The 56908-nt window shown below is 67.2% G+C and carries 53 protein-coding genes and 1 pseudogene (2 of these 54 cut by a window edge); 35 read left to right on the forward strand and 19 right to left on the reverse strand.

Annotated elements, in window-relative coordinates:
• The 19 genes from ASG63_RS22890 to ASG63_RS22975 all read left to right on the forward strand — a co-directional run.
• Positions 1–372: the 3' portion of an A24 family peptidase gene (locus tag ASG63_RS22890; protein ID WP_056222401.1), read on the forward strand. It extends 135 nt beyond the left edge of the window; only the last 372 of its 507 coding nucleotides appear in the window; the start codon falls outside the window, past its left edge; its stop codon occupies positions 370–372.
• A gap of 123 nt (positions 373–495) precedes the next feature.
• Positions 496–1293, forward strand: a complete 798-nt coding sequence (gene cpaB, locus ASG63_RS22895; RefSeq protein WP_056222406.1) for a Flp pilus assembly protein CpaB — start codon at positions 496–498, stop codon at positions 1291–1293.
• Positions 1294–1327: 34 nt separating this feature from the next.
• On the forward strand, positions 1328–2818 hold the full coding sequence (locus ASG63_RS22900) for a type II and III secretion system protein family protein (RefSeq protein ID WP_056222409.1): 1491 nt from the start codon (positions 1328–1330) through the stop codon (positions 2816–2818).
• A gap of 61 nt (positions 2819–2879) precedes the next feature.
• On the forward strand, positions 2880–3614 hold the full coding sequence (locus ASG63_RS22905; protein WP_056222411.1) for a CpaD family pilus assembly protein: 735 nt from the start codon (positions 2880–2882) through the stop codon (positions 3612–3614).
• A gap of 86 nt (positions 3615–3700) precedes the next feature.
• Positions 3701–4945 carry an AAA family ATPase gene (locus ASG63_RS22910; protein WP_056222418.1) on the forward strand — a complete coding sequence of 415 codons (1245 nt, stop codon included), beginning with the start codon at positions 3701–3703 and terminating at the stop codon, positions 4943–4945.
• 45 nt (positions 4946–4990) lie between these two features.
• Positions 4991–6445: a CpaF family protein gene (locus ASG63_RS22915; RefSeq protein ID WP_056222422.1), complete on the forward strand. Its 1455-nt coding sequence runs from the start codon at positions 4991–4993 to the stop codon at positions 6443–6445.
• Entirely contained in the window at positions 6442–7410 is a 969-nt protein-coding gene (locus ASG63_RS22920) for a type II secretion system F family protein (protein WP_056222425.1), read from the forward strand. The genes ASG63_RS22915 and ASG63_RS22920 overlap by 4 nt, the downstream gene beginning before the upstream one ends.
• 65 nt (positions 7411–7475) lie before the next feature.
• Positions 7476–8438 (forward strand): type II secretion system F family protein, encoded by a 963-nt coding sequence (locus tag ASG63_RS22925; protein ID WP_056222428.1) that lies wholly within the window; start codon positions 7476–7478, stop codon positions 8436–8438.
• A gap of 139 nt (positions 8439–8577) precedes the next feature.
• Positions 8578–9249 (forward strand): metallophosphoesterase family protein, encoded by a 672-nt coding sequence (locus tag ASG63_RS22930; protein ID WP_056222431.1) that lies wholly within the window; start codon positions 8578–8580, stop codon positions 9247–9249.
• A 362-nt stretch (positions 9250–9611) separates the two neighbouring features.
• Entirely contained in the window at positions 9612–10889 is a 1278-nt protein-coding gene (locus ASG63_RS22935) for an amidohydrolase family protein (RefSeq protein ID WP_056222434.1), read from the forward strand.
• Positions 10890–11148: 259 nt separating this feature from the next.
• Positions 11149–11274 carry a hypothetical protein gene (locus ASG63_RS26920; RefSeq protein WP_274534757.1) on the forward strand — a complete coding sequence of 42 codons (126 nt, stop codon included), beginning with the start codon at positions 11149–11151 and terminating at the stop codon, positions 11272–11274.
• 25 nt (positions 11275–11299) lie between these two features.
• Complete coding sequence (locus tag ASG63_RS22940) at positions 11300–11389, forward strand: K(+)-transporting ATPase subunit F (RefSeq protein ID WP_036267122.1); 90 nt, start codon at positions 11300–11302, stop codon at positions 11387–11389.
• 35 nt (positions 11390–11424) lie between these two features.
• A complete protein-coding gene (gene kdpA / locus ASG63_RS22945) occupies positions 11425–13140 on the forward strand; it encodes a potassium-transporting ATPase subunit KdpA (protein WP_056222437.1) in 1716 nt (571 codons plus the stop codon).
• A gap of 3 nt (positions 13141–13143) precedes the next feature.
• On the forward strand, positions 13144–13347 hold the full coding sequence (locus tag ASG63_RS22950) for a hypothetical protein (protein WP_056222440.1): 204 nt from the start codon (positions 13144–13146) through the stop codon (positions 13345–13347).
• Positions 13348–13409: 62 nt separating this feature from the next.
• Positions 13410–15500 carry a potassium-transporting ATPase subunit KdpB gene (gene kdpB / locus ASG63_RS22955; RefSeq protein WP_056222444.1) on the forward strand — a complete coding sequence of 697 codons (2091 nt, stop codon included), beginning with the start codon at positions 13410–13412 and terminating at the stop codon, positions 15498–15500.
• 32 nt (positions 15501–15532) lie between these two features.
• The gene (locus tag ASG63_RS22960) at positions 15533–16138 is read left to right on the forward strand and encodes a K(+)-transporting ATPase subunit C (RefSeq protein ID WP_056222447.1); all 606 of its coding nucleotides are present in this window, start codon (positions 15533–15535) and stop codon (positions 16136–16138) included.
• 36 nt (positions 16139–16174) lie between these two features.
• Complete coding sequence (locus ASG63_RS22965) at positions 16175–18910, forward strand: sensor histidine kinase (RefSeq protein WP_056222450.1); 2736 nt, start codon at positions 16175–16177, stop codon at positions 18908–18910.
• A complete protein-coding gene (locus tag ASG63_RS22970; RefSeq protein WP_056222453.1) occupies positions 18907–19608 on the forward strand; it encodes a response regulator in 702 nt (233 codons plus the stop codon). Before ASG63_RS22965 ends, ASG63_RS22970 begins: the two co-directional genes overlap by 4 nt.
• Entirely contained in the window at positions 19605–20069 is a 465-nt protein-coding gene (locus ASG63_RS22975) for a PTS sugar transporter subunit IIA (RefSeq protein WP_056222456.1), read from the forward strand. Before ASG63_RS22970 ends, ASG63_RS22975 begins: the two co-directional genes overlap by 4 nt.
• Positions 20070–20096: 27 nt before the next feature.
• Here the strand turns inward: ASG63_RS22975 and ASG63_RS22980 are convergent, their stop codons facing one another.
• Entirely contained in the window at positions 20097–20327 is a 231-nt protein-coding gene (locus ASG63_RS22980; RefSeq protein WP_056222458.1) for a hypothetical protein, read from the reverse strand.
• A gap of 568 nt (positions 20328–20895) precedes the next feature.
• Between ASG63_RS22980 and ASG63_RS22985 the strand changes: the two genes are divergently transcribed.
• From ASG63_RS22985 to ASG63_RS23005, 5 genes are all read left to right on the forward strand, one after another.
• Positions 20896–21096 (forward strand): hypothetical protein, encoded by a 201-nt coding sequence (locus ASG63_RS22985; protein ID WP_056222462.1) that lies wholly within the window; start codon positions 20896–20898, stop codon positions 21094–21096.
• A 181-nt stretch (positions 21097–21277) separates the two neighbouring features.
• Positions 21278–21787 carry a ferritin-like domain-containing protein gene (locus ASG63_RS22990; RefSeq protein ID WP_056222947.1) on the forward strand — a complete coding sequence of 170 codons (510 nt, stop codon included), beginning with the start codon at positions 21278–21280 and terminating at the stop codon, positions 21785–21787.
• 361 nt (positions 21788–22148) lie between these two features.
• Entirely contained in the window at positions 22149–22610 is a 462-nt protein-coding gene (gene rplM / locus ASG63_RS22995; protein ID WP_056184577.1) for a 50S ribosomal protein L13, read from the forward strand.
• 2 nt (positions 22611–22612) lie between these two features.
• Positions 22613–23092, forward strand: coding sequence for a 30S ribosomal protein S9 (rpsI, locus tag ASG63_RS23000; RefSeq protein ID WP_056222465.1), 480 nt, complete (start codon positions 22613–22615; stop codon positions 23090–23092).
• Between the two features lie 78 nt (positions 23093–23170).
• A complete protein-coding gene (locus ASG63_RS23005; RefSeq protein WP_056222468.1) occupies positions 23171–23422 on the forward strand; it encodes a hypothetical protein in 252 nt (83 codons plus the stop codon).
• Between the two features lie 4 nt (positions 23423–23426).
• Here ASG63_RS23005 and ASG63_RS23010 read toward each other — a convergent pair whose 3' ends face one another.
• Positions 23427–23930 (reverse strand): hypothetical protein, encoded by a 504-nt coding sequence (locus ASG63_RS23010; protein ID WP_056222471.1) that lies wholly within the window; start codon positions 23928–23930, stop codon positions 23427–23429.
• A gap of 220 nt (positions 23931–24150) precedes the next feature.
• Between ASG63_RS23010 and argC the strand changes: the two genes are divergently transcribed.
• Positions 24151–25089 (forward strand): N-acetyl-gamma-glutamyl-phosphate reductase, encoded by a 939-nt coding sequence (argC, locus tag ASG63_RS23015; protein ID WP_056222476.1) that lies wholly within the window; start codon positions 24151–24153, stop codon positions 25087–25089.
• A gap of 832 nt (positions 25090–25921) precedes the next feature.
• Complete coding sequence (locus ASG63_RS23020; RefSeq protein WP_056222479.1) at positions 25922–26455, forward strand: MucR family transcriptional regulator; 534 nt, start codon at positions 25922–25924, stop codon at positions 26453–26455.
• An 800-nt stretch (positions 26456–27255) separates the two neighbouring features.
• Here the strand turns inward: ASG63_RS23020 and ASG63_RS23025 are convergent.
• A complete protein-coding gene (locus tag ASG63_RS23025; protein WP_274534758.1) occupies positions 27256–28548 on the reverse strand; it encodes a hemolysin family protein in 1293 nt (430 codons plus the stop codon).
• Positions 28549–28745: 197 nt separating this feature from the next.
• Positions 28746–29186, reverse strand: coding sequence for a PaaI family thioesterase (locus ASG63_RS23030; RefSeq protein WP_056222483.1), 441 nt, complete (start codon positions 29184–29186; stop codon positions 28746–28748).
• A gap of 142 nt (positions 29187–29328) precedes the next feature.
• Here ASG63_RS23030 and ASG63_RS23035 point away from each other — a divergent pair.
• Positions 29329–29751, forward strand: a pseudogene (locus tag ASG63_RS23035) (CoA-binding protein); the annotation flags it as partial.
• 114 nt (positions 29752–29865) lie between these two features.
• Here the strand turns inward: ASG63_RS23035 and ASG63_RS24835 are convergent.
• The 3 genes from ASG63_RS24835 to ASG63_RS23040 form a co-directional block, all read right to left on the reverse strand.
• Positions 29866–30429, reverse strand: coding sequence for an SLATT domain-containing protein (locus ASG63_RS24835; RefSeq protein WP_082559472.1), 564 nt, complete (start codon positions 30427–30429; stop codon positions 29866–29868).
• A 1-nt stretch (position 30430) separates the two neighbouring features.
• Positions 30431–31738 (reverse strand): SMODS domain-containing nucleotidyltransferase, encoded by a 1308-nt coding sequence (locus ASG63_RS24840; RefSeq protein ID WP_082559473.1) that lies wholly within the window; start codon positions 31736–31738, stop codon positions 30431–30433.
• A 280-nt stretch (positions 31739–32018) separates the two neighbouring features.
• Positions 32019–33335, reverse strand: coding sequence for an MFS transporter (locus ASG63_RS23040; protein ID WP_244480011.1), 1317 nt, complete (start codon positions 33333–33335; stop codon positions 32019–32021).
• A 340-nt stretch (positions 33336–33675) separates the two neighbouring features.
• On the opposite strand from ASG63_RS23040, the gene ASG63_RS23045 reads away from it, so the two are divergent.
• The 4 genes from ASG63_RS23045 (at position 33676) to ASG63_RS23055 (ending at position 37017) form a co-directional block, all read left to right on the forward strand.
• Positions 33676–34956, forward strand: coding sequence for an O-acetylhomoserine aminocarboxypropyltransferase (locus ASG63_RS23045; protein ID WP_056222493.1), 1281 nt, complete (start codon positions 33676–33678; stop codon positions 34954–34956).
• 69 nt (positions 34957–35025) lie between these two features.
• Entirely contained in the window at positions 35026–35199 is a 174-nt protein-coding gene (locus ASG63_RS25750; RefSeq protein WP_156394322.1) for a hypothetical protein, read from the forward strand.
• 62 nt (positions 35200–35261) lie between these two features.
• Positions 35262–35684: a response regulator gene (locus tag ASG63_RS23050; protein WP_056222496.1), complete on the forward strand. Its 423-nt coding sequence runs from the start codon at positions 35262–35264 to the stop codon at positions 35682–35684.
• Between the two features lie 37 nt (positions 35685–35721).
• Positions 35722–37017: an O-acetylhomoserine aminocarboxypropyltransferase/cysteine synthase family protein gene (locus ASG63_RS23055; protein ID WP_056222501.1), complete on the forward strand. Its 1296-nt coding sequence runs from the start codon at positions 35722–35724 to the stop codon at positions 37015–37017.
• A gap of 24 nt (positions 37018–37041) precedes the next feature.
• Here the strand turns inward: ASG63_RS23055 and ASG63_RS23060 are convergent, their stop codons facing one another.
• From ASG63_RS23060 to ASG63_RS23100, 9 genes are all read right to left on the reverse strand, one after another.
• Positions 37042–37449, reverse strand: a complete 408-nt coding sequence (locus ASG63_RS23060; RefSeq protein ID WP_056222506.1) for a helix-turn-helix domain-containing protein — start codon at positions 37447–37449, stop codon at positions 37042–37044.
• 30 nt (positions 37450–37479) lie between these two features.
• Positions 37480–38358, reverse strand: coding sequence for a PAS domain-containing protein (locus tag ASG63_RS23065; RefSeq protein ID WP_082559474.1), 879 nt, complete (start codon positions 38356–38358; stop codon positions 37480–37482).
• A 376-nt stretch (positions 38359–38734) separates the two neighbouring features.
• Complete coding sequence (locus tag ASG63_RS23070; RefSeq protein WP_162248667.1) at positions 38735–39712, reverse strand: PAS domain-containing protein; 978 nt, start codon at positions 39710–39712, stop codon at positions 38735–38737.
• Between the two features lie 394 nt (positions 39713–40106).
• Positions 40107–41126, reverse strand: coding sequence for a PAS domain-containing protein (locus ASG63_RS23075; RefSeq protein WP_082559475.1), 1020 nt, complete (start codon positions 41124–41126; stop codon positions 40107–40109).
• A gap of 365 nt (positions 41127–41491) precedes the next feature.
• On the reverse strand, positions 41492–42655 hold the full coding sequence (locus ASG63_RS23080) for a GGDEF domain-containing protein (protein WP_056222519.1): 1164 nt from the start codon (positions 42653–42655) through the stop codon (positions 41492–41494).
• 119 nt (positions 42656–42774) lie between these two features.
• On the reverse strand, positions 42775–43572 hold the full coding sequence (locus ASG63_RS26710; RefSeq protein WP_082559476.1) for a PAS domain-containing protein: 798 nt from the start codon (positions 43570–43572) through the stop codon (positions 42775–42777).
• 455 nt (positions 43573–44027) lie between these two features.
• On the reverse strand, positions 44028–46367 hold the full coding sequence (locus ASG63_RS23090) for a putative bifunctional diguanylate cyclase/phosphodiesterase (RefSeq protein WP_056222534.1): 2340 nt from the start codon (positions 46365–46367) through the stop codon (positions 44028–44030).
• Positions 46368–46426: 59 nt separating this feature from the next.
• A complete protein-coding gene (locus ASG63_RS23095; protein ID WP_244480017.1) occupies positions 46427–47101 on the reverse strand; it encodes a TrmH family RNA methyltransferase in 675 nt (224 codons plus the stop codon).
• A gap of 220 nt (positions 47102–47321) precedes the next feature.
• On the reverse strand, positions 47322–47870 hold the full coding sequence (locus ASG63_RS23100) for a formaldehyde-activating enzyme (RefSeq protein WP_055952093.1): 549 nt from the start codon (positions 47868–47870) through the stop codon (positions 47322–47324).
• A 359-nt stretch (positions 47871–48229) separates the two neighbouring features.
• Between ASG63_RS23100 and ASG63_RS23105 the strand changes: the two genes are divergently transcribed.
• From ASG63_RS23105 to ASG63_RS23120, 4 genes are all read left to right on the forward strand, one after another.
• The gene (locus tag ASG63_RS23105; protein ID WP_274534761.1) at positions 48230–48823 is read left to right on the forward strand and encodes a TadE/TadG family type IV pilus assembly protein; all 594 of its coding nucleotides are present in this window, start codon (positions 48230–48232) and stop codon (positions 48821–48823) included.
• Between the two features lie 7 nt (positions 48824–48830).
• Entirely contained in the window at positions 48831–49484 is a 654-nt protein-coding gene (locus ASG63_RS23110; RefSeq protein WP_056222542.1) for a TadE/TadG family type IV pilus assembly protein, read from the forward strand.
• A 16-nt stretch (positions 49485–49500) separates the two neighbouring features.
• Positions 49501–50856 carry a TadE/TadG family type IV pilus assembly protein gene (locus tag ASG63_RS23115; RefSeq protein ID WP_056222546.1) on the forward strand — a complete coding sequence of 452 codons (1356 nt, stop codon included), beginning with the start codon at positions 49501–49503 and terminating at the stop codon, positions 50854–50856.
• 136 nt (positions 50857–50992) lie between these two features.
• Complete coding sequence (locus tag ASG63_RS23120) at positions 50993–52204, forward strand: NADP-dependent isocitrate dehydrogenase (RefSeq protein ID WP_056222551.1); 1212 nt, start codon at positions 50993–50995, stop codon at positions 52202–52204.
• Between the two features lie 474 nt (positions 52205–52678).
• Here ASG63_RS23120 and ASG63_RS23125 read toward each other — a convergent pair whose 3' ends face one another.
• The 3 genes from ASG63_RS23125 to glgX all read right to left on the reverse strand — a co-directional run.
• Complete coding sequence (locus tag ASG63_RS23125) at positions 52679–53002, reverse strand: hypothetical protein (protein ID WP_056222554.1); 324 nt, start codon at positions 53000–53002, stop codon at positions 52679–52681.
• A 36-nt stretch (positions 53003–53038) separates the two neighbouring features.
• Entirely contained in the window at positions 53039–54643 is a 1605-nt protein-coding gene (locus tag ASG63_RS23130; RefSeq protein WP_056222559.1) for a hybrid sensor histidine kinase/response regulator, read from the reverse strand.
• A 175-nt stretch (positions 54644–54818) separates the two neighbouring features.
• On the reverse strand, positions 54819–56908 hold the 3' portion of the coding sequence (gene glgX, locus ASG63_RS23135; RefSeq protein WP_056222562.1) for a glycogen debranching protein GlgX. Its footprint extends 187 nt past the window's final position; the window shows 2090 of its 2277 coding nt (coding positions 188–2277); its start codon lies off the right edge, out of view — the gene reads right to left on this strand; it ends in the stop codon at positions 54819–54821.

Genomic DNA, 56908 nt, shown 5'->3' on the forward strand with positions numbered 1-56908 from the left:
ACCGGCCTGGGCTGGGACGATCTCGCCGGGCACCTCGGCGCCGGCGCCGCGACCCTCGTCGTGACCTTCACGCTCTTCGCCTTCGGCTTCATCGGTGGCGGCGACGCGAAGCTCGCGGCCGCGACGGCCCTGTGGATCGGCTTCGACCAGCTGGCCGGCTACCTCCTCATCGCCTCGCTCGCCGGCGGCGCACTGACCCTGACGCTCCTCGCGTTGCGCCAGCAGCCGCTCCCGCCCACGATCGCCCGCCTTCCCTTCGTGCTTCACCTGCACGATGCGAAGACCGGCGTGCCCTACGGCATCGCCCTCGCCCTCTCGGCGCTCCTCGTGCTGCCCGACACGGCCATCTGGCTTCGCCTGATCGCGGTCTGAACGGCATTGCTCCTCGGTTCGGCAATGCGTCGAACCGATTACTCCTTGTTAACCGTAATTTGAGGAATGCCAGGCCACTCTGAACCGACACGGCGATGTGCCGTCGCAAGTTCGAGTTCGGCGATGAAACCAGCCAGACTGGCCGTCCTTGCCATAGCCCTCGTGGCAGGTGGTGGCGCGGCGTTGTTGATCAGCGGGGAGGACAGGCCGGTCGTGCAGCCGGCCGCCATCGTTCCGCCTCCCGTCGTGCCGATGACGGACGTGCTCGTCGCCGCCGCCGAATTGCCGATGGGCCAGAACATCCAGGCACCGGACCTGCGTTGGCAGCCCTGGCCCAACGATGCCGTCACCAGCGGCTACATCACCCGCACCAATTCGCCCCGCGGCATGGAGGAGATCGTCGGGTCGATCGCCCGGTCGAGTTTCCTCGCCGGTGAACCGATCCGGCCGCAGAAGCTCGCCCGCTCCGACGGCGGCTTCATGGCCGCGATCCTGCCCGCCGGCATGCGCGCCGTCGCCATCACCATCGACGCGATCGGCAGCAGCACGGCAGGCGGCTTCATCCTCCCCAACGACCACGTGGACGTGCTTCGGACCTATCGGGACGAGGAATCCTCGCGCGGGAGCGCGGAGGTGCAGGTCTCGGAGACGTTGCTCCAGGACGTGCGCGTCCTGGCGATCGGGCAGATCCTCCAGGAGAAGAACGGCAACACCGTCGCCACCGGCCAGACGGCGACGTTGGCCCTGACGCCGGCCCAGGCCGAGACCGTCACGCTCGCCCAGAAAGTCGGGCAACTCTCGCTCTCCCTGCGGAGCCTCGTGGATAGCGGGCGCGCGGGCGAGCCCATTCTCGAGGGTCGTCCGGAGACGGCCCTGACCGTGGTGCGGTTCGGCGTCGCGAAGCAGCAATCGCGACGCTGAGGGAAGCACACGCACCATGACTGAGGACACGTCGATGACCCTCTCCCCCTGGCCGGCGGCGCGCCGCACCCCGCTGCTGGCTTGCCTCCTCGCCGGCCTCCTGCCCAGCGCGATGGTCAATCCGAGCTACGGCCAGCCCTCCGGCGGACTGACAGCGGCGCCGATCCTCGCGGTCGGGACCAACGAGGCGGCGACCTCGCGCCGGATCGATCTCACCATGGGACGCTCCTTGGTGATCGATCTGCCGCGCGACGCCAAGGAGGTCTTCGTCGCCAACCCGAAGGTCGCCAACGCGGTCGTCCGCTCGACCCGGAAGGTGTTCATCATCGGCATGGAGAACGGGGCCACGTCGATCTTCATCATGGATGCCGAGGGCCGGCAGATCACGGCCCTCGACGTCACGGTGGCGCGCGACCTCAACGTGCTGCGCCAGACCCTGAACCAGAGCATCGCCGGGGGACGCTTCGACGTGCGCGCCGCCGGGGATTCGGTCGTGCTGACCGGGACCGTCAACTCGGCGTCCGAGGCGGCCCAGGCCCTCGACATCGCCAATGCCTTCGTGGGGATCTCGGCCGCCGGCGCCGCGGCGCGCGGCGCCGTCATCAACAACCTGACGATCCGCGGCAAGGATCAGGTCATGCTGCGCGTCACCGTGGTGGAGGTGTCGCGCACGGTCCTGAAGCAGTTCGGCGTCAATCTCAGCGGCGGCTGGTCCGGCCTGAACCTCGTCAACACGGCGCCGCTCGCCCTGAACGGCGGCTCGTTCCCCACCGGCAACCTCCTGTCCGGAACGATCAACGGGCCGGGCGGAGCGAACCTCACGGCCACCCTGCGGGCCTTCGAGCAGGCCGGCGTCTCCCGTGTTCTGGCCGAGCCGACCCTGACGGCGATCTCCGGCGAATCCGCGACCTTCACGGCCGGCGGGCAGATCCCGGTCCCGTCGAACCTGAGCTGTACCTCCGTCGGCACCAGCACGATCCAAACCTGCGTTCCGAGCGTCAGCTACAAGGATTACGGCGTCAGCCTCAACTTCACGCCTGTGGTGCTGGCGGAGAACAAGATCTCGGTGCGCGTGGGCACCCAGGTCACCGAGATCGACCAGCAGAACGCCCTGAACCTGAACTTCACCGGCACCACCACGGCCGTGCCGGGCTTCACCGTCCGCAAGTCGGAGACCACGATCGAGCTCGCCTCCGGCGCGACGATGATGACCGCCGGCCTGATCCAGCAGCGCAACAAGGCGGCGATCACCGGCTTGCCCGGCCTGATCAACCTGCCGATCATCGGCGCGCTCTTCCGCTCGCGCGATTATCAGCGGCAGGAAACCGAGCTGATGATCATGGTCACGCCCTACATCGCCAAGCCGATGGAGCCGCGCCAGGTCTCCCGCCCGGATGACGGTTTCGTCGATGCGCAGGATGCGCAGGCCATCCTGCTCGGGCGCTTCAACCGCCTCTACGGCGTCGCCGGCGCCAGTCCCCTCGGCAGCGCCTATCGCGGCCGCGTCGGCTTCATCACCGATTAGTCCGGCGCTCTCCCGACCGATCCAGGCGCTCCGGCCCCGGCTTCTGCAGGACCCTCCCCCGATGTCCACCTCTCCCCTCCGCACCCCCCTGGCCCTCGTGGCCGTGGCCGGCGTCGCCGCCCTGCTCGGGGCCTGCCGAGCCGATCCCGTCGTGACCACCGGCTCGCTCTATCCGGCCGACTACCGCGCGCGGCATCCCCTCGCCCTCGCCGAGGGCGTGCGCACCCTCGACGTGTTCGTCACGGGCACGGGCCATCTCGATCCGCGCCAGGCCGCCGACGTCGACGCGTTCCTGCTGGAATTCCGGCGCTACGGGCGCGGGACGCTGGCCCTCGACGTTCCCGCCGGCGGCACGCCCCGGACGGCGGCCGCGGTGGAACGGACGGCCGCGGCCCTGCATCGGATGAGCCTGAACGGCGGCGTCTCCGACCGCCAGGTGGTGGTCGCCCGTTATGCGGTGGCCAATCCGAACCTTGCGGCGCCCCTCCGGCTCAGCTTCCAGCGCATGGAGGCCAGCGGCGGGAGCCAGTGCGGAACCTGGCCCCAGGATCTGGGCGTCGGAGATCCGGCCTTCAGCGGTCGCAACGAGGCCTACTGGAACTTCGGCTGCGCGACGCAGTCGAACGTCGCCGCGCAGATCGCGGATCCCGTCGATCTCGTCCGCGCCCGCCCGGAAGGTCGGATCGATACGATCCGGCGGACGAACGACATCGGCAAGATCCGCGACGGCAAGGATCCGTCAATCGAATGGCGTCAGGATGGGAAGACCTCGATCAAGGCGCAGGTCTCCCAATAACCGCGTCGGGCGGGCGCACCGTCTCGCCCGCGACGTGCCCCATCTTCGCTCCCGCATCGGCGGCAACCTGAACCGGAATTCCCTCCATGACGGATCTGAACGAGACGTCCGAGCGCATCATCGCTCCCGTGCCGCGGATCACGATTCAGGCGTTCTGCGAGACGCAGGAGAGCGCGGCGCTGATCGAGTCGGCCGGCGCGGACCGGCGCCTGCAGAAGGCGCACATCAAGGTTCAGATGGGCGGCGGCGCGGCGGCGGTCGAAGCGTATCGGCATGCGCCCACGCCGAACGTCATCGTCATCGAGACCCAGGGGGCGAAGTCGCGCCCGCTCGAATGCCTCGATTCGCTGGCCGAGGTCTGCGACGAGGGAACGAAGGTCGTCGTCATCGGGCATGTCAACGACGTCGCGCTCTACCGGCAGTTCATCCAGCGAGGCGTCAGCGAGTACCTGATGGCGCCGGTGCGCCCGATCGATCTCATCCAGGCGATTTCGGATCTGTTCACGGCGCCGGGCGCCAAGCCGGTCGGCCGCACCGTCGCCGTCGTCGGCGCGAAGGGGGGGGTCGGCGTCTCCACCCTCGCGCACAACCTGGCCTGGACGATCGGCCGGGAGCAGGACACCGCGACGGTCATCGCCGACCTCGATATCGCCTTCGGGACCGCGAGCCTGAACTTCAATCAGGATCCGCCCCAGGGCATCGCGGAGGCTGTGTTCGCGCCGGATCGCCTGGATTCGAATCTCCTCGACCGGCTCCTGTCGAAGTGCAGCGACAATCTCTCCCTGCTCGCGGCCCCCGCCACCCTGGACCGCACCACCGATCTCGCCGAGCCGGCCTTCGACCATCTGCTCGACCTGTTGCGGGCCGCCGTGCCATGCGTCGTCCTCGACGTGCCGCACCAGTGGACCGCCTGGTCGCGACGGCTCATGATCAGCGCGGACGAGATCCTGATCGTCGCGAGTCCCGAGCTCGCCGCCCTGCGCAACACGAAGAATCTTCTGACGCTTCTGCAGCAGAACCGCCCGAATGATCGCAAGCCCCGCATCATCCTCAACGGCGTCGGGGTGCCCAAGCGTCCCGAGATCGCCGCGGCCGAGTTCGCCAAGTCCCTCGACACCACGATCACGGCCGCGATTCCCTTCGATGCCGCGCTGTTTGGGACCGCCGCCAACAACGGGCAGATGATCGGCGAGGTGCAGGCCAACGCGAAGGCGGCCGAGATCTATTCGTCGCTCGCCGCCTCGATCACCGGCCGCGCCGAACTGCGCCGGGCGCGCCCGAACCTGTTCGAGCCGCTGCTCTCCAAGCTCGCCCGTCGCAAGGCGTCGTGATGCTCCGGCCTGCTCCCCGTGACCTGATCGCCAGGAGGCTGCACCATGTTCGGTAGACGATCCGGCAGCGCAGCGGTGCAGGCGCCGCGTCCGGCGGCCGTGGTCGACAAGCCGGAAGTTTCGCTGCCGGTCCACGACGATTCCGCCCTGCGCCCCCGCGCGGAGGCGCCCCGCCGGCCCGAGCCCGCGCCCGTCACGGAGTCGGCCAAGTCCGAGGACTACTTCCGCACCAAGAGCATGATCTTCGGGGCATTGATCGAGGCAATCGATCTGTCCCAGCTTTCGCGTCTCGACGCGGAATCGGCGCGCGAGGAAATCCGCGACATCGTTTCGGAAATCATCGGCCTTAAGAACATCGTCCTGTCGATCGCCGAGCAGGAAGAGCTGCTCGACGACATCTGCAACGACGTGCTCGGCTACGGCCCGCTGGAGCCGCTGCTGGCCCGCGACGACATCGCCGACATCATGGTGAACGGCGCCAGCCGCGCCTTCATCGAAGTCGGCGGCAAGATCCAGCTGACCAACGTCCGCTTCCGCGACAATCAGCAACTGATGAACATCTGCCAGCGGATCGTGAGCCAGGTCGGCCGGCGGGTCGACGAAGCCTCGCCGATCTGCGACGCCCGTCTTCCGGACGGGTCGCGCGTCAACATCATCGCGCCCCCGCTGGCCATCGACGGGCCCGTGCTGACGATCCGCAAGTTCAAGAAGGACAAGCTGACCCTCGACCAGTTGGTGACCTTCGGAGCGATCTCGCCGGAAGGCGCCCGCATCCTGCAGATCATCGGCCGCGTGCGCTGCAACGTGGTCATCTCGGGAGGCACCGGATCCGGCAAGACCACGCTGCTGAACTGCCTGACCCGCTACATCGACGCCGACGAGCGCATCATCACCTGCGAGGACGCGGCGGAACTGCAGCTCCAGCAGGCGCACGTGGTGCGCCTCGAAACCCGGCCTCCCAATATGGAGGGGTCCGGGCAGGTCACCATGCGCGACCTCGTCAAGAACTGCCTCCGCATGCGGCCCGAGCGGATCATCGTCGGCGAGGTCCGCGGCCCGGAGGCTTTCGATCTCCTGCAGGCCATGAACACCGGTCACGACGGCTCGATGGGGACGCTCCACGCGAACTCCCCGCGCGAAGCCTTGGCCCGTATCGAGTCGATGATCACCATGGGCGGTTTCAGTCTGCCGTCGCGGACGCTGCGCGAAATGATCTGCGGCTCCATCGACGTCATCGTGCAGGCCACCCGCCTGCGCGACGGGTCGCGCCGGATCACCCACATCACCGAGGTGATGGGACTCGAGGGCGACGTCATCATCACCCAGGATCTCTTCCTGTACGACGTGCTCGGCGAGGACGCGAACGGCAAGCTCATCGGGCGCCATCGATCCACGGGTATTGGCCGCCCCCGGTTCTGGGAGCGCGCGCGCTATTACGGCGAGGACGAAGCGCTCGCGGCGGCCCTCGATGCGGCCAGCGCCGGCGGGAGTGGGCTGTGAACGCCAGCGGCCTGGCCCTCGCCTCCGGTCTCCTCGCGCTCACGGCCGGGGGGCTCGCCTACGTCTTCGTCTTTCCCTACCTCTCGGGAGAGAAGCGGTCCGCCGAACGCCGTCGCACCGTCAGCGTCGTGACGGCGCCGGGAAACCGGGTCGCGACCGTCAATCGCCGCGAGCAGGTCGCCAAGAGCCTCAAGGACGTCGAGGCGAAGCGCGAAGGCACCAAGGTCACGCTGGAGCTGAAGCTGGCCCGCGCCGGCCTGTCCTGGTCGCGCAAGCAATATTTCGCCGTCGCGGCAGTGATGGCGGTGGTGTTCGGCCTGGTGATCCTGATCGCGACCGGCAATCCCCTCGCGGGGTTGGGCGCGGTCTTCGCCGGCGGCTTCGGGCTGCCTCTCTGGCTCATCACGTATCTGCGCAAGCGGCGGATCAAGGCGTTCATCAACGAATTGCCGACGGCGATCGACATCATCACCCGTGGTGTGCGTGCGGGTATCCCGGTGGGTGACTGCTTCCGGATCATCTCGCGGGAGGCCGAGGAGCCGATCCGCAGCGAGTTTCGTCAGGTGGTCGAGTCCCAGACTCTCGGCCTGTCCCTCGGCGAAGCCCTGATGAAGATGCACGAGCGCGTGCCCGTGTCGGACGTCAACTTCTTCGCCATCGTGATCAGCATCCAGGCGAAGTCCGGCGGCAATCTGTCCGAGGCCCTCGCCAACCTGTCCCGGGTTCTGCGCGAACGCAAGAAGATGGCCGGGAAGATCCAGGCGATGAGCATGGAGGCGAAGGCGTCCGGCGGCATCATCGCGGCGCTTCCCTTCATCGTCGCCCTCCTGACCTACCTGTCGAGCCCGGATTACATCTCCCTGCTCTGGCGGACCGATATCGGGAAACTTGCCCTCGTGTGTTCCGCGATCTGGATGTCGCTCGGGGTCTTCACGATGAAGAAGATGATCAGCTTCGACGTCTGATTCGTCGATGCCTACCCGGTATCAAGTTCGAATCCTCGTCCGGTCGGATCGTACGGAGACACCGCATGCTGGATCTCATTGCCGCCAAGGTCACCGAGCCGCGCTTCCTCGGCACCGCCCTCGCCGCCATCGCGGCGGCTGCGACCGCCTTCGCGCTGCTCCAGCCGATGCTGGAGCCCGACCGCCTCGGGAAGCGCATGAAGCTGATCGGCGAGGAGCGGGAGGAGATCCGGCGCCGCGAACGCGAGCGCATGAGCTCCAAGGCGACGCTCCGGGTCGCCCCCAAGGCCTACATGAAACGGGTGGTGGAGCAGTTCAACCTCAGCCGTTGGCTCGGGACGGAGACCGCCCGCAAGCAGCTGATGATGGCGGGCTATCGGTCGCCGGGGGCCGAGACGGGATTCCTGTTCTTCCGCCTGGTGACGCCGATCGTTCTGGCTCTGGTCGCGATCTTCTACCTCTTCGTGCTCGGTGTCCTCGATCAGCCGTTTGCCATCCGCACGATGATCGTCATCGGCGTGCTCCTGTTCGGCATCAAGGCCCCGGAGTTGTACCTCCACAACCGCGCCAGCAAGCGGCAGACCGAGATCCGGGCCGCCTGGCCGGATGCCCTCGACCTCACGCTGATCTGCGTCGAGTCCGGCATGTCCGTCGAACACGCGTTCCGGCGCGTCAGCACCGAGGTGGTCGGGCAATCCATCGTGCTCGCCGAGGAACTCGCGGTCCTGACCGCCGAGCTCTCCTACCTGCCGGATCGGCGCATCGCCTTTGAAAACCTCGCCAACCGCATCGGTCTCGATCAGATCAAGGCGGTGACGACGGCACTGATCCAGGCCGAGCGCTACGGAACGCCCGTCGGCCAGGCCTTGCGCGTACTGTCCCAGGAAAGCCGCGACATGCGGATGAACGAGGCGGAGAAGAAGGCCGCCGCCCTGCCGCCGAAGCTGACGGTGCCGATGATCCTGTTCTTCCTTCCGGTACTCTTCGTCGTCATCCTGACTCCGGCGATGATCCAGATCTTCCGTTAGGACCCAGCCTTCACATTCACGTGGCCCGTGACCCTTGAACGCGGCGTTGGCTCCGGAGCCGGCCCAACGCAAGGATGTTCAGCGCATCCGTTTCCTGCCATGCGACGGGGATGCTCCCAACGCTGTCACCGGACTTCGCATGAACGTCCTCACCTACGCGATCGGCGATATTCACGGCTGCGCCGATGCGTTGCTCCGTCTGTTGGAGCAGATCAACCTGCACCGGGCCGGGCGTCCGGCCCGCATCGTCTGCCTGGGCGACTACGTAGATCGGGGTCCCGAGAGCGCCCGGGTGATCGAGATTCTCAGGCACCTTCAGCGCGACGCACCGAGTGCCCTCACCTGCCTGATGGGCAACCACGAGCAGATGATGCTGGAGGCCTATCGCGACCCGCACGGAGCCTCCACCTGGCTGAGCAACGGCGGCCGGCAGACCCTCCGCTCCTTTGGGATTACCGGCCCGGAAGCGTTTCCGCCCGACGTGCTGACCTGGCTCTCATACCTGCCCACCGTCCATGAGGACGCCGCGCACTACTTCGTCCATGCCGGCTTTCGCCCCGGGCGAACCGGCGTCGATCCCGATATGTGGAACCGCCTCTGGATCCGAGAGCCGTTTCTCGGCACGGCCTTCGACTTCGGGAAGCACGTGGTTCACGGACACACGCCGCAACTGGAGGGGATGCCCGACCGGCAACCCTACCGCACCAACCTCGACACGGGTTGCGTCTACGGCCGGTGCCTTACGGCCGGCGTATTCGATGAGACGCAGGGGCCGCCGATCGACGTTCTGCAGGTCGATCGCGACGGTTAGTTTGATGCAATTTGTTTGTGGATCGGACCGGTCCAAAGAGTTGCCGAAGTCCTCGTGCGGCGGCTCGTGCCTCAGGGACCCGTCATTGGGATGCGGTGTCTGCGGAACGCGTGCCCGTCGTCCAGGGGACGAACCTCGCCCCACCCATTTCCCGCCGTCGACGCACGCCCATCTTCGAAAAGCATTGCCGACCGTGCCCGTCAGCCTCTAGCATCCTGAGCGTCGGAGCCAATCAACGAGCGCCGCGGTCAGGGATCAGAAGCGATGTCGTGGTGCCAAGCGCCGCCCGCCCCACAGGACCGGCATCGGCGGTCCCGCCCTCCGCGTCCCCAGCCCTGCCCCCGCCTCCACGGAGCGACCACATGGACGCGCTGACCCGCCGGGCGTGGCTCGCTGGGGCCACCGCGACGAGCCTCGTGGCCACGACCGGGGCCTCGGCGGAACCGGACCCGGGCGGTCCTTTCGACCTCGTGATACGGGGTGGCGAGGTGATCGATCCGAGCCAGTCCCTGCGCGGAAAGCGCGACATCGGTATCCGTCACGGACGGATCGCCGCCCTCGCGGCGGATCTGCCGACGGATCGGGCCAAGCAGACGATCGACGCCTCCGGCAAGCTCGTGCTGCCCGGCCTCGTCGACCTCCACGCCCACACCTTTCCCTATGGCTCGGCGATCGGCATCCCGGCCGATGAGACGGTCCCGTTCTCCGGGGTGACGACGGTGGTCTCCGCCGGAGACGCGGGCGCCAACACCATCGCCGCCCTGCGCCGGCACATCGCCGCGCAGACCCGGACGCGGATGTTCGCCTTCGTCCACATCGCCAATCACGGACTGTCGGCCTTCCCCGTCGCGGAACTCTACACCATCGACAACGCCCAGGTGGACGCCTGCGCGCTGGCCATCGCGGAGAACCCGGACTTCGTCCTCGGCGCCAAGGTGCGAATGTCGGAGAACGTCATCTTCAAGCATGGCGCCGAGCCCCTGCGCCGGGCGATCCAGGCCTGTGAGCTGTCGGGACGACCCGCCAAGGTGATGGCGCATATCGGCGGCGTCGAGACTGCCGACCTGATGAGCCGCATCCTCGACCTGCTGCGGCCGGGCGACATCCTCACGCACTGCTATTCGGGCGCGCCCAACATGGCTGGGCAGTTCACCAACATCGTCCAGGATGGCAAGCTCCTCCCGGCGGCCCTGGCCGCCAAGCAGCGCGGCGTCGTGTTCGACATCGGCCACGGTGGCGGTTCCTTCGATTTCACCGTGGCGGAGGCGGCCATCGCGCAGGGAGCTCCGCCCGATACGATCTCGTCGGATCTGCACGTCGTCTCCGGCAATACGCCGGGCATGCCGTTCCTGCCCCTGGTGATGAGCAAGTTCCTGCCCCTGGGCTTCAGCCTGGAACAGGTCATCGCGATGGCGACCGCGGCACCCGCCCGGGTGATCGACCGGGACGCGAAGCTCGGGACGCTGCAGGTCGGTGCGCCGGGCGACGTCTCGGTGATGCAATGGGTCGAGCGGCCGCTCTCCATGGTCGACACCCGCAACAACCGCCGCGACGGAACGGGCTTCCTCTCGCCCGTCCAGACCGTGAACAACGGCGTCCCCTTCGGACGCCCGTATCAGCTGCCCTTCTCCGTTCGGTGAGGCCGACCGGCCATTCTTCTGTTCATCCCGCGCGGGAGCGGCGCGGGATATGAAACGCCGCCGACGGGGACGGGTTTTCGGCGCGACCTCGACGACGACCCTCGTGTATACCAGCGGCTCGGCAGCGACCCGTTCGTGAGGGTTCGAGCCGCCGACGCCGCGCGCTCCGATCCTCATGCCATCCTTATAAAATCGCGCGGCGCGCTCACTCGAACCCTAATGCGGTTCTCGTCCATGCTCCGGGCGAGCGTGATCGGTCGTGACGACCCGGGCCGATCCGCCGCACAGGATCGGACCCCTCATGCTCGACATCGCCTTCCTGGCCACAGGACTCGCCTTCTTCGGTCTCGCCGCCGGGTACGCCCTGCTGTGCGAACGCCTCTGAGCGCGCTGACGGGAGCATCCCCCTCATGACCCTCGACCTCACCCTCGGCGCCCTCGTGACCCTGGGACTGCTCGGCTACCTCACCTATGCCCTCGTGCGCCCCGAGCGGTTCTGACACGCCCTCCGGACGAATTCCCAAGGACCACCTCCATGACCATCAACGGCTGGATTCAGGTCGCGCTGTTCTGCGCGATCGTGCTGGCGCTCGTCAGGCCGCTCGGCGGGTACATGACCCGCGTGTTCCGAGGCGAGCGTACCCTTCTCTCGCCCGTTCTCCTGCCCGTCGAGACCGGACTCTATCGCCTGGCCGGCATCGACGCACGGGGCGAGCAGAGCTGGCTCAGCTACGGGCTCGCCATGCTGACGTTCCACGCCCTCGGCTTTGCCATGCTCTACGGGCTCCTCCGCCTGCAGGACGTCCTGCCTCTGAACCCGGCCGGACAAGGGGCCGTGGCGCCGGATCTCGCCTTCAACACCGCGGCGAGCTTCGTGACGAATACCAACTGGCAGAACTACGGCGGCGAGAGCACCCTCTCCTACCTGTCGCAGATGCTCGGGCTGACCCACCAGAACTTCCTCTCGGCCGCCACCGGCATTGCCCTCGCGGTCGCTCTCGTTCGGGGCTTCGCGCGAGCTTCGGCCCGGACGGTTGGCTCGTTCTGGGTCGATCTGACCCGCTGCACCCTCTACGTGCTGCTGCCGATCTGCGTGGTCTACACCCTGTTCCTGGTCTCACAGGGCATCCCCCAGACCCTGGGCGCCTCCATCGAGGCCACGACGCTCGAAGGCGCCACCCAGTCGATCGCAATCGGGCCCGTGGCGAGCCAAGTCGCGATCAAGATGCTCGGCACCAACGGCGGGGGGTTCTTCAACGCCAACGCGGCTCATCCCTTCGAGAACCCGACCGCGCTGTCCAACTTCATCCAGATCGTCTCGATCTTCGTCCTCGGCGCGGCCATGACCAACGTCTTCGGCCGCATGGTCGGCGACGAGCGGCAGGGTTGGGCGATTCTCGGCGCCATGGGCGTGCTGTTTCTCGCCGGCGTCCTCGTCACGTACGCCAGCGAGGCCGCGGGCAGCTCCGTGCTGAATGGGCTCGGGCTCGCGGGCGGCAACATGGAGGGCAAGGAGCTGCGCTTCGGCATCGTCGCCTCGGCACTGTTCGCGGTGGTGACCACCGCCGCCTCCTGCGGCGCGGTCAACGCGATGCACGACAGCTTCACCGCCCTCGGCGGCCTGATCCCGATGATCAACATGCAGCTCGGCGAGATCATTGTCGGCGGCGTCGGCGCCGGTCTCTACGGCATGCTCGTCTTCGTCATCGTGGCGATCTTCGTCGCCGGGCTCATGGTCGGCCGGACCCCCGAGTATCTCGGCAAGAAGATCGAGGCGCGGGAGGTGAAGATGGCCATGCTCGCCATCCTGTGCCTGCCTCTGATGATGCTGGGATTCACCGGCCTCGCCACCGTGGTGGCCGCCGGCCTCGCCGGCCCCGCCAATGCCGGGCCGCACGGATTCTCGGAGATCCTCTACGCCTTCACGTCCGCCGCGGCCAACAACGGCTCGGCCTTCGGCGGCCTCAGCGGCAACACGCCGTTCTACAACACGACGCTGGCGATCGGCATGCTGGTGGGGCGGTTCTTCGTAATCATCCCCGCCCTCGCCATCGCAGGCGCACTCGCCGCCAAGAAGACCGTGCCGGCTTCCGCCGGAACCCTGCCGACCCATGGCGGGCTGTTCATCGGCATGCTGGTCGGCGTGATCCTGATCGTCGGCGGCCTGACGTTCTTCCCGTCCCTGGCTCTCGGCCCGATCGTCGAGCATCTGGCGGGCACCGCAGGCCTGAGCTTCGCGACGGGCGGCTGAGCGGTGCGCCCCGCCCTTCCACCGCGCCGGGTCCGGCGCCACCACCTTCACGGGCTCCGATCCGGTACCCGCCAGCCTCACCCGATTCCCGGGGCCCGGCCGCCCCGGCTCTCGGACCTGATCCTGGCGGTGCTCGGTGTCACCCTCCTGGGCGCCCTCGCCCTGGTGCTCGCCGCCGAGTTCACGCGCCGTGCCCTCGCACCCTGACCAGCCACGGACCCGGCGCGTCGCGCCCGGCCGTCCCGCGCCCCTTCGTGGACCCCCCCATCATGTCTCGCTCCTCCACGTCCCTCTTCAGCGCCACCCTCGTCGGCCCGGCACTCGTCGGCTCGATCCGCAAGCTCGATCCCCGGATCATGATCCGCAATCCCGTGATGTTCGTGGTCGAGGTCGTCGCGGTCTTGACCACCGTCCTGTTCGTCCGCGATCTCGCGACCGGCGCGTCCGGGCTCGACTTCTCCGGCCAGATCATCCTCTGGCTCTGGTTCACGCTGATCTTCGCCAACTTCGCCGAGGCCTTGGCCGAGGGCCGCGGCAAGGCGCAGGCCGACAGCCTGCGCCGGACCCGCACCGAGATGACCGCCAAGCGCCTCACCGGTCCGGGCGATGCCTGGGACTCGGTGCCCGGGACCGCCCTGAAGGTCGGCGACGTGGTGCTGGTGGAGGCTGGCGACCTGATCCCGTCCGACGGTGAGGTCATCGCGGGCGTCGCCTCCGTCAACGAGGCGGCCATCACCGGCGAGTCCGCACCGGTGATCCGGGAATCCGGCGGGGACCGGTCGGCGGTGACGGGCGGAACCCAGGTCCTGTCCGACGCGATCCGGGTCCGCATCACGGCGGCGGCCGGCTCGACCTTCGTCGACCGCATGATCGCTCTTGTCGAGGGCGCGTCCCGCCAGAAGACCCCGAACGAGATCGCCCTCAACATCCTGCTCGCCGGCCTGACCCTCGTCTTCGTGTTCGCGGTCGCCTCGATCCCGAGCTTTGCGAACTACGCCGGCGGGGCGATCCCCCTGATCGTCCTCGTCGCCCTGTTCGTGACTCTTATCCCAACCACCATTGGTGCGCTCCTGTCGGCCATCGGCATCGCCGGCATGGATCGCCTCGTTCGCTTCAACGTCCTCGCCATGTCGGGCCGCGCGGTCGAGGCCGCCGGTGACGTCGACACCCTCCTGCTCGACAAAACCGGCACCATCACCCTCGGCAACCGTCAGGCCACCGAATTCCGGCCGGTCGGCGGGGTGGACGAGCACGATCTCGCCGACGCGGCACAACTCGCCTCGCTTGCCGACGAGACGCCCGAGGGCCGCTCGATCGTGGTGCTGGCCAAGGACCGCTACGGCATCCGAGCCCGCGACATGGCGGGCCTGAACGCCACCTTCGTGCCGTTTACGGCCCAGTCGCGGATGTCCGGGGTCGACCTCGACGGACAGTCGATCCGCAAGGGTGCGGTCGAGGCGGTGATCGCCTCTCTGGGAGGACAGCCGATCGCGTCCCGCGGCGCGAATGCTGCGCTCGCCTATCGACCGGTTGAGGACTCGCAGGCCGTGGTGGAGATCAGGGCCATCGCGGAGACCATCGCGAAGGCCGGCGGCACGCCCCTGGCGGTCGCCCGCGACGGGCAGCTCCTCGGCGTCGTGTTCCTAAAGGACATCGTCAAGGGTGGCATCCGCGAGCGCTTCGCCGAACTTCGCCGCATGGGCATCCGCACGGTGATGATTACCGGCGACAACCCCATGACGGCGGCGGCCATCGCGGCCGAGGCCGGCGTCGACGATTTCCTGGCGCAGGCCACGCCGGAGGATAAGCTCGCGCTGATCCGGCGGGAGCAGGCGGACGGCAAGCTCGTGGCCATGTGCGGCGACGGCACCAACGACGCGCCCGCCCTGGCCCAGGCCGATGTCGGCGTCGCCATGAACACCGGAACGGTGGCGGCGCGTGAGGCCGGGAACATGGTCGATCTCGATTCAGACCCGACCAAGCTCATCGAGATCGTCGGGATCGGCAAGCAGCTCCTGATGACCCGCGGGGCCCTGACCACGTTCTCCATCGCCAACGACGTGGCGAAGTACTTCGCCATCATCCCGGCGATGTTCCTGACGCTCTACCCGCAGCTTCAGTCCCTGAACGTTATGGGGCTCGCTTCGCCCCAGAGCGCGATCCTGTCGGCGATCATCTTCAATGCACTGATCATCGTGGCGCTGATCCCGCTCGCCCTCCGAGGCGTCTCGTATCGGGCGGTGGGAGCCGCCGCGCTCCTGCGGCGCAACCTGCTGATCTACGGCCTCGGCGGCATCCTGGTGCCGTTCGTTGGCATCAAGCTGATCGACCTCGCCGTGAACGCTCTGCACCTCGCCTGACCCCCCTTCCTGTCCGAACCAGAGTTGTCTCCATGCTCGCCTCCCTGCGTCCCGCTCTCGCCCTCTTCGTCGTACTGACGGTGATCACCGGCCTCGCCTATCCCCTGGCCATGACCGGCCTCGCCGCGGCGATCTTCCCCGCCAAGGCCGCCGGCAGCCTGATCCGTCGCGACGGCACGATCATCGGCTCCAGCCTGATCGGCCAATCCTTCACCAGCCCGCGCTACTTCCACGGGCGCCCCTCGGCGACGGTGGCCACCGATCCGGCCGATGCAGCCAAGACCGTGCCGTCGCCCTACAACGCCTCCAACTCGGCCGGCTCCAACCTTGGACCGACCAGCGCCGCCCTGGCCGAGCGCGTGAAGGGCGACCTCGACGCCCTGAGGGCCGAGAACCCCGGCGCGACGGTGCCGGTGGATCTCGTCACCGCCAGCGGTTCGGGGCTCGATCCCGACCTGTCCCCCGAGGCCGCCCTGTTCCAGGTGGCACGCGTGGCCCGTGCGCGAGGGGTCAGCGAGGACCGGGTGCGCGACCTCGTCGCCGCGCAGGTCGAAGGCCGGACCTTCGGGGTTCTCGGCGAGCCGCGCGTGAATGTCCTGGCGCTGAACCTCGCTTTGGACGCGCGCCTCCGGCAATAATCCGCGCCGGAGGACACGTGGGATGAGGGACTTTCCATGAGTGAGGATGTCCGCGAGCGCCAGCGTCCCTCGCCCGAGGCCTTGCTCGACCGCGCGCGCCGGAACGAGACGGGACGGGGCCGCCTCAAGGTCTTCCTCGGCGCAGCTCCCGGGGTCGGCAAAACCTACGAGATGCTCACGATCGGCCGGGCTCGCCTCAAGGCCGGGACCGACGTGGTGATCGGCGTCGTGGAGACCCACGGCCGCAGCGAGACCGAGGCCCTGATCGAGGGCTTCGAGGTCGTTCCGCGCCGGCGGGTCCCCTACCATGACAGCGTCATCGAGGAGATGGACCTCGACGCCCTGCTGGCGCGGCGGCCGGCCCTGGCGCTAGTCGACGAACTCGCCCACACCAATGCGCCGGGCTCGCGCCATCCCAAGCGCTACCAGGATGTAGAGGAATTGCTCGCCGCCGGCATCGACGTGCACACGACCCTCAACATTCAGCACGTCGAGAGTCTGAACGATGTCGTCGCGCAGATCACGCGCATCCGGGTGCGCGAGACGGTGCCGGACGGCATCCTCGACCGGGCGGACGACATCGAGGTGGTGGACCTCAATCCCGACGACCTGATCGAGCGCCTGAAGGCCGGCAAGGTCTACGTGCCCGCCAATGCGGAGCGTGCCCTACGCCACTACTTTTCCCGCGGCAACCTGACCGCTCTGCGCGAACTCGCCCTGCGGCGGACCGCCGATCGGGTCGACGACGAACTCCTCAGCCACATGCAGGCTCATGCCATCGCGGGACCCTGGAGTGCCGGGGAGCGGGTCATGGTCTGCGTGAGTGAGGATCCGCGCTCAGCCGGCCTCGTCCGTTACACCAAGCGTCTGGCCGATCGCTTGCACGCGCCGTGGACTGCCGTCACGGTGGAGGGCGCGCGGAGCCTCGGCCTCAGCGAAGCGGACCGCGATCGGGTCGCCGACGCCCTGCGCCTCGCCGATCGGCTGGGCGGCGACGCCGTGACCCTGCCGGGGAGCCGGCGCGTCGCCGACGACCTCCTGGCCTATGCCCGGGGCGCCAACGTCAATCACATCGTCGTCGGCAAGGCGACGCGGTCCTGGCTGTTCGAACTCTTCAACGGCTCGGTGGTCCACGATCTCGTGCGCCGCAGCGGCGCCATCAGCATCCACGTCGTGCCCGGTGAGACGTTGCCAGCGCCCGTCTCCCCCAAGAGGGTGGCGACGGCCCCGGTCCGACCCGCCCTTGACGGCGCCGGCTACGGTTTCGCTGCCCTGGCTATCCTCGCCGGCCTCGGCCTTGCCCTCGGGCTGCAGCCCTACCTCGGGGTCGAGAATGCAGACTTGTTCCTGCTGACCGCGGTGGTGGCGGTCGCGGCGCGCTTCGGCCTGGGGCCGGCGCTGTCCGCCGTGGTCGCCGCGTCGCTGGCCTACAACTTCTTCTTCCTGCCGCCGGTCTACACGCTGACCATCGCCGACCCGACCAACGTGGCCGCGTTCCTGCTCTTCACCCTGGTTGCCGTGCTGGTCTCGAACCTCGCCGCCCGAGCTCGGGCGGTGGCGGTGGTCAGCCAGCGCCGGGCGCGGGCGACGGAGCGTCTCTACGGCTTCAGCCGCAAGCTTTCCGCCTGCGGAACCCTCGACGACGTTCTCTGGGCGACCTCCGCGCAGATCGCCGCGATGCTACACGTACGGGTCGTGCTGCTGCTGCCCGAGGGCGACACGGTGACGGTCCGGGCCGGGTATCCCCCCGAGGACCGCCTCGACGCAGCGGATCTGGCCGCGGCGCAGTGGGCTTTCGCAAACGATCGGCCGGCGGGACGCGGTGCCGATACGCTTCCGGGTGCCCGTCGTATTTTCATACCGACGCGAACAGGTCGCGGCCCCATCGGGGTGATCGGCCTCGACGCGGACGGCAGCGGACCGATTCTGACGCCCGAGGATCGACGGCTGTTCGATGCCCTCGCCGACATGGGCGCCCTCGCCATCGAACGGGTCCGTCTTGTGGAGGATCTGGCGCGGGCCGAACGCGATGCCGAGACCGACCGGTTGCGCCAGGCCCTGCTGACTTCGATCTCCCATGACCTGCGGACACCCCTGTCCTCGGTTCTCGGGGCCGCCACGACCCTGCGCGACCTCGACGCCGATCTCGGCCGGGACGCGAAGGGCGACCTTCTGGCGACGATCATCGCCGAATCCGAGCGGCTGAACCGGTTCATCGTCAATCTCCTCGACATGACCCGGCTCGAGGCCGGCGCGGTCGCGGCGAACCTAACCGCACAGGACGTGGCGGAGATCGTCGACACCGCCCTGCGCCGCCTGGGCGCGATCCTGGCCGAGCACCGGGTCGTCCTGGACCTCGCACCGGATCTCCCGGCCCTTCGCCTCGACCCGGTCCTGTTCGAACAGGTCCTGGTCAACCTCCTCGACAACGCTGCGAAGTACGCCCCGGACGGCTCGACCGTCACGGTGACGGCGCAGATCGTCTCCGGCCCGTCCGGCGGGCCGTCCCAGGTCCGCCTTCAGGTCATCGACGCGGGCGACGGCCTGCCGGAGGCGGAGCGGGAGCGGGTGTTCGACAAGTTCTATCGCGCTCGGAAGGGCGACAGCGTGCGGGCCGGGACCGGACTCGGCCTCGCCATCGCCCGTGGCTTCGTGGAGGCGATGGGCGGGACGCTCACGGCGGGCAATCGGCATGATCGCAGCGGCGCCGTCTTCACCCTCCTCTTCCCGGTGCCCGCCACGAGCGCCACCGCCTCGGACCTCGCCGCATGAGCCCCGCCGTTCTCGTGGTCGATGACGAGCCGCCCATCCGCAAACTCCTGCGAATGGGGCTGGCAACGCAGGGCTACACGATCTTCGAGGCGCCGAACGCGCGCGTCGCTCTTGAGATCCTGGCCCGCGAGACGATCGACCTGATCATTCTGGACCTCGGCCTGCCGGATATGCGCGGGCACGATCTTCTTCGTCGCATCCGCGAGGATCATCGCGACCTCCCGGTGGTGGTCCTGTCGAGCCGCGACGACGAGCCGGGCAAGGTCGAGGCCCTCGACCTCGGCGCGGACGACTACGTCACCAAGCCCTTCGGCATGGGTGAACTCCTGGCACGCCTGCGGGCGGCCCTGCGTCATCAGCTGGCGGTGCAGGGCGAGCGCGCCCTGTTCGAGATCGACGGCCTCAGCGTGGACCTCGTGCGCCGCATCGTCCGCGTCCGCGGCGCGGAGGTGAAGCTGACGCCGCGGGAATACGATTTCCTGCGGGTCCTGGTGCAGCATGCCGGAAAGGCCCTGACCCACGCCCAGCTAATGAACGCGGTCTCGACCTCGTCCGACCCGCAATATCTCCGGGTCTACATGCGCCAACTCCGTCAGAAGCTCGAGGCCGATCCCGAGCGCCCTCGGATCCTGCTCACCGAGACCGGCGTCGGCTACCGCCTGCGCGCGCCCGACGATGGGGGCGGACCAATCCGATGACCGTCGACGATCTCCTGCCCGTGGACCGCGTCATCTGCGGTCTGCGAACGGCCGGGAAGGCGGCGCTCCTCGACGACCTGGCGCGCCGGGCGGCGCTCGCCCTCGGGCGCGAGGCGGCGCCGATCCGCGCGGCCCTGGCGGCGCGCGAGAGCCTCGGCTCCACCGGGATCGGCGACGGCATCGCCCTGCCGCATGCGCGCCTCGACGGCCTGGACCGACCCTTCGGGCTCCTGGCCCGCCTGCGCGATCCCCTCGACTTCGAGGCCATTGATGGGTGTCCCGTGGACCTCGTCGCGCTCCTGCTCCTGCCGGCGGACCCCCGGGACGTCTCGGTAACTGCGCTGGCCTGCATCGCCCGGCGGCTGCGCGATCCGGACGTCGCGGTGGCCCTGCGCACCGCCCGTGACGTGCCGGGATTGCACGCTGCCCTGCGCCGGAATGGGCTCGGGGCCGGCGGTTGAGAGCCGGTCCGAACGCCGTTCGCTCCCTCAGATCCGAAGTTCGACGCGCTCCGCCGCGATCCTGACGGCATCCGGTCGATGCGCCGTCGCCTCCACCGCGTAGTGCAGCGCGGCCTGGCAGGTGCGGAACCGGCCGCCGGCCCGGCCATGGACTTCGATGGCCACCCAGCACCCCCGCCCGTCTTGGCCGATGACGAAGCGTGGCGTGTCGGGGCCCGAGATCGGGCTGACGGGCGTGACCGGACGGGGACGGGACATGGATGGCTCGTGGGTTCGCACGATCCCGGTGTCGGATCGCAGGAGGAATTTGCGTCGCGGCGCGTGAGGGTTCGAGCGGCAACGAGGCGTCGTTTCATAAGGGTCGCATCAGGATCCCCTGGCCCCCTCGCAGCCGCGCCGGCCCCGGATGGCCGATGTGGTTTGCGGGGCTGGCCGGCTCGCGCACGATGCGGCGACGGGACAGCACCTCGGATGTGCCGCTGGTCCCGGGACGACAGGACCCCTTCGCCTGAAGCGCCTCATGCTCCCGAACCGTCCTAAGGGAATCCGGTCTCTGAGTCCGGGGGCTCGCCATGCAACGATCGGCCTCGCTCGCCTGCGACGGGGGCGAGCCTGACCGGCCGGGTCTCGGGCGGCTTGTGTTGCCTTACCTTTTTGCGGCGGAGGGGCTGATTCTCGTGAGCTCCCGGGCCGACGCCGACTCCTGTTGGGCCGGGTCTACCTTCTCGAGGACCGTCTGAGATTGCGCTGCTTGGCGCGCGGACCTTGACCCCGGCGCACCGGCGCGGGAAGGCAGCCCCACGGACCGGAATGAAGGAATGCCGCGATGGCCACGCCCCGCGACCTGAAGGTGCAGATGGCGGGTGAGACCCGCGCCCGCGAACGGGCTCAGGCCCTGGCCGCGACCCAGGCGGCGCGCGCTCAGCGTGCCGAGACCGCGGCGCGCGCCACCGAGGCCGAGCGCGATGCGTGGAAGGCGCGGGCGCTGGCCGCGGAGGCGGAACTGGAGCGGCTGCAGCGAGGCTGAGCGTGGCCACATCTCCACGTCGATGCGGGTCAGCGGTTTGCGACCGTGGCGCTCCTCGATGCTGGCATGTCGCGGCGGCGGCACCCACAGATGTCGCAGGTTGCGCCGGAACATGAGCCGCGATGGAGATCTTCTCGTAACGACGGCGAACGCCTTCGCTACCGATCAGGAGACGAGAAACGTGGCTATTGAGACGCGCGAAATCTATGTCACGGCTCTGAAGAACACGCATGCACTCGAGATGCAGGCGCTTCAGATCATGGAGCGGCAGGTCGAGCGCTTGCAGCGCTACCCCGAGATGGAGGCGGCCCTGCGCCGTCATATCGAGGAGACGCACGGTCAGCGGACCCGCCTGGAGGAAGCCCTGCACAGCCTTTCCGAAAGTCCCTCGAGCCTCAAGGAGGGTGTGCTCGGCTTCGTCGGAAACATGATGGCGCTCGGGCATATGCCCGCCCAGGACGAGATCCTGAAGAACGCTTTCGCGAACCATGCCTTCGAGAACTTCGAGATCGCGGCCTACGAGTCGCTCCTCGCCATTGCGGAGGCCGCCGGAGAGCAGACGGCGCTTACGGGATTCCAGCAATCCCTGCGGGAAGAAGAGGCGATGGCGCGCAAGGTACGCGACCTCGTGCGTCCGACCACCCTGCGCTACATCGAACTGACCCTGGCCGGGGACAAGGCGGACCGCTGATCTCGCAAATTACCCGGCCGAGTCGGTTGCCCTGCACGTTCGCTCGTCTGTGCGTGCAGGGTGCGTTCGCGTGACAGACGCCGCGTCTTCCTGACGACGAATCGCTCGCTCAAGGGCCTTCCGTGAGGCCTTGAGGAGCACGAGACGAGATCCCCGCGATCAGCGGATCGTCATGCGGTACCCAGATACCTCGCGCTCGAAAGGCTTGAAAGATCGCACCTTTCGGCGTTTCACTGGCGTGGAAGAGAGCCTGTCCGTCTTGACGAAACGCAGTTGGGGGCCTAATGCAGCCGCCAACGCCGTCGCGTCCCGCACGCGACGGCGCATCGTTTTGTTCAGACACCATACGGAACGCCACGGGATGAAGACCTTTTCTCTGAAGCCCGCCGACGTCGACAAGAAGTGGATCATCGTCGATGCAGAGGGCTTGGTCGTTGGCCGGCTCGCCTCCATCGTCGCCATGCGCCTGCGCGGCAAACATAAGCCCGCGTACACGCCCCACGTCGATTGCGGCGACAACGTCATCGTCATCAACGCCGAGAAGGTGAAGTTCACCGGCCGCAAGCGCGAGCAGAAGGTGTACTACCACCACACCGGCTACCCGGGCGGCATCAAGGAGCGCACGGCCAAGTTCATCCTCGACGGGCGCTTCCCCGAGCGCGTCGTGGAAAAGGCCGTCGAGCGCATGCTCCCGCGCGGCCCGCTCTTCCGTCAGATCATGGGCAACCTCCGGGTCTACAAAGGCTCCGAGCATCCCCACACCGCCCAGCAGCCGCAGGCGCTCGACGTCGGCAGCCTCAACCGCAAGAACGTGAGCGCTTGATCATGGCGACCCTTCAGTCCCTCTCCGACCTGAACCGCGCGAACGTCGAGTCGCCGGAGAACGCCGCCCCGGTCCACGTTCAGAAGCTCGACGCCCAGGGCCGCGCCTACGCCACCGGCAAGCGCAAGGACGCGGTCGCCCGCGTCTGGATCAAGCCGGGCACTGGCAAGGTCGTCGTCAACGGCCGCGCCGTCGAGACCTACTTCGCCCGTCCGGTGCTGCGCATGATCCTGCGCCAGCCCCTGCAGATCGCGAACCGCGTCGACCAGTACGACATCACCGTCTCGGTGCATGGCGGCGGTCTGTCGGGCCAGGCCGGCGCCGTGCGCCACGGCCTCTCGAAGGCGCTGACGTACTACGAGCCGGAGCTGCGTTCGCCGCTGAAGCGTGAGGGCTTCCTCACCCGCGACAGCCGCGTGGTCGAGCGCAAGAAGTACGGCCGCAAGAAGGCCCGCCGCAGCTTCCAGTTCTCGAAGCGCTAAGCGCTTCCTTCGAGATGTGTCTGGTCAGGGCGGCTTCGGCCGCCCTTTCCTTTTTGAGCCTCAGAAAGACGAGTCCCCATGGCCAAGCCCTTCCGACGCGTGACCGAGCCTGACGCCTCCGCAGTGACCCTCTGTCTCGCACAGGTGGACGGCGCGACGACGGGGGAAGTGAAGCTCGCCGACGGCCGCCTCTTCAGCACCACCGGCACGCTTCCGGTCGCCCAAGCCTTCGGCATCGCCGTCCATGTCGCGAACGAGAGCGATCGTGAGATCGTTGTGATCGACCCGCAGAACGTTTGGCAACCGTCCTGGGGAACGCTGATCGCCTGATGGATCAGGCGTGAAGGGCGCGCTCGAGTTCGCTCTTCGACATCTTCGAGCGTCCCGGAATGTCCTTTTCCCGTGCCGCCTTCATGAGGTCCGCCTTGGTCTTACCGGATTGGGATTTACGCGCTGCGGCGGTCTTCTTCGCGACGTCGGAGGGCTGCTTCGAGAACTGCTTCCCCTTGGCCGAATCGGCACGCTTCTTCTTCGACGACCGGTCGTATTCGGACTTGGACACCGAATCGCGCGCCTTCTTGGGCAGGTAGCGCTCCCCCGTCTCGCCGCTTTTCTTGCCGGACTTGGTGTCCCACTCTTCCTCGGTCCACTGCTTCAAGTGGTTGTCGTCCGACTTCTTACCCTTGTAGCCGCCGCCGGCATCCATGTAGGCCTTGGTCGCAGCCTGCGCCTTGCGTGCCGACCATTGTCCGGGTTTTCCGCCCTTGTCGGATGCCGTGACCTCGTTCTTCACCTTCTCCCAGAGCTTGGGATCACTCTTCTCCGCGCTGGCCGACATTCGCTGTTCCTCGATTGGTGGTTCCTTTGGCCCATAACAGGCCAGTCGACGGCGCCGTTCCAGGCAAGGGGAAACGATACACAGGCTTGATCGCCCGTCATCCGCCCTTCTTCGAGTGTCGCGAAGACATTGACTTGACGAAGCGTCCCGGCCACGTGGCGCATACGGGTCGATGCAGGATGCGTCTTCGTCGACTCGACGAAAAGGATATCAGGTGTCCATGAGCGAGAACGGTGTCGGGCGGAAGCCCACGGTCTTCATCGACGGCGAGGCAGGGACCACCGGTCTCGGAATTCGCGAGCGCCTCGAGCGCGACGGCCGCATCGCCCTGAAGAGCATTCCGCACGAAAGCCGCAAGGACATCGCGGTGAAGCGCGACCTTCTGCAGGCGGTCGACCTCGTTGTGCTGTGCCTCCCCGATGCCGCCGCGAAGGAGACCGTTGCCCTGGCCGACACGTTGCCGGGCGGCGGGCCCCGCATTCTCGACGCCAGCACGGCCCATCGGGTCGATCCGGCCTGGGTCTATGGCTTCGCCGAACTCGACCCCCTCCAGGTGCAGGCGATCCGGGAAGCCCGCCGCGTGGCCAATCCCGGCTGCTACCCGACCGGCGCGATCGCTCTGCTCCGCCCCCTGGTGGAAGCCGGTCTGATCCCCGCGAATTACCCGATTAGCATCAACGCGGTCAGCGGCTACAGTGGTGGCGGCAAGGCGATGATCGAGACCTACGAGGCGGGACAGGGGGAGCCCTTCCTGCTGTACGGCCTGGGTCTCGGCCACAAGCATCTGCCCGAGACCCAGGCTTATTCCGGTTTGACGCGGCGGCCGATCTTCATCCCGTCGGTGGGGAACTTTCGGCAGGGCATGCTGGTGAGCGTGCCGCTGCACCTCGATACCCTGCCGGGCTCACCGAATGTCACGGATCTGGAGACCGCCCTTCGTGCCTATTACGCGGGGCGGGATCTCGTCCGGGTGATCCCCGCCGACGAAGATGAGCGGATCGAGCCGGAAGCCCTGAACGACACCGACCGGCTCGAATTGCGGGTCTTCGGCAAAGACGCCTATGGACAAGCCGTCCTCGTTGCTCGCCTCGACAATCTCGGTAAGGGGGCATCGGGGGCAGCCGTACAGAACATCACCCTGATGCTTGGGCTCGACTGAACGCCTCGGAGCGCACCCCTGCCCCGTTGGCTGGGGGCGCTCTCTCGGGTAGGGATGGTACACGTCGAGAAGGTCGTACCCGACACGGGATGCGTGTGCCGCGTCGACACCGGATTCGCGTGCCGAACGCCGTAGCTGTGCTGCGCGGGCCGACGCTGTACCAAAGCCTCGATCGACAACACTTTACCCTGATCACAGACAGGTTCTCATCCACGCGAGATCGCTGCGGCGTTCGTGAAGAAGAACTATGGGCAAACCAGAAAATGGCGACCCACCTTCCTCACCGACGATCTCTGGTCAGATGCCGGCACGGCCTTCCCCAAGCATTTCTGGCTGATGCTGTACGAACTCTCCTCCATTCATTGCGAACACCGTAAAAGTGTTCTATCGAACGCAACGTTATGTCCGATGGTCGGTCCGAATCTTGTGGGAGACCGTCGGAACAGCAGTCGATGCTCTCGATGAGGCGCGGATTTCCGTCTGTCCGCGTAGGGTGAAACCGCCGTTTGCGAACGCGTCAACAATGCCGAGCGTTCTTTGATGGACGGATTCGGTCAAAGCCCGATCCTGTTGCGCTGACGGAATGGTTTGTTCCAGCATCGTCTCTCGGATCATGCGTAGATCTCCGCTCCTGCTCGATCCGTGATGGTCTTGTTGGGCAACTGGAACGCGACTGCTGCAAAGTGTGCAGGCGATACGCGAAAAATTGATAAATGATCCACACGGACAGGATGAAAAATCGCCCATTCTGTGATGTAACATCTTGCTTGCAAAGAGATCTGAGCCTACGCTTCAAGACAACATCGGCTCTTATGCAGATTGGCTACGAAACATGACCGAAACAGACAACGACGCAGCTCGACTCATCACCCTGGCCGCCGACATCGTCTCGGCCTACGTCAGCAATAATCATGTACAGAGCGCGGAGCTTCCTAAGCTGCTCAGTGATGTGCATGAGGCGATCCGTGGCGTAACCGCCAGTGGCACGCCGGCAGCCGAGGCGGGTCCGCCGAAGGCGACTCCCCAGGAGATCCGCCGCTCGATCACGGCGGACTATCTGATCAGCTTCGAGGACGGAAAGCAGTACAAGACGCTGCGTCGCCACCTCACCCTGCGTGGCCTGACGCCTGAGCAGTATCGGGCCAAGTGGGGCCTCGCGCCCGACTATCCGATGACCTCGGCAAGTTACTCGGAGCAGCGTTCCGAGTTGGCCCGAGCCCTCGGCCTCGGTCAACAGCGCCGGAAAGGTGTAGCCAAGAGCGCGCCGGAGGAGACCGTGTCCGCTCCGCCGCCCGACGAGGAGGCAGCCGAGGCTCCGCAAGCCGAAAAGAAGCGTCGCGGCCCGCGCAAGAAAGTCGACGCCTGAGTTTGGATCAGGTCTGCACGCGCCAAGGTGCGTGCAGACCGTTTTCGACATGGTCTGCACCGGCGATGGGGCGCTGATCGGGTTTCCGCCCGGTCCGCGCCGCTCGTGTTGTTATCCGGTCCGCCTGCTTGCGTGACGCGCCGATGTCTCGAGCCAGCGCTCGCCTCGCAACTCGTCCCATCCGGAGTGTTGGAGGAGTACGTCTGCGGGCTTGCACCCTTCGCTTCATATCGGTCGAGCGCGTGCGCGTTAGCGAGACGCCTTTGCTGTGCAATCCTGTAACCGCTGCAGCTCCGGTTCGGCGTTTGCCATGAGGCCCCCGCCCTGCACCGGTCAACGCGTCCGCTGCCCTTTGATCGAGCCGCAGTAGAGCGCTCTCGCCGGCGCCTTCGAGCGTCGGCTTTTCCGAGGAGGAGCGGGGTGCAGTACGTGCCATGGGCTCGGCAGAAGCGCCGTGATTGCCCGGCTGGTGCCCTCGCGGAGGTCCGGGGAGCCGGTTGAACCCCGCAAGCCGTGGGTCATCGGTTGGTCCCCCGGAAGACCTCCAGATCCGGTGCTTGCAAGACGCCCTCGCCTTCCATTTCGCGTGGTGCGTGAGGGGAACGACTCGCCATTCCTGCGTCGTCTTATGATCCCGAACGCGCGCATGCCCGTCGCCCCTGCGAGCGGCGAGGTCCTCGAAGGCGCCCTGGAAACCGCATTCGGCGCAGCCTCCCGGCCCCCGTGGGCGCCAACGCGATCCGCCAAGGGCGCGGCTTGCCGTCGATCGTGCGCAGCCGTCCCCCCAACCCGCTGGGCCCTCAGGACAGGGGCGTCGCCAAAACCTTGTCGATGCGGCGGCCGTCCATGTCGACGACCTCAAAGCGCCAGCCATGCGACTCGAAGTGGTCGCCGGTGCCCGGGATCCGGCCGAGGCGGAAGATCACGAAGCCGGCGAGCGTGGTGAAGTCGTCGGAATCCGGATGCTCGGCGAAGGCGAGGCGGTCGAAGGCCTGCGAGGCCGGCATCATGCCGTCGATGAGGAGCGAGCCGTCCTCGCGCTCGACGACGTTCGGCTCGTCGCCGACTTCGGGGATGTTTCCGGCGATCGCCTCCAGGAGATCGGTCTGCGTCACGATTCCTTCCAGGCTGCCGTACTCGTCGACCACCACCGCCATCCGCACGGGCTTGGCCTGGAAGGTCTCCAGCACGGCGAGGATCGACATGCTCTCGTGCACGACGATCGGGGGCTGGGTCACGGCCAGGACGTTGACGGGCTTGCCGTCGAGCAGCTGGTTGAGCAGGTCCTGCTTGCGCACGACGCCGACGATCTCGTCGACTTCGCTGCGGCTCACCACCAATTGGGCGTGGTCGCAGGCACGCACGGAGGTCAGGATGGCCTCCGGCTCCTCGTCGGCATCGACCCATTCGACCTCGTGGCGCGGGGTCATAATATCGCGCACGCGGCGCTCGCCGATGGAGAAGATGCGCTGCACCGCCTCCTGCTGCGCCTCGCGGATCAGGCCGGCCTCCTGGCTCGCCTGGACCAGGAGGTTCAGTTCGGCGGTGGAGTGCAGCGAGCCCTCGCCGTGGCCCGTCTGCAGGCCGAACATCCGGACGACGCCGTTGCCGAGGCCGTTCAGGAAGAGGATTGCCGGGCGAAAGACGAAGAGGAAGACCCCCAGGGGCCGCACCACTGCGAGGGCCGTGCGCTCGCTGCGCTGGAGCGCGAGGCTCTTCGGGGCGAGCTCGCCCAGCACGATGTGCATCGCCGTGATGATGACGAAGGAGATGACCACCGCGATGGTGTGGGCGGCCGTGGTGCCGACGGGCTCCGGCAAAAAGCTCAATGCCGGCACGATGATATGCGCCAGCGCCGGTTCGCCGACCCAGCCGAGGGCCAGGGAGGAGATCGTGATGCCGAGCTGGGTCGCGGCCAGGTAGGCGTCGAGCTGATCGGTGGCGCGCTGGAGCGATCGGGCGTTGGTCCGTCGCTCGGAAACCAGTTCGGCGACCCGGCTCTTGCGGACGGAGACGAGGGCGAATTCGGCGGCCACGAAGAATCCGTTGGCGAGCACGAGGGCAAAGACGGCGAGGAGGCCCAGGCCGGTCACCCATACATCGTCGGAAATCGTCGTCTCCCCTGGTCAGCGCCGGATCTCTACCAGCTACGCGCGAACCGGGCCACAGCGAACCCGCGGGGCGAAGCGGTCCGGCGGTCCACCGGTTGGAAAACGCCTGCGTATACCGCGCGGGTCGTGTCGAGGTCGCGGGGGTTCGGGCTCGGCGTCGACCCCGTCGCGCGTCGCACTCAGGCCCCCGGCGGAATCGCGTAGGTGCCGGTGGCGTGGCAGACGAGCGGGCCGCCGTCCGGGCCGGTGATGTGGACTTCGCCGACGGCGAGGCGGCGGCCGAGCTTGAGCAGGCGGGCGGTGCCGAGGAGCCCGGTGGGCCCGGGCTTGCGCAAAAAATTGAAGCTGAGGCTGGTGGTGACGGCGAGCGCCACGGGGCCGAGGCTGGCCAGGATCGCCGCGTAGAGGGCGTAGTCGGCCAGCGCCATCATGGAGGGGCCGGAGACCGTGCCGCCGGGGCGCAGGTGACGGTCGTGGTGGTCCATCCGCATCCGGGCGAGGCCGGGGCCGACCTCCACGAGGTGATAGGTCCGGCCCCCGGCCTCCATCTGCGGGAAGGCCGATTCGAGGAAGGCCACGGTCTCTTCCAGCGACAGGGCCTGAGGCAGGGTCTCGGACATGGACGGACACTCCGGTTCATCGGGCGGCGCCCGGCCCGAAGACGCGGGTTCCCCGCGCGACGACTGGACAACGCTTCGCGCGTCTTAAGCGAGACTCCGCGAAGCCTTGCAGCACGCCCTCGCTTGCCCGACAAGATCGGGGATGCCCCAGTCCCACGATGCCTACGACCCCGCCCTGATCCGCCGGGTCCTCGCCGAGACCCGGACCATCGCCCTGGTCGGCGCCTCGGCCAACCCGGCCCGGCCGAGCCACCACGTCATGGCCTTCCTGCTGGAGCGCGGCTACCGCGTCATCCCGGTCAATCCTAGGCTCAGTGGGCAGGTGCTCCAGGGCCAGCCCGTGATCGCCCGCCTCGCCGACCTGCCCGAGCCCGTCGACATGGTCGAGATCTTTCGCAGCTCCGACGCCGCCGGCGGCGTGGTGGACGAGGCGCTGGCCCTCCCCCAGCCGCCGCGCTTCATCTGGATGCAGATCGGGGTGCGGGATGATGCCGCCGCCTCGCGGGCTGAGGCGGCGGGGTGTGTTGTGGTGATGGATCGGTGCCCGAAGATTGAGATATTTCGGTGAAATTGAGTTAAGCTAGGCGGCGTTGAAAACCGTGATGTAAGAACAGTATTAGCAAATATTTATTTGGTCAAAATAATCGTTAACTGGAATTGCATGTGTTAAAAATCAAAATCAGACAGTTTTTATGGCGAGTAATACCAAAGCGATTACAGAAAATGTTGAGAATACACGAAGAGAGAATGGGAATTTATCTTTCCACGTAAATTTCAGCTCGTCGTCTATCCAACTAATCTGCTGCTGCTCGAAAAATTTGTAATGAGCAAACCAATCGCTGAATAATATCTGTCGGCTAATGCCGGTTTGATAGAAAATATTTTCAAGATTTTTTAGTTTTTCCTGGCTCTTATCGAAATCTGCGCCAGGTTTTACATCATAATACAAGTCTCTTAGTTCTGCGTATATTTTTAGGAGCTTTCGACCCTCAATCTCATAATCTTCTGATTTATATGGATTGATGTAAAAGGTGCATATCCCAAGTATTATCAATATAGCAGAAGGTAGTTTCGCGGATAGAGGATCGTGTATCAACGCTAAAACGCCTACGGCGCTCGAAATGAATCCTATCCAGCCTGGCGCCTTTTCGACGATGTCATAAGTAGCAAAATGCTTCTTCGCGCCGAAACCCACATTGTATCCAGTCGTCGCGATCGATTTGAGTAGGCCAATTTGGTCCACCTTATTCCCTCGTATTGCTAATTGGTACATCGATTCGGTCTGTTGCGACGACAACGCCATTCTTTACCGCGTAGCATTCTACAATGTGGTCGCCTTTGAAGTCTGTGGATTCTTTACGTTCGCGATGTCCGCCGTCCCGGATAATTTGACCTCGTATCGCCTTTCTTCTTACTGCGAGTGGCCCACGGTTCATTACCTTCCAATAAAGATCGTAAGGTTCCGGAACAGAACTGGCGGCGATGTGGAAACGTAGGCTTTTGTCAATACGGAGATGTCTCACGTTCGCAAGTAGTGTGCGAAGCAGTGACGGTCTAAATCCCCGTTGTGTGACTTCACACTCCAACTCAATGTCATACCGCACGTCAACTGGAAAAAGATCGTCAATAAATTGTTCAGTGTTCGGCGCCTCATAGGCGTCCATTGCAACTACATTCTCCTTTACCACCTTGTCTGGGCGTGGCGGAAATCCACGCCCATAGACTCTACGCCAACGTTCGTTTCTATAGATTTCTCCTTCAGCCTCGATAGCTTTAAGGCATAATTCATACGCCTTGCTTGCTTTGCTTCTAAAGTCCTTCTTTACGCGTACTCGCTGTCTACTTCCGAGTTCAGCATAGTAATCTTGTTTATTTTGCTCGGACAAATATTTGAAGAAATCTCGGCTCATCCAATCATAATATAGGAAGCTCTTGTCGTCATAATCAGAGTTTTGACTGAGAAAGTTGTAGCAGAGAGTGTCGATCAACAGGCCTCCCATTGCTACGCCATGCTTATTTTTCCAAGCGCGAGCAATTTTGCAGAGGCGTCTTAGGTTTTCGTTTTTTTCCGCGCCGAATTGTTTCATGGCCGCGATTTCATCGCGCGGCTTCGTAATTTTCCAGCTTCCACCATTATAGGTATCGGGATACTTGAAGGACCCGTCAGGCATCTCAAATACAGGTTGAACTTCGACTTGAAAATCTGCATAAAGTACTTGGACTACGAGACGGTCTACCTTGACCGTTGTGCGTGGGTAGCGCGATCCTATAGTTCTACAGACCTTCGTTAGTAGATCTCCTTGACCATTGTTTTCATAAGTAGCCCAGCAACTCGACGGTACGATGTATAGCATATCCAAATCGGATATGCCTTTGATCGCGGTGTAACGTCCATATGAGCCGACACGAAGGCTGTCTGCTGTCTTCGAGTCAGTGTTTCGAAACTCCAGATTTAAGGCGTAAGTGATTTCGTCATAACGATTTGAAATAGTATCTGCATTATCAACCTTTATATTATCTAAAAATGTCTTGAATGCGTCTGAGATACTCATGGGCGAATTTTGCCTGGGGCAATTATGTGCAATGCTCGTGAAGAACGGAGTCTGAAAGAGATTTCTAGCTAAAAATTTCTATTGGGGATAGGCGAATAAAACATCAAAATAAATGAAAGACTGGGTGTTCATACATCGCGATGGCAAGTACGCCGGCTTAAAGCAATCGTATTGTCTTTAAGTTAGAAATAGTACTATGTAAAAATCCAATAATTCTTACATTAAATCCTAATATATACGTTATATCTTGTATATAAATTTAGTTATTGTTTTTTTATATCTATAAGACGCTATCCTGCCGCGTCTCCCGCATCAAAGCCACAGCCCCAAAACTAATCCCAGCCGCCACGGCCAGATAAAGCCCCACCCAGCCCACACCACCCCACTCGCTCAGCCGCTGCGCCAGGTACGGCGCGGCGGAGGCCCCCAGGATGCCCGCAAGGTTGTAGGTCACGCTCGCCCCGGTGTAGCGCACGCGGGTCGGGAAGAGTTCGGGCAGCAGCGCCCCCATGGGGCCGAAGAGCCAGCCCATGGCGAAAAGGCCGAGGCACAGGAAGCCGAGGACGAGGCCGCCCTGGCCGCTGCCGAGCATCGGGCCCATCAGCAGGCCGAGGCTGGCGGTGAAGACGAGGCCGGAGAGGAGGACGGGGCGGCGGCCGTACCGGTCGGCGGCCCAGCCCGAGAGGGGGATGCCGAGGCCCATGAACAGCACGGCCACGCATTCGAAGAGCAGGAAGGTCGGCCGGGTGAAGCCCAGCGTCGAGACGCCGTAGCTGAGGGCGAAGACGGTGGAGAGGTAGAACACCGCGTAGCAGGCCACCATCGCGAATGTGCCGAGCAGGGTCGCCCGAATGTACTTCGTGAAGATCACCGCCAGCGGCACCTTTTCCGGAGCGGCTTTTTCCAGGGCGGCCTTGAAGACCGGGGTCTCGGTGAGCTTGAGGCGGACATAGAGCCCGACGCCCACGAGGACGGCGCTCGCCAGGAACGGGATGCGCCAGCCCCAGGCCTGGAAGTCGGCGGGGCTCAGCGCCAGGGCAAGGCCGAGGAAGCCGAGATTGGCGGTGATGAAGCCCACGGGCGCCCCGAGCTGCGGGAAGATGCCGTAGAGGGCGCGCCGGCCCGGGGGCGCGTTCTCCACCGCCAGCAGGGCCGCCCCGCCCCATTCGCCGCCGAAGCCCACGCCCTGGCCGAAGCGCAGGACGCAGAGGGCGAGCGGCGCCCACCAGCCGGCGGTGGCATAGGAGGGCAGGCAGCCGATCAGCACCGTCGACAGGCCCATGATCATCAGGGAGGCCACGAGGGTGGCCTTGCGCCCGACCCGGTCGCCGAAATGGCCGAAGAACGCGGCGCCCAGGGGCCGGGCGATGAAGGCGATGGAGAAGGTGGCGAAGGCGGCCAGGGTCTGCACCGCCGGATCGCCGGGCGGAAAGAAGATCGGCCCGATCACCAGGGCGGCCGCGGTGGCGTAGACGTAGAAGTCGTAGAACTCGATCGCGGTGCCGACGAAGCTGGCGATGAGGATGCGCGCGGCCGGCACGGCCTCGGCGGGTGTCGTCGGGCGGGTCGCGGCGGGGCGAAGGGCTGTCTGGCTCATGGCCGGGGCCTTAGCGCAGGCGCGACCGGCAGGATAGCGCTGGTTCGGGGTTGGGCGGAGCGTTGGCGCGCATCGCCTTCTCTCCTCTGCGGGAGAAGGTGGCCCGTGAAGCGGGTGGGATGAGGGTGCGCCCCGGTCGGAGAGGGTGCCCCCTCTCCCGGTCGCTCCGCGACCACCCTCCCCCGCGGAGGGGGGAGGGTCATCGCGTGCCTTGACCCCCTTCCCCGTCCGGCATAAAGAACCAGCGTTCGTTTCAGCGGATGACGCCCCCTTCCGTCGGTCGCGGCCGAGGCGTAGAGGGTGGGCGTGTGCGGGCCGGCGGGCCCGGGAGGTTTTTGCGATGACCGATCGTCTGCCCGGCTTCAACACGCGGGCCATCCATGCCGGTGCCCTGCCCGACCCGACCACGGGGGCCCGCGCCACGCCGATCTACCAGACCGCCTCGTTCGTCTTCGACGATGCCGAGCACGCCGCCTCGCTGTTCGGGCTCGAGGCCTTCGGCAACATCTACTCGCGCATCACCAACCCCACCAACGCGGTGCTGGAGGAGCGCGTTGCGGCCCTGGAGGGCGGCACCGCCGCCGTGGCGGTGGCCTCGGGCCACGCCGCCGAGTTCCTGGTGATGCACGCGCTGATGCAGCCGGGCGACGAGTTCATCGCCGCCGACCGGCTCTACGGCGGCTCGATCAACCAGTTCAACCACTCCTACAAGAACTTCGGCTGGAACGTGGTCTGGGCCGAGACCGACGACCCGTCCTCCTTCGAGCGCGCGATCACGCCGCGCACCAAGGCGATCTTCTGCGAGTCGATCGCCAATCCGGGCGGGGTCATCACCGACATCGCGGCGCTCTCGGAGATCGCCAAGCGCCACAACATCCCGCTCATCGTCGACAACACGATGGCGAGCCCCTACCTGATCCGCCCCTTCGAGCACGGGGCCGACATCGTCGTGCACTCGGCGACGAAGTTCCTGGGCGGCCACGGCAATTCCATCGGCGGCCTCGTAGTCGACGGCGGCACCTTCCCGTGGGTGGGCGACGCGCGCTTCCCCATGCTGTCGGCCCCGCGCCCGGAATATGCCGGCAAGGTGCTGGCCGAGACCTTCGGCAACTTCGCCTTCGCCATCGCGGTGCGGGTGCTGGGCCTGCGCGACCTCGGGCCGGCGCTCTCGCCCTTCAACGCCTTCCTGCTCCTCTCGGGCATCGAGACCCTTCCTCTGCGCATGCAGCGCCATTGCGACAACGCGCTCGCCGTGGCGACCTTCCTGCAGGGCCATCCGGCGGTGTCCTGGGTCAGCTATCCGGGCCTGGAGACCGACCGCTACCACGCGCTCGCCCGGCGCTACACGCCGCACGGGGCCGGGGCGGTCTTCACCCTCGGCCTGAGGGGCGGCTACGAGGCCGGCGTCAAGCTCGTCTCCGGCCTGACCCTGTTCTCCCATCTGGCCAATATCGGCGACACCCGCTCGCTCATCATCCACCCCGCCTCCACCACCCACCGCCAGCTCACCGACCCGCAGCGGATCGCCGCCGGGGCTGGGCCGGAGGTGGTGCGGCTCTCGGTCGGCCTCGAGGATCCACAGGATCTGATCGCCGATCTCGACGCCGCGCTGAACGCCTGAGCGGGGCGGTGTTAACGGTCTCTTTACCATGTTGGGCCGAGGCTCGCGGCGCGATCACCGGAGGTGGCGATGTCGGCCTTGGCTTCGATGGACTGGGCATTCGTGGAACAGATCAGCGACGCGGCGGCGTTCCTGGCCATCCTGGCGACCCTCGTGGGGCTGGCGATCGCCTTCGCCCCGGGGTTGCCCGGGTGCCGCGTCACCGCTCCGGTGAAACGGATGCGCGACACCGGCCGTTGTTGACGACACCCTTGGCGGGGCCTAGGCCCCCGTCTCACCCCTGTCGCGAGATCGTCCGGCCGCCGATGACGCAGAACCCGCCAGAGAGGCAAGCCTCGACAGAGACGCAAGATCCGACGGATCTGCCTGTCGTTCTCCTCGTCGAAGACGACGGGCTGCTTCTCATGGAAGCCGCCGACACGCTCGCGGATGCCGGCTTCGAGGTTCTGGAGGCGAGCCACGCCGACAACGCCCTCTCGGTGCTGGAGAGCCGCGGCGACGTCGACGTACTGATGACCGACGTGGACATGCCGCGCGGCTCCATGGACGGCTTCGCCCTGGCCCGCCTCGTGGCGCATCGCTGGCCCTCCATCCCCGTCCTCGTCGTCTCCGGCATGGGCACCCCCGGCCCGCACGACATGCCCGACGGGGCGCGCTTCATTCCGAAGCCCTACGAGCCCTCGACCCTGGTCCGGACCCTGCGCGCCTTCACCCACCGCGCCGCCTGACCGCTCACCGCGACCTCTTCACAGACGGGAGGCCCCGATGGCCACCGAGACCCAGACCCATCGCTTCGCCACCCAGGCGATCCATGCCGGCGCCGCCCCCGACCCGGCCACCGGCGCCCGGGCCCAGCCGATCTACTTCACCAACGGCTTCGTCTTCGAGGACACCCAGCAGGCGGCGGACATCTTCGCCATGCGCCGCACCGGGTTCTCCTACTCGCGCGGCTCCAACCCGACGGTGGCCGCCCTGGAGCGCCGCGTCGCCGCGCTGGAAGGCGCCAAGGCCGCCGTGGCGGTGGCCTCGGGCCAGTCGGCCGTGCTGATGGTGCTCATGACCCTGATGAAAAGCGGCGAGGCCTACGTCGCCTCCTCGCGCCTCTTCGGCGGCTCGCTGGGACTGATGAACCGCCTCGACGGGCGCTACGACCTCAAGCCCCAGTTCACCAAGGGCCTGACCCCGGCCGATTTCGAGGCCGCGATCACCCCGGAGACCCGGGCGATCATCTGCGAGTCGATCGTCAACCCCTGCGCCACCGTGATGGATCTCGCCGGCATCGCCGCGGTGGCGCGCCGCCACGGCCTGCCGCTCGTGGTCGACAACACCCTCGCCTCCCCGGCCCTGATCCGGCCGATCGAGCACGGGGCCGACATCGTCATCCATTCGACCTCGAAGTTCCTCGGCGGCTCAGGCCAGACCATCGGCGGCGTGATCTGCGACGCCGGGCGCTTCGACTGGGCGGCGATCCCCGGCCGCTACAACCTGATGAGCGAGCCCTGGGCCGACTATGACGGCCTCGTGCTCACCGAGCGCTTCCCGGACTTCGCCTTCGCCTCGGCCTGCCGCGTCTTCGGCATGCGCGAGCTCGGCCCCGGCCTGTCGCCCATGAACGCCTTCCTGACGCTCACCGGCGTCGAGACCCTGCCCCTGCGGATGGAGCGGCACTGTTCGAACGCGAAGGCGGTGGCGGCCTTCCTGAAGGACCACCCGGCGGTGGCCTGGGTCAGCTATCCCGCCCTCCCCGGCCAGGAGGGCGAAGCGATGGCCGCCCGCTACGTGCCGCAGGGGCCGGGCTCGATCTTCACCGTGGCGCTGAAGGGCGGCGAGCCGGCGGCGGTCCAGTTCATCATGGGCCTCAAGCTGATCTCGCACCTCGTAAACATCGGCGAGATCAAGTCCCTGGCGATCCACCCGGCGACCACCACCCACCGCCAGCTCAGCCCCGCCGACAAGGCGGCCGCCAAGGTCGGCCCCGAGACAGTGCGCCTCTCCATCGGCCTGGAGAGCGTCGATGACCTCATCGCCGACGTCGATCAGGCCCTGGCGCAGATCGGCTGAGGGCTGCGCGCCCGACGGGACGGCTCAGGTCAAGCCGACGCCGATGACTCCGCTTTCCATCAGGGAGAAGCGGATGCCGGACCGGCGCAGGGCGTCCACGGCCCTGTGGCGGGAGCGCTGCGCGATCGCCCCGACGTTCTCCTCCATGCGCTTAACGGTCGAGAGCGAAAGACCGGCGGCCCGGGCGAGGTCCGTCATCGACCAGTCCAGCAGGGCCCGGGCGGCGCGCAGGTGGCGCCCGTCGATCGCCTGCTCCAGGCCTTCGCGAAACTGGTCGCTGGCCAAAGGGGTGTGTGATCCGATCGGACGGGTCAGGCTGCTCCAGTCCACCACCACGCCGGCCGCGTCGCGGAGCGGAACGGTGAACACCTCGAAGCGCTCACGATTGCCGCCGGCAATATGGAGCAGCGGCGTCAGCCGATGGGCGAGCATTTCGGCGCCCTGACCCGGGAGGCGGCGGTGCTAAAGACCGGCGGCCCGGGCGAGGTCCGTCATCGACCAGTCCAGCAGGGCCCGGGCGGCGCGCAGGTGGCGCCCGTCGATCGCCTGCTCCAGGCCTTCGCGAAACTGGTCGCTGACCGGCGACGTCATCGAGCCCATCGGCCGGGTGATGCCGGCCCATTCCCGGATCTCCCCGCCCGAACTTCGGATGGGGACGACGAAACTCTCGAAACGCTCCCGTCCGTGGCGCATGATGCGCAGGAGAGGTGTCGCTCGGTAGGCGAGGCCCGCACTGAACGCTTCGCCGCCATGGGCACGCCAGTGCTCACGCTCCTCATGCGTGATCGTCTGGAAAGCATCTGTCGCGATCTCAGAAGCCGAGAGGCCCGTCAGGTCGCAGAATTCCTGTGTGAAATCGAGACCGATAGCCAGATCACTGAAGAAGAACAGGGTCCGCCTTTCGTTGAACAGGGCCCGCCGGCGCCGCTGCTCGGCCATGCGTGCCTGCTGCAGCCGCTCCTGATCCGTTACGTCGAGCACGACCCCGGCCGCCCCGCGGGGGCGCCCGTCCGGCGTGAGATAGATCTCGCACCGGACCGACAGCACGCGGATCGCGCCGTCCGGGCGGAGCAGGCGGACGGTCTTCTGGCCAAGCGTCACGCCCTGGATCAGGTCGGCGCGGGTCTCCACCCCCTCCCGGTCCTGGGGATGGATCAGGCCGAGGAGACGCTCGTAGCCCGGCCGTGTGGTCTGGGGGTCGAGGCCGAGCACGCGGAACAGGCCCGGCGACCAGGCGTGATGGTTGTCGGGGAAGCCCCAACTCCAGGTCCCGGTGACACCCTGGCTCTCGATGAGGTCCAAAAAATACGGGGACGCGAATTCGAGACTTTCCAGATTCATCCTTATGACGCCGGTACCCAACACCAAAAACCGCCTCGTCCTTATAGTATCCGCTTGGCATATGGCGAAATCGAGGGATGAAAAACTTAGAGTTCAGCACCCGCTCCGTGTCTTGATAACCTAAGGTATGTTTCTGGATATGCCGGCAATTCGCCGCGATAGTGCGGCGCTCGTTGCGGGCCGGCCGGACGCCGTCGGGGACTTGACCTCCGATGTCGTGGAGGCCCCGGGCTCAGCGAGGGCGGGCTCGCCCCTCGGCCGGCGGACCGGCGCGCATCCGATCCGTCCGATCCCTCCGGGATGGGGGATCCGGGCCTTGCGCGAGCGCCGCGCCGACGTGGCGAACCAGGCACCGCTCCGGGTGTGCGAAGCCCGATCAGCGCAGGCCGACGCCGATGATCCCACCCTCCATCAGGGAGAAGCGGATGCCGAAGCCGCGCAGGGTGTCCACGGCCCTGTGGCGGGAGCGCTGCGCGATCGCCGCGACGTTCTCCTCCATGCGCTTGACGGTGGAGAGCGAGAGACCGGCGGCCCGGGCGAGGTCCGTCATCGACCAGTCCAGCAGGGCCCGGGCGGCGCGCAGGTGGCGCCCGTCGATCGCCTGCTCCAGGCCTTCGCGCGGACGGGTCAGGCTGCTCCAGTCCACCACCACGCCGGCCGCGTCGCGGAGCGGAACGGTGAACACCTCGAAGCGCTCACGATTGCCGCCGGCAATATGGAGCAGCGGCGTCAGCCGATGGGCGAGCCCATCTGACTGGGCTGCGATGCTCACGTCACGCCAGTGCTCCCGCTCCTCGCCCAGGATCGTCCGGAAGGCATCGGCTGCGATTTCGTCCGGCGAAAGGCCGGTCAATTCGAAGGCCTCCTGGGGGAAGGTGAATCGGCGCTCCGGATCGCTGGAGAAGGCCAGCGTCCGCGTCTGCTGGAACAGGGCTCGCCGGCGCCGCTGCTCGGCCTGGCGGGCCTGCTGCAGCCGCTCCTGATCCGTCACGTCGAGCACGACCCCGGCCGCCCCGCGGGGACGTCCGTCTGGCGCCAGGTAGATCTCGCTCCGGGCCAACAGCACGCGGATCGCGCCGTCCGGGCGGAGCAGGCGGACGCTCTGCTGGCCGAGCGTCACGCCCCGGATCAGGTCGGCGCCGGTCTTTACCCTCTCCCGGTCCTGCGGATGGATCAGGCCGTGCAGACGGTCGTAGCCCGGCCGGGTGGTCTGCGGGTCGAGGCCGAGCACGCGGAACAGGCCCGTCGACCAGACATGGTGGTTGTCGGCGAAGCGCCAGCCCCAGGTCCCAGCGACGCACTGGCTCTCGATCAGGTTCAGAAAATAGGGGGACGCGAAATCGAGGCTTTCCAAATTCATTCGTGAGGTGCCGAGTAAAAATAATAAGAACGTCTCCAAGGTATAGTATCAGGGTGGCGTGGCGTGCAATGGAGGCCCAGCAAACCTAGAGTATGAGATGCGGCGGGGTCCTTGTAAACCTCAGGTATATTTTGCGGGGTGTTGATGATCCGCCGCAACATTGCGGTGCGCGAAGGGTGGCGGGCCGGCGACGGAAGCGACGGTCGTCGTGAACCCGACGCGGTTCCCGCCTCTCCTGCGCGACGGCCGACCCCTCCGCCGCGCCGGGCGGCCCCTGGGACGGTGCGCCGCGCGATCGGCCTGGAGACCGTCGAGGCCCCCAACGCCGACGTCGCGCAGGCCCTGGCCCGGCTCGGGCCGCACCCCTCCCCTCGGCCGGCGAGACGGCTCAGGTCAGGCCGACGCCGATGACCCCGCCCTCCATCAGGGAGAAGCGGATGCCGGACCGGCGCAGGGCGTCCACGGCCCTGTGGCGGGACCGCTCCGCGATCGCCCCGATGTCTTCCTCCATGCGCTTGACGGTGGAGAGCGAGAGGCCGGCGGCCCGGGCGAGGTCGGTCATCGACCAGTCCAGCAGGGCGCGGGCGGCGCGCAGGTGGCGCCTGTCGATCGCCTGCTGCAGGCCTTCGCGGAACGGGTCGCTGGCCAGGGGGCTGTGCGATCCGATCGGGCGCGTCAGGTTGCTCCACTCCACCACCACGCCGTCCGTGTCGCGAAGCGGAACGGAGAACACCTCGAAGGGCCCGCGATCGCCGCCGGCGAGGTGCAGGACGGGTCTCGTCACGTGCGCCCGCCCCGAAAGCTGTCCCTCGATGCTGCCTTCGCGCCAGTGCTCGCGCTCTTCATGGACCACACACAGGAAGCCGTCGGCCGAGATGTCCGCGAGCGAGAGGCCCGTCAGATCGCTGGCCTCCCGGGGCATGGAGAACGCGTAGTCCGGATCGTTGGAGAACAGGAACGCCCGCCCCTGCTGGAACAGGGCGCGCCGACGCCGCAAATCGGCCTGGCGCGCCTGCTGCAGCCGCTCCTGATCCGTCACGTCGAGCACGATCCCGGCCGCGCCGCGGGGGCGTCCGTCCGCCGCCAGATAGATCTCGGTCCGGGCCGACAGCACGCGGACCGCGCCGTCCGGGCGGAGCAGGCGGACGGTCTTCTGGCCGAACGTCACGCCTTGGATCAGGTCGAGCCCGGTCTCCACCCGCTCCCGGTCCTGCGGATGGAGCAGGCCGAGCAGACGGTCGTAGCCCGGCCGGGTGCTCTGCGGATCGAGGCCCAGCACGCGGAACAGGCCCGGTGACCAGACATGATCGTTGTCGGCGAAGCGCCAGCCCCAGGTCCCGGTGGCGCCCTGGCTCTCGATCAGGTTCAGCAAATACTGGGACGCGAATCCAAGGCTTTCAACATTCATCTGTGTCGTGCCGGGCAACACCAACGACGGACATGGCCGCTGTATAGTGTCCGTCCGGCGTCGTACGCAATACAAAGCAAGACATGCAGAAGTCTTTATTTATTTGTTCGCAGGTGTAACCTTCGGCGGCCTTAGGCCGACCGCCGAAGATCCGCAGCGACGCGGCAGCTCTGACGGCGTGGTGGGCCGGTTGCAGGGGGGACGCGCGTCGTGAACCCGAAGCGGTGCCCGTCGCTCCTGCGCATCGGCCGACACGCCTGCCCGGAGCGCACGAGCCGGAGGCGTGGTGCTGGAGCCCGGCCTGAAATTCTGTCTCGTCGTTTGTCGTTTCGGGATCACCCGCTTCCGCTGATCCCTGACAAACTCTAGGCCGCGGCGGAGAGGGTCGGCGGGCCCGCGGCCTCGATGCGGTTGCGGCCGAGTCCCTTGGCCCGATACAGGGCCGCATCGGCGCTGGCCAGCATCGTGGTGAGGTCGCCGTGATCCGGCGCCGCAAGACCGATGCTGACGGTCGCCGGAATCCCGGGGCCTTCCGCCCGCGCGGCCGCGGCGGCGAAGCGGCTGGCGATGGTGGCGCCGCGGCTCAGGGCCTGAAGCCGGTCGCAGTCGGGCAGGAGCGCGGCGAACTCCTCGCCACCCAGACGAACCAGAAGCGCGTCGGGGCCCGCGCCCGCGCGGGCGGTTTCGGCGAACAGCCTCAGGATCGCATCGCCCGCCAGATGGCCGTAGCGGTCGTTGATCGCCTTGAAGTGGTCGAGGTCGAAGGCCAGGAGCGCGACGGGGCGGCCCTGCTGCTCCCGCAGGATCCGGCTCCCCTGCTCGAAGAAGGCGTGGCGGTTCGCCAGCCCCGTGAGCTGGTCCGTGTGCGACAGGCGCAGGAGGTGCTGTTTCTCCTCCTCGCGGACGAGGGCGAGGAACGACATCGGCATCGCCACCGAATACAGGACGGCCTCGACCATCGTCGCCTTGGCCACGACGACGAGCATGTCCGGGCCGTACCACTGGACGAGGACGGGGGCGACGAAGGCGCGGCCGAGGTAGAACCCGGCGTGGACGGCCGAGATCGCGACTGCCACCGGCCGGGATCGCAATCCCCGGGCCGTGCGGCTGCGCAGGAGGATCCACGCCGTCAGGCCGCAGGCCAGCGCGATGGGCAGGGCCGAGACGTGGTTCCAGAACGCGGTCGGGAACTGCGTCCCGGCGAGCGCCCACAGGACCGCGAGGCCGGCCAGCGCGGCGAGGGAGGCGCGGAGGTGCCGCCACCCGTCGAGGCTCGCCGCGGCGTTTAGGACCAGGAGGTAGCCCGACACCATCAGGAGGTTGGTCGCTGCCATGCCGAGGGCGACGGGTACGCGGCCGCGGTTCATCGCCACGACGCAGCCCAGGACAAAGGCCACCAGACCGGCAGCCAGCACGGCGAGCCCCTGCGCCCGCGCCGGGTGGGCCTGCCGCTCCCAGAGCAGAAGCGACGTCGACACCAGCAGCGTCCCGATCGTCAGGTACCAGAGGGTTTGGAGATCGATCTGCATCGCTTTGCCTGTCTCGCGGCAAAGCTTACCGGCTCGGTTACGCCAGGTCCCTTACGGTTCCACGCGAATCGTCGACATAGTTCCCGCAATGTTAAGGGCCCGCCGGTGCCCGCGCCGGGTCAGGTCGATGCCTCCTCCCGGTGCCCGATGCCGATGACGCCGCCGTCCAGACGCGAGAACCGGATCCCCGCCTTGCGCAGCGTCTCGACCGCCTTGTGCCGGGACTGTTGGGCGGTGTTGTCGAGATGCTCCTCCATGCGCTTCACCGTCGACAGGGAAAGGCCGGCGGCCTTCGCAAGATCGGTCATCGACCAGTCCAGCAGGGCGCGGGCGGCGCGCAGGTGACGCCCGTCGATTCCCCCGTCGAGAGCCTCGTCGAACGGCGGGCCGGGCGGGTGCGCGTCCGCCTCAAGCGAGCGAGTGAGGCCAGCCCAGTCCTCCGCCCCGCCGCCCGAATCCACCGGGACCGGCGCTTCGGGGAATGGGAGGGCGGCATCGCCGAAGAGGCTCGGCGTGCCCTCGTCTCCGAACAGGACCCGGCTGCGGCGCTGGTCGACCAAGCGCGCCTGCCGGAGGCTTTCGTGGTCCGTCACGTCCAGGACGACGCCCGCGGCCCCGCGCGGTCGCCCGTCCGGGTCGAAATAGATCTCGTTTCGCACCGACAGGACCCGCATCGCGCCATCCGGCCGGCGAAACCGCACCGTCTGGCTGCCGAGGGCAGTACCCTGGATCAGGTCGGCCCCGGTCGCCAGTTTCGCGCGATCCTCCGTGAGGACCAGTCCGACCAGCAGCTCGTAGCTCGGCCGCGTGGTCCGAGGGTCGAGGCCCAGGAGATGGTACAGGCCGGACGACCAGACCTGCTGGTTGTCGGCAAACTGCCAACCCCAGGTGCCAGTGAGCCCATGGCTTTCAATCAGGTTTAAAAACTAGGCTGGAGAAAACTTGAGATTGTCGACCTGCATGTCGTCACGGCCTGCTGCACCTTCTCAAATGATAGTGTCATCAATCGAGCAAGTCCGCAAATCAGACTAGCTAACCGGATAAGCTGCCGTTTGTGGACAAAATTAGTTCTTTATGACCCATTTCGGCGGTTATTATTGGGGAGATTCCCGTTCCGACACGCCGGACACCGATGTCATCGGACGATTTCGAGTCGCGGTGGTCGCCCTCGGCGCGGGCGGCGACCGGCTCCCATGATCCGGGGCCTGAGGCCTCGACCGCTTCGGCGGCTCCGCGGCATCGCAGCGGGCCGGCCAAGGGAGTGAAAGGCCGATCGTTCGCCGCACATCCGGGGGATGCGCCGTGAAGTCCGGCCCCCGCGGGCGACCGGCGAACGCGCGGCGTCGGACCGTCCGTGGTCCGCGCGCCCGCTTCAGGCGATCCGCAGGGTGGGCTCCGCCTCCGCGTCGCCCAGCAGGTCCGGGCGGTTGCGCAGGAACCAGGGGACGCGGCTCGCCGGCATCGGCTTTCCGTAGAGATAGCCCTGGACGTTGGTGCAGCCTCCGTCCCGCAGGAAAGCGGCCTGCTCCGCCGTCTCGACGCCCTCGGCGGTGACGTCGAGGGCGAGGCTGCGGCCGAGCTGCAGCACGGCGGTGACGATGGCGGCGTCGTTGGCGTCGCGCTCCAGGTCCCGGATGAAGCTGCGGTCGATCTTGATCTCGTCCACCGGGAACTGCTTCAAGTGGGTGAGCGAGGCGTAGCCGGTGCCGAAATCGTCCAGGGCGACCCGGATGCCGGAGCCGTGCAGCTCGGCCAGCACGTCGCTGACCCGGTCGCCGTGGCTGCCGAGGAGGACGGTCTCCGTCACCTCGACCCCGATCCGGCTGCGTGCCAGGCCGGCCGAATCGACGTCGTCGAGGAAGGTCCCGGCCAGGTCACCCTGGGCGAACTGCGCCGTCGAGAGGTTGAGGAAGACGCGGCCGGGATCGAGCCCGAGGCTGATCCAGTGCAGGAGGTCGGCGATGATCCGCCGGCGCAGGACGTCGCCCACCGCGACACCGATCTCGGGATCGTCGAAGACGGCCGAGAAGGCGCCGGGAGCGAGGAGGCCGCGGACGGGATGGTGCCAGCGCGCCAGAGCCTCGAATCCGATCACCGCCCCCGAGAGCAGGTTGATCTTCGGCTGGTAGTGGGGCTCGAGGCCGCCGCCCCCGTCGAGGGCCGCGCGCATCTCGCGAGTCATCGCCACCCGCTCCTCGATGTTCGCCCGCAGGGCCGGCACGAACAGCGTCGCGCGGTTCCGCCCCGAGGCCTTGGCGGCGTAGAGGGCGAGGTCCGCGTTGGTGAAGAGGTCGGCCGAGTTCCCGGCATGGTCGGGGTAGAGGGCGAGGCCGAGGCTCGCGCGCGGCGCCACGATCCGCCCGCTGATCGGCATCGGCGGGTGCAGGACGTCGAGGATGCGCTCCGCGAGGTCGTGGATGCGGGGTCGCCCCGCCGCATCGCGGCCGGTGCAGATCACGACGAACTCGTCGCCCCCGAGGCGCGCCACGAGGTCGTCCGGTTCGATCACGCCGCAGAGGCGCAGGGCGACCTCCTTGAGCAGGGCGTCCCCGGAATCGTGCCCGAGGGTGTCGTTGATCTCCTTGAAGGCGTCGAGGTCGAGAAGGATCAGGCCGACCGCAGCGGCTTGGGCTTCCGCCCGCGCCAGGGCGGTCTCCAGGGTGGCCTGGAACAGCGCGCGATTGGGCAGGCCCGTAAGCACGTCGTGATGGGCGGCCGAGCGGATTTGCGCCTCGGCGGCCTTGCGGCTCGTGATGTCCACGAGGCTGGAGACGTGACAGGCGATGCCGTCGATCTGGACGCACTCGATCGAAAGGAGCACGTCGCGGCGCTCCCCGGTGAGGACGACGATGCTCGCCTCCCAGTCGCGGATCGCCTGGCGCCGGTCCAGCACCGCCTGCATCCGGCGGCGGTCGGCGCCAGCGAGGAAGTCGCGGTTCGCGTAGTTCGCCAGGGTGTCGCCGGGGGCGAGCCCGAAGAACTGGACGCCGGCATCGTTGGTGCTGACGATCTGCCCGTTGGCCGCCCGGGAGACCACGATCGGCACCGGCACGGCCCGGAACATCGTCTCGAACAGCTCCCGGCTCTCCGCGAGTTCCAGGCTCGCCCTGCGTTCCACGTCGGCCGCCGCCCATTCCAGGCGGCGCAGGCGGTTCGACCGGGCGATGTAGAGCAGGATCGTCAGGTGGCCGAGGACGAACTCGATCGCCAGGGCGAGGCTCACCTCGCCGGGGGATCGCATGGCGAGGAAGCCCGACAGCAGGACGAGGGCCGACACACTGCCGGTGACCGCCGTCCGAATGAAGCTCAGGGGCACGACGAGCATCAACGCGGTCGGCACCAGCAGCGCCGCCAGGACCGGAATTTCGGGGCGCGCCACGCAGAGGGCGCCGAGGCCCAGGCTCGCGGCGGCCTGCCACGGGAGGAGCCATCGCTGCAGCTGCGCGAAGTCCTTGACGGACCGCAGGGCGACCAGACCGCCGAGCGTCGCCGCCACGAGGCCGAGATGCGTGACCAGCATCGCCCGCATCCCGCTGCGGGCCTCGATCAGGCTGAGGTCGTCGACGAGGAGCAGGAGGTCGATCGCCAGGGAGGCGCACAGGACCGCCCGCGTGTGGCGCAGAATCCTGGGGAGCCGCTCCGCCCGGAACGCCGTTTCGTGGGCACGGGAGGCGAATGCGCCCGCAGGAGTGATGAGCCGTTCGGTCGTCATGACGCCCGACCGTGACACGCAAAGATCGCGCAGGGGTTAAGAGCGCCTGGCCTGGGCTTTTATTTCACAGCGCGCGGCCCGCGTGCCGTCAGGGCCCGCAGCGCGCCCCGCATCGTGCGCACATCCTGCTCGGTCATGGCCATGCGATGAAGCATGTCGCGCATGTTGCGGGCGATGATGTCCCGCTTCTCCGGCGGATAGAAGCCGGCGGCCGCCAGGCTGTCCTCCAGCGTCGTGAAGAGCGAGGCCATCGCCTCCCGGGTCGCGGGCGGCGACAGCATCTCGCCGGTGAAGGGCAGCACGGAGAGGCCGGCTGCCCGGCGCCACTCGTAGCTCATGAGCAGCACCCCCTGGGCCAGGTTCAGGGAGGAGAAGCGGGCATCGACCGGGAAGGTCACGATGGCGTCGGCGCGGGAGACCTCGTCGTTGTCGAGGCCGGAGCGCTCCCGTCCGAACAGGATGCCGACCCGCTGGCCGGCGCGGCCCGCGACGTCGCGCATGGCCTCGTCGGGCGCGAAGACCCGCTTCATCTGACCGCGCTCGCGAGCCGTCGTCGCCAGCACGTAGTGCAGGTCGGCGATCGCCTCGCCGAGGGTGTCGTAGACCACCGCGCCGTCGAGGATGTGGGTGGCGCCCGAGGCCGCCTCGCGCACGCCCTTCTTCGGCCAGCCGTTCTTCGGCGCCACCAGGCGGAGCTCCGACAACCCGAAATTCGCCATGGCCCGGGCGGTCATGCCGATGTTCTCGGCCAGTTGCGGCTGGACCAGGATGATTACGGGCCCGGCGGAGGATGGGGCGGGTTCGGCCGCCGCGGCGCCGGTGGTCACGGGGTCGGTCGTTGCGGGATCGGTCGGCATGGGATCGGGCATGTGCGGGTCGGAGCTCATTCGCGCCGTCTTGCACGAGGCGGGCGCGACGGCCAAGCGCCGCCGGCCCGGGGAGGCCCGAGCGGACTCAGATCTTTCCGTCGAGGCCCATCTGGTAGTATTTGTGGATGATCTTGTCCTGGTTCTCCAGGAGCCAGTCGATCGAGGGCTCGTTGGTCATCGCCTTTCGGATCGCCTCGGTCATGCCCCGGCGCTGGATGTCGAACAGCGCCTTGTGGTCGACGGTCTCGGCCTCGATCACGCCGGGGCTCAGCCAGACCGAGCAGATGATGCCGAGGTCGTTGGCCTTCTCCTTCGGGATGTAGCCGGCCCGCACCGCATCGAGCACGCCGTTGGCGATGGCGAACTGCACCGTGCCCATCAGGATCGAGGTGTACTTGCTCTCGGTGACGCTCACCTTCGAGACGCAGAGCGTGACGGGGCGCACCATGATGTCGGTGTTGAGGAGCGCGAAGACGCGGCTGTGGCCGACGACCTGATCGCCCGTGAGGGTGGCGAGGGCGGTGCCCACCGGACCGTCGAGTTCGCCGATGATCACCTCGGGCTCGGACGCCGTGTTCGGCGGTCCGCCGGCGACCAGGGCCTCGCCGGCGCGAAGGATGATGCGTTCACTCATGGGGCTCTCTCAGGACAGCGGAGGACAGGACGGCGGGGGCTGTGCCGCGTGGCGGGCAGATTCCGCGTGTCGGCGTCAATGTCCAGCCCCATGGCCGCATGGGGCCCCGCCGCGCCTTCTGACGCCGTCCGCGCCGCCCGGGTCGTACGTGGCCCGCGGCCGATCCACAGGGCATCGGGGATGCGGGCGACCGTCGCGGATCGCAGTAATTCGACCTTAAGGCTCGCCATGCATCGCTGAGCGATACGGGACCTCTTCATCGGCTGTTCGTCAGGACATCAGAGGAACCGCCCCGTCGGAGCGTGATGGCAAGGCCAAGCGACCCGCAACATCAGAATGCGATCGGTTTCGGCACTCCCATGTCCTGCGGCGCCAAGAAAACAGGCTGGGTAAGCCGCTTTCGCCGATCTTCGAGCGGCGCGACGGCAGTCGAGTTCGCCCTCGTCATGCCGCTCTTCATACTGGTGTTCGTCGAAATTCTTCAGGGTGGCCTGTACGTCTTCTGCTACGCGGCCCTGGAAAAGGCGACCGCCGATGCCAGCCGGACGATCATGATCGGCGCGCTGACCGATACGGCCTCCACCGCCAACGGCTTTCGCAGCTCGGTGGTCTGCGCCAACCTGATCGCCGGCCTGTCCTGCAACAACATCGTCACCAATCTGCAGACCACCACCCTGACCGGGTCGGGCGGCGGCTACTCGGTGTTCGTCAGCCCGGACGAGAAGAGCCTCGTGCCGGTGCCGATGAACAACAGTCAGACGGCGTACTGCACCGGCGCCCCCGGCACCTACGGTTACCTCCAGGTCTTCTACGCCGTCCCGGTGTTCAGCCCGGTCTGGATCGCCCTGAAGCTGGGCACGACCTGGAACGGGACCTCGGTCGTGTTCGCCCGGGCGGCGGTGGCGTTCCGGAACGAGCCGTTCACCACCGCCAGCGTCTCGACAGGGTGCTGACGCCGCCATGAGCCGCCAGACCCTCAAGCGCTTCGGACGGGACGGGCGCGGCATCGCCATCATCGAGTTCGCGCTGATCCTGCCGCTGCTGCTCACGCTCTCGGCGGTGACCTTCGATCTCGTCCGCTACGTCATCTACATGCGCAAGCTCGAGCTCGCCGCCAGCACCCTGGCGGATCTCGTGGCGCGCAACGACACGGGCAAGATCACCCAGACCGACATCCTCGCGATCTCCCGATCCCAGCTGGTCATGTTCCCGGAGGCCATGTCCGCCGCCAAGGACGCCAACGTCTCGGTCTGGACCCTGCTGAGATGGTCGCTGTCGGGGGTGCAGTTCACCCCGACCGTCGCCGGTTGCACGTCCAACTGTACCTATACGCCGAAGGTCGTCTGGACGTCCGGCCAGAAGCGCTCCTGCACGACACCGCCCGTCGCGGCGCCCAATACGGCTGGACCGAGTCCCACGACGCTGCCCAGCGACACGTTCGGCCCCGGCTTCCTCGTCGTGGCCGACGTGGTCTTCAGCTACAAGCCCCTCATCCTCCAATCCGTCGTCGGCTCGATCGACATCGCGAAGTCCTTCTACTTCGCGCCGCGCTACGTCACGGCCATCACCTTCGATCCGAGCGGCGGGAGCACCTCCGCCAATGCCTGCCCCTGACCCCGAGGCCTGTTCCATGCACGCCGACTCCACGCATCCCGTCTCTCCGCCAGGGCGCCTGCTGCGGCGCCTGCGCGATGAGACGGGCGGCAATGTCCTCATGGTCTTCGCCCTGGCGCTGATCCCGCTGATCGGCCTGACCGGGCTCGGCGTCGATTACGTCCGCGGCATCAACTACCGCACCCATTTCGACCGCGCGGCCGACGCGGCCACGATCACCGCGATCGCGACGGCCCGCGATTACATCTCCACCAACCCGAAGAACGAGGCGGACCCCACCGCCTCGGCCCTGGCGCTCGCCAAGACCCGCGGGCTGGCGGCCTTCCAGGTCAATGCCGGCGCGATGCTCAAGAGCCTGCCGCTGGTCCCGGACCTCACGGTCACCCGCACCGCCGGGGTCATAACGGCTCGGGCGACATACGCCTCGAGCTTCAACTCACCCTTCAGCAAGGTCCTGGGCGATCTGAAGGCGATTCAGGTGTCCGGGAAATCCACGTCCAGCCTGACCTTGAGCAACTACGTGGACTTCTACCTGTTGCTCGACACGTCCGGCTCGATGGGTTTCCCGACCTCCAGCGCGGCGCAGACGCAGTTCGCCAAGCTCAACCCCGACATGAAATCCGGCGGCCCGAACAATTGCGCCTTCGCCTGCCATTTCCCCGGCTGGCAGGGCTTCGCGATCTCCAAGCAGAACAACATCGAGCTTCGGATCGCGACCGTCAGCAACGCCGTCCAAGGTCTTATCGCCAAGGCGAAGACCAACGCGACCCTGGTCAACCAGTACCGGGTCGGGCTCTATCCCTTCGTGAGCAATCTCGAAACCGCGGCCGACGTGACGGCCGATCTGGATTCGCTCAAGACCATTAATCTCGAAAACTACATGGATATCGGCAATTCGTCCGTGCCACGCGGGAGCGGCGGCACGCATTACGAGAACGTCTTCCCGATCATCAACAACAAGATCACCAGCGTCGGGGACGGGCTCAGTGCCAAGCGGGCGCTGCCGTTCGTGTTCGTGATCACTGATGGGATGGACAACAACCAGTATTACTACAACTCGACCGGCTGGACCGGATCCCAGGCGAGGCTCCTCGATCCCTCGCTGTGCAAGCCCTTGAAGGATCGCGGCATCACCATCTCGATTCTCTACATTCCGTACATCCCGATCTCGCCGGCGAACCACCCGGATCAGGTGGTCACGAACGAGAACCTCCTCGTGAACACCCTGATTCCGGGCGTGCCCGCCACGCTGCAGAATTGCGCCTCGTCGGGCTACTTCCGCACCGCGAACTCGGCGAGCGAGATCCAGGAAGCGCTGAACGCCATGTTCGATCAGGCGACCCGGAAGGCGCGCCTCGTCGCCGGTCCCTGACAGGCCAAAAGGTTTGTCATGCGCCGGGAGGGAGCCGCCTGCTTCCGCCCCGGAAGCGCGCGGGCTAAGAGCGGCGCAGGTTCGGCATCCGCCTTGCGTGGCGCCGGACATCCTGGCTCAGGAAGGTGTGCTGCAGATGGACAAGATCAAGGTTGCGAACCCGGTCGTCGAACTCGACGGCGACGAGATGACCCGGATCATCTGGAGCCAGATCAAGGACAAGCTGATCCACCCCTACCTCGACCTGAACCTGGAATATTACGACCTCGGCGTCGAGCACCGCGACGCCACCAACGATCAGGTCACCGTCCAGGCCGCCGAGGCGATCAAGCGTCACGGCGTCGGCGTGAAGTGCGCCACCATCACCCCCGACGAGGCCCGGGTGAAGGAGTTCAACCTGAAGGAGATGTGGAAGTCGCCCAACGGCACGATCCGCAACATCCTCGGCGGCGTCATCTTCCGCGAGCCGATCATCTGCAAGAACGTGCCCCGCCTCGTGCCGGGTTGGACCCAGCCCATCGTGGTCGGCCGCCACGCCTACGGCGACCAGTACAAGGCCACCGACTTCAAGGTGCCGGGCAAGGGCCGCCTGACCATCAAGTTCGAGGGCGAGGACGGCACGGTCATCGAGAAGGAGGTCTTCAAGTTCCCGAGCCCCGGCATCGCCCAGGCGATGTACAACCTCGACGACTCGATCCGCGACTTCGCCCGCGCCTCGATGAACTATGGCCTGAACCGCAAGTACCCGGTCTACCTCTCGACCAAGAACACCATCCTGAAGGCCTATGACGGCCGCTTCAAGGACCTGTTCGAGGAGGTCTTCCAGAACGAGTTCAAGGCGAAGTTCGATGCGGCCGGGATCACCTACGAGCACCGCCTGATCGACGACATGGTGGCCTCGGCCCTGAAGTGGTCGGGCGGCTACGTCTGGGCCTGCAAGAACTACGATGGCGACGTGCAGTCCGACACCGTGGCCCAGGGCTTCGGCTCGCTCGGCCTGATGACCTCCGTGCTGCTTACCCCCGACGGCCGGACCGTCGAGGCCGAGGCCGCCCACGGCACGGTGACGCGCCACTACCGCGAGCACCAGAAGGGCAAAGAGACCTCCACCAACTCCATCGCGTCGATCTTCGCCTGGAGCCGTGGCCTCGCCCACCGGGCCAAGCTCGACGACAACGCGGCGCTCGCCACGTTCGCCACGACCCTGGAGACCGTCTGCGTCGACACCGTCGAGGCCGGCTTCATGACCAAGGACCTCGCCCTGCTCGTCGGCCCCGACCAGCGCTGGCTCTCGACCACGGGCTTCCTCGACAAGGTCGACCAGCACCTGAAGGCCGCGATGGCCTGAGCGGGCACCGGCGGAGCCCGAGGGCCGACGTCGTAGCGCGGACGCATCGTCTGCGATGGACGCTGGATCATACGGTCCAGCGTCCGCGGATAGGTGCGCGCCTCTCTCTGTTGCGGGGCCCTCACCGTTCCCCGCTCTGGGTCGGGGGGCGTCTGCCCGCGCGCGGCATCCGGTGAAAACCCGCGCTCAGCACCCCTTCAAGGGGCCGCGCAACGGAGCCCGACATCAGGAAACGTGAGTCGTACAGGACTTCATCCCGTGAGCGGCTTCTGGAATGGCACGCTGCCGGCGCGCCCCGTCGGGTCCGGGCTCACCTGCGGTACCCCGGACTGACGGCGCGGCGCCATCGGCGATCGCCCCGACCGCACGGGAGGGAGCGTTGAGACCTTCAGCGATCGAGGCGTCCGTCCAACGCCCGAGCCCCGTCGGGTCGGACGGTCGATACCACCCGGTACGCCTCGACCCAGGTCATCCTCAGGACGCGTGCCGCGCGGCGTCCTTGTTGCGCTTGCGGGTGGCGGCGCCCTTCTTGGCGGAGGCGGAGCGCTCTTCCGCCGTGCGGCCGGCCGAGGCCTTGCCGCCGACCGCGCCGCCGCGATGGGCCGCGGGGTGGCGGGTCGCCTTGCCCCGCCCGGAGCCGCCGGGCTTCTTGCCGCCGCCATCGTCCTTGTTGACGGTCGCCCAGGCCCGCGCCTCGGCGTCCTTCTCGGGCACGCCGCGCGCCTCGTAGGACTCGGCGATGTGCTCCGCCTTGCGGATCTGCTTGCCGGTGTACTTCGACTTGTCGCCCTGGCTCATCGCGAATCCACTCCGCTGGAGGACCCGGGCGAGGCGTCAGCCGATCGCGACGGGCCCGTCGAGAACCGCCCGAACGCGGCGGACCAGGTCCGTCCGGCGGTAGGGCTTGTTCAGGAGATCGAACTCCGAACCCCCGGCATCGGTTCGCTCCAGGCTCGCCTCGGCGTAGCCCGTGGTGAGCAGGACCTTGAGGTCGGGCCGCCGGCGCTTGGCCTCGCGTCCCAGGGCGATGCCGTTCATGCCGCCCGGCATGATGAGGTCCGTGAAGAGCAGGTCGATGGCGTTCCCGCTGTCCAGTACTTCGAGGGCCTCGCGGCCGTTCTGCGCCATCAGGGTGCTGTAGCCGAAATCCCGCAGGATGGTGCGGGCGAGCTCGGCCACGTCCTCCCGGTCGTCGACGATGAGGATCGTCTCGGTGCCGGACCCCTCCTGGGGGCCGACCGCGGCCGGCGCCGCCTCGAACACCGCGGTCTCGGTGGCCGGAAAGGACAGGCGCACCACGGTCCCCGCCCCCAGGACGGATTCGATGCGGGCGGCGCCGCCCGATTGCTTGGCGAAGCCGTAGACCATCGACAGGCCGAGGCCGGTGCCCTTGCCCTCCTCCTTGGTGGTGAAGAACGGGTCCATGACCCGGGCCAGGACATGGGCCGGGATGCCGCTGCCGGTATCGCTCACGCTGATGGTGACGTAGCGGCCGGGGGCCAGGGGACCGTCGACCTCGCCGGTGATGACGTGGTTCTCGGTCCGCACCGTGAGGCGGCCGCCCTCCGGCATCGCGTCGCGCGCGTTGATGAAGACGTTGAGGAGGGCGACCTCGGCTTGGTTCGGGTCGACGCGGCAGTTCCAGAGGTCGGGGCTGAGGTCGAAGTCGAGGGAGACGGTCTCGCCGAGGGTCCGGCCGGCCATGTCGGCCATGCCCTGGACCAGGGCGTTCAGGTTCACCGAGCGGCCTTCGAGGCGCTGTTTACGCGCGAAGGCCAGGAGCTGCTGCGTCAGGGTCGTGGCGCGCTCGGCGGCGGTGCGGATGTTGTCGGTGGCCCGGCGCAGGCGGTTGCGGTCGGCGCTCGGATCGTCGAGGCCGGCGCCCAGGATGTCGACGTAGCCGACGATCACCTGCAGCAGGTTGTTGAAGTCGTGCGCGATGCCGCCGGTGAGCTGGCCGAGCGCCTCCATCTTCTGGGCCTGGCCCAGGGCCTCCTCGGCGTCGCGCCGGCGCGAAACGTCCAGCTGCGAGGCGAAGAAGTACACCAGCGTTCCGCCCGCGTCGTAGATCGGCGAGACGAAGAGCGCATTCCAGAACGGCGTGCCGTCCTTGCGGTAGTTGACGATCTCGGTGGCGACGTTCTCGCGGGCCGCGATCGCCCGGGCGAGTTCGCGCACCGCCCCCCGATCGGTGTCCGGCCCCTGGAGGAAGCGGCAGTTGCGGTCCAGCACCTCGTCGCGGCGGTAGCCGGTCATCTCCAGGAAGGCGTCGTTGGTGAAGATGATCGGATTGTCGGGCAGGCGCGGGTCGCTCACCACCATCGGCATGCGCGAGGCGGCCACCGAGGCGAAGAAGAAGGCCGCTTCCGGGCTGATCGGGGATCGGATCGGGTCCTGCGCGAGCGCCCCGTTCGGCGGCATCTTGGGCGTGTCGATCATCGTCGCGCTATCACATCGGCGGGGCTTCGCAGGCGAGCCTGGCAGGTCGCCCCTTACACGGGTCAAACTCCCGGCGCCATCATCGTTCCCTGTGCCGGCCCAGGCATCTCACCGTCGGCATGACGATTCAGCGAGGACCCGCCGCGCGTCACGAGACGCGCGGCGGGTCGGAGGGTCAGCGCTGCTCGGTCTCGAAGCGGACGCTGTTGACGTTGGCCCGCTCGAAAGCCTGCATCACGTGCTGGTAGGAACGCTCTCCGTCGCTGGCCTCGACGCCCTCGACCTCCTCGGGCTTCAGGACGAACATCAGCATCGAGCGTCCGGTGACCTCGTAGGTCGCACCGATCGGCTTGCTCACCACGTCCTGGCTGTCGGGCAGGTTCGTGTCGAGGAGCCGCGTCCAGCCGACGCCGCCCACCGATTCCGGCAGGGTGAACGACACGAGGTCGTGGTAGGCGTTGTAGAGCAACAGCAGGGTGGCATCGCCGCCGCGCTGGTGGATGCCCGAGGCCTGGGCCCGGCCGTCGAGGAGCACCGCGATGGCGCGGGCATCGCCCTGCGTCCAGTTCTCCGGCGACATCTCCCCGCCGTCGGGACGTAGCCAGGTCACGTCCTTGACGCCGAACTCCTCGTCGTAGGCGCCCGTGAGGAATCGGCCGCGGGTGAGGATCGGGAGTGCCTCGCGCAGCAGGGTCAGGCGCTGCGTGAACTCGGCGAGATCCCGCTCCTCGGGCCCGACGGCCTCCCAGTCGAGCCAGGAGATCTCGTTGTCCTGGCAATAGGCGTTGTTGTTGCCGTTCTGGGTGCGGGCGAATTCGTCGCCCGCGAGCAGCATCGGGGTGCCGCGGGAGAGGAACAGCGTCGCCAGCATGTTGCGCATCTGGCGTAGGCGCACGGCGCGGATCTCCGGATCGTCCGTCGGTCCCTCGGCCCCGTAGTTGTTCGACAGGTTGTGCGAGTGTCCGTCGCGGTTGTCCTCGCCGTTCGCCAGGTTGTGCTTCTCGTTGTACGACACGGTGTCGTTCAGCGTAAAGCCGTCATGGGCGGTCAGGAAGTTCACCGAAGCCCAGGGCTTGCGCCCGCGCTTGTTGAATTTGTCGGCCGAGCCGGTGAGCCGGGCGGCGAGATCGGGCAGCATGCCCTCGTCGCCGCGCCAGTAGCCGCGCACGTCGTCGCGGAAGCGGTCGTTCCACTCGGCCCAGCCCGGCGGGAAGCCGCCGACCTGATAGCCGCCCGGGCCGCAATCCCAGGGCTCGGCGATGAGCTTGACGCCGTTCAGCACCGGGTCCTGCCGGCAGGTGTCGAGGAAGCCGCCGCCTTCGTCGAAGCCGTGCGGCTCGCGGCCCAGGATGGTGGCGAGGTCGAAGCGGAAGCCGTCCACCCGCATCTCGGTGGCCCAGTAGCGCAGGGAGTCGGTCACGAGCTGCAGCACCCGCGGGTGCGACAGGTTGAAGGTGTTCCCCGTGCCGGTGTCGTTGATGTAGTAGCGCGGCTCCTTGGGCATGAGCCGGTAGTAGGAGGCGTTGTCGACGCCCTTGTACGACAGCGTCGGACCCTTCTCGTTGCCCTCGGCGGTGTGGTTGTAGACCACGTCCAGGATCACCTCGAGGCCGGCGCCGTGCATGCGCGCCACCATCTCCTTGAACTCGGAGAAGGCGAAGTCCGGCACGGCAGCGTAGCGCCGGGCGGGGGTGAAGAACGAGATGGTGTTGTAGCCCCAGTAGTTCACCAGGTCCTTCTCCTGCAGGTAATCGTCCTGCACGAAGGCGTGGACCGGCAGAAGCTCCACCGAGGTGACGCCGAGGCTCTTGATGTAGTCGAGCACCGCCGGCGTGCCGAGGCCCGCATAGGTGCCGCGCAGCTTCTCCGGCACCGCCGGGTGGAGCTTGGTGAAGCCCTTCACGTGGGTCTCGTAGAAGATGGTCTTCTCCCACGGCACGTGCGGCTTGCGGTCCCGGCCCCAGGTGAAGGCCGGGTCGATGACGCGGGAGCGGCGGGTGAAGGGCGCGGAATCGCGGTCGTCGAAGGTCAGGTCGTCGCCGGTCTCCATCTGGTAGCCGAACAAGGCCGGGTTCCAGGTGATGGAGCCGACGAGCCCCTTGGCGTAGGGGTCGATGAGCAGCTTGTTCGGGTTGAAGCGGTGCCCGGCCGTCGGCTCGTAGGGGCCGTGGACGCGGTAGCCGTAGATGGTGCCCGGGCGCGCGTCGGGCAGGTAGCCGTGCCAGATCTCGTCGGTGTACTCGGGCAGCTCGATCCGCTCGATCT

The sequence above is a fragment of the Methylobacterium sp. Leaf94 genome (assembly GCF_001426045.1).
In the GTDB taxonomy this organism is placed as follows: Bacteria; Pseudomonadota; Alphaproteobacteria; order Rhizobiales; family Beijerinckiaceae; genus Methylobacterium.

Coding starts and splice junctions, on each gene's coding strand:
- cpaB (WP_056222406.1), top strand. CDS start 496: ATGAAACCAGCCAGACTGGCCGTCCTTGCCATAGCCCTCGTGGCAGGT.
- ASG63_RS22900 (WP_056222409.1), top strand. CDS start 1,328: ATGACCCTCTCCCCCTGGCCGGCGGCGCGCCGCACCCCGCTGCTGGCT.
- ASG63_RS22905 (WP_056222411.1), top strand. CDS start 2,880: ATGTCCACCTCTCCCCTCCGCACCCCCCTGGCCCTCGTGGCCGTGGCC.
- ASG63_RS22910 (WP_056222418.1), top strand. CDS start 3,701: ATGACGGATCTGAACGAGACGTCCGAGCGCATCATCGCTCCCGTGCCG.
- ASG63_RS22915 (WP_056222422.1), top strand. CDS start 4,991: ATGTTCGGTAGACGATCCGGCAGCGCAGCGGTGCAGGCGCCGCGTCCG.
- ASG63_RS22925 (WP_056222428.1), top strand. CDS start 7,476: ATGCTGGATCTCATTGCCGCCAAGGTCACCGAGCCGCGCTTCCTCGGC.
- ASG63_RS22930 (WP_056222431.1), top strand. CDS start 8,578: ATGAACGTCCTCACCTACGCGATCGGCGATATTCACGGCTGCGCCGAT.
- ASG63_RS22935 (WP_056222434.1), top strand. CDS start 9,612: ATGGACGCGCTGACCCGCCGGGCGTGGCTCGCTGGGGCCACCGCGACG.
- ASG63_RS22940 (WP_036267122.1), top strand. CDS start 11,300: ATGACCCTCGACCTCACCCTCGGCGCCCTCGTGACCCTGGGACTGCTC.
- kdpA (WP_056222437.1), top strand. CDS start 11,425: ATGACCATCAACGGCTGGATTCAGGTCGCGCTGTTCTGCGCGATCGTG.
- kdpB (WP_056222444.1), top strand. CDS start 13,410: ATGTCTCGCTCCTCCACGTCCCTCTTCAGCGCCACCCTCGTCGGCCCG.
- ASG63_RS22960 (WP_056222447.1), top strand. CDS start 15,533: ATGCTCGCCTCCCTGCGTCCCGCTCTCGCCCTCTTCGTCGTACTGACG.
- ASG63_RS22965 (WP_056222450.1), top strand. CDS start 16,175: ATGAGTGAGGATGTCCGCGAGCGCCAGCGTCCCTCGCCCGAGGCCTTG.
- ASG63_RS22970 (WP_056222453.1), top strand. CDS start 18,907: ATGAGCCCCGCCGTTCTCGTGGTCGATGACGAGCCGCCCATCCGCAAA.
- ASG63_RS22975 (WP_056222456.1), top strand. CDS start 19,605: ATGACCGTCGACGATCTCCTGCCCGTGGACCGCGTCATCTGCGGTCTG.
- ASG63_RS22980 (WP_056222458.1), bottom strand. CDS start 20,327: ATGTCCCGTCCCCGTCCGGTCACGCCCGTCAGCCCGATCTCGGGCCCC.
- ASG63_RS22985 (WP_056222462.1), top strand. CDS start 20,896: ATGGCCACGCCCCGCGACCTGAAGGTGCAGATGGCGGGTGAGACCCGC.
- rplM (WP_056184577.1), top strand. CDS start 22,149: ATGAAGACCTTTTCTCTGAAGCCCGCCGACGTCGACAAGAAGTGGATC.
- rpsI (WP_056222465.1), top strand. CDS start 22,613: ATGGCGACCCTTCAGTCCCTCTCCGACCTGAACCGCGCGAACGTCGAG.
- ASG63_RS23005 (WP_056222468.1), top strand. CDS start 23,171: ATGGCCAAGCCCTTCCGACGCGTGACCGAGCCTGACGCCTCCGCAGTG.
- ASG63_RS23010 (WP_056222471.1), bottom strand. CDS start 23,930: ATGTCGGCCAGCGCGGAGAAGAGTGATCCCAAGCTCTGGGAGAAGGTG.
- argC (WP_056222476.1), top strand. CDS start 24,151: ATGAGCGAGAACGGTGTCGGGCGGAAGCCCACGGTCTTCATCGACGGC.
- ASG63_RS23020 (WP_056222479.1), top strand. CDS start 25,922: ATGACCGAAACAGACAACGACGCAGCTCGACTCATCACCCTGGCCGCC.
- ASG63_RS23030 (WP_056222483.1), bottom strand. CDS start 29,186: ATGTCCGAGACCCTGCCTCAGGCCCTGTCGCTGGAAGAGACCGTGGCC.
- ASG63_RS24840 (WP_082559473.1), bottom strand. CDS start 31,738: ATGAGTATCTCAGACGCATTCAAGACATTTTTAGATAATATAAAGGTT.
- ASG63_RS23040 (WP_244480011.1), bottom strand. CDS start 33,335: ATGAGCCAGACAGCCCTTCGCCCCGCCGCGACCCGCCCGACGACACCC.
- ASG63_RS23045 (WP_056222493.1), top strand. CDS start 33,676: ATGACCGATCGTCTGCCCGGCTTCAACACGCGGGCCATCCATGCCGGT.
- ASG63_RS25750 (WP_156394322.1), top strand. CDS start 35,026: ATGTCGGCCTTGGCTTCGATGGACTGGGCATTCGTGGAACAGATCAGC.
- ASG63_RS23050 (WP_056222496.1), top strand. CDS start 35,262: ATGACGCAGAACCCGCCAGAGAGGCAAGCCTCGACAGAGACGCAAGAT.
- ASG63_RS23055 (WP_056222501.1), top strand. CDS start 35,722: ATGGCCACCGAGACCCAGACCCATCGCTTCGCCACCCAGGCGATCCAT.
- ASG63_RS23060 (WP_056222506.1), bottom strand. CDS start 37,449: ATGCTCGCCCATCGGCTGACGCCGCTGCTCCATATTGCCGGCGGCAAT.
- ASG63_RS23065 (WP_082559474.1), bottom strand. CDS start 38,358: ATGAATCTGGAAAGTCTCGAATTCGCGTCCCCGTATTTTTTGGACCTC.
- ASG63_RS23075 (WP_082559475.1), bottom strand. CDS start 41,126: ATGAATGTTGAAAGCCTTGGATTCGCGTCCCAGTATTTGCTGAACCTG.
- ASG63_RS23080 (WP_056222519.1), bottom strand. CDS start 42,655: ATGCAGATCGATCTCCAAACCCTCTGGTACCTGACGATCGGGACGCTG.
- ASG63_RS23090 (WP_056222534.1), bottom strand. CDS start 46,367: ATGACGACCGAACGGCTCATCACTCCTGCGGGCGCATTCGCCTCCCGT.
- ASG63_RS23095 (WP_244480017.1), bottom strand. CDS start 47,101: ATGACCGCCCGGGCCATGGCGAATTTCGGGTTGTCGGAGCTCCGCCTG.
- ASG63_RS23100 (WP_055952093.1), bottom strand. CDS start 47,870: ATGAGTGAACGCATCATCCTTCGCGCCGGCGAGGCCCTGGTCGCCGGC.
- ASG63_RS23105 (WP_274534761.1), top strand. CDS start 48,230: ATGTCCTGCGGCGCCAAGAAAACAGGCTGGGTAAGCCGCTTTCGCCGA.
- ASG63_RS23110 (WP_056222542.1), top strand. CDS start 48,831: ATGAGCCGCCAGACCCTCAAGCGCTTCGGACGGGACGGGCGCGGCATC.
- ASG63_RS23115 (WP_056222546.1), top strand. CDS start 49,501: ATGCACGCCGACTCCACGCATCCCGTCTCTCCGCCAGGGCGCCTGCTG.
- ASG63_RS23120 (WP_056222551.1), top strand. CDS start 50,993: ATGGACAAGATCAAGGTTGCGAACCCGGTCGTCGAACTCGACGGCGAC.
- ASG63_RS23125 (WP_056222554.1), bottom strand. CDS start 53,002: ATGAGCCAGGGCGACAAGTCGAAGTACACCGGCAAGCAGATCCGCAAG.
- ASG63_RS23130 (WP_056222559.1), bottom strand. CDS start 54,643: ATGATCGACACGCCCAAGATGCCGCCGAACGGGGCGCTCGCGCAGGAC.